The sequence below is a fragment of the Pseudomonas sp. NY15372 genome, assembly GCF_048068215.1.
Lineage (GTDB): Bacteria > Pseudomonadota > Gammaproteobacteria > Pseudomonadales > Pseudomonadaceae > Aquipseudomonas > Aquipseudomonas guariconensis_A.
The window spans coordinates 172501-229690 of record NZ_JBLUPY010000005.1; the positions used below are offsets into that span (position 1 = coordinate 172501).

Annotated in this window: 47 protein-coding genes and 1 pseudogene (1 of these 48 cut by a window edge); 32 read left to right on the plus strand and 16 right to left on the minus strand. The window is 65.1% G+C overall.

Features of this window, described 5'->3' with window-relative positions:
- Both ACNFG0_RS06360 and ACNFG0_RS06365 read left to right on the plus strand, forming a co-directional pair.
- A protein-coding gene (locus ACNFG0_RS06360) for an Ig-like domain-containing protein (RefSeq protein WP_416764299.1) crosses the window boundary here: on the plus strand, positions 1–203 show its 3' end. The gene continues 3214 nt to the left of window position 1, outside the view; only the last 203 of its 3417 coding nucleotides appear in the window; its start codon lies off the left edge, out of view; it ends in the stop codon at positions 201–203.
- Positions 204–221: 18 nt separating this feature from the next.
- Complete coding sequence (locus tag ACNFG0_RS06365; protein ID WP_416764300.1) at positions 222–1193, plus strand: SCO family protein; 972 nt, start codon at positions 222–224, stop codon at positions 1191–1193.
- Positions 1194–1317: 124 nt separating this feature from the next.
- On the opposite strand, the gene ACNFG0_RS06370 is transcribed toward ACNFG0_RS06365, so the two are convergent.
- Positions 1318–2589 carry a serine hydrolase domain-containing protein gene (locus ACNFG0_RS06370; protein WP_196155607.1) on the minus strand — a complete coding sequence of 424 codons (1272 nt, stop codon included), beginning with the start codon at positions 2587–2589 and terminating at the stop codon, positions 1318–1320.
- A gap of 254 nt (positions 2590–2843) precedes the next feature.
- Here ACNFG0_RS06370 and ACNFG0_RS06375 point away from each other — a divergent pair, with 254 nt between their 5' ends.
- Together ACNFG0_RS06375 and ACNFG0_RS06380 are read left to right on the plus strand one after the other, a co-directional pair.
- A complete protein-coding gene (locus tag ACNFG0_RS06375; protein WP_416764301.1) occupies positions 2844–3737 on the plus strand; it encodes an alpha/beta fold hydrolase in 894 nt (297 codons plus the stop codon).
- A complete protein-coding gene (locus ACNFG0_RS06380) occupies positions 3734–5041 on the plus strand; it encodes a hypothetical protein (RefSeq protein ID WP_416764302.1) in 1308 nt (435 codons plus the stop codon). Before ACNFG0_RS06375 ends, ACNFG0_RS06380 begins: the two co-directional genes overlap by 4 nt.
- A 255-nt stretch (positions 5042–5296) precedes the next feature.
- Here ACNFG0_RS06380 and ACNFG0_RS06385 read toward each other — a convergent pair whose 3' ends face one another.
- The 3 genes from ACNFG0_RS06385 to ACNFG0_RS06395 are packed head-to-tail and all read right to left on the minus strand — an operon-like array spanning position 5297 to position 8732.
- The gene (locus ACNFG0_RS06385; protein WP_416764303.1) at positions 5297–6118 is read right to left on the minus strand and encodes a helix-turn-helix transcriptional regulator; all 822 of its coding nucleotides are present in this window, start codon (positions 6116–6118) and stop codon (positions 5297–5299) included.
- Between the two features lie 53 nt (positions 6119–6171).
- Positions 6172–7590 carry an aminotransferase gene (locus tag ACNFG0_RS06390; RefSeq protein ID WP_416764304.1) on the minus strand — a complete coding sequence of 473 codons (1419 nt, stop codon included), beginning with the start codon at positions 7588–7590 and terminating at the stop codon, positions 6172–6174.
- Positions 7591–7628: 38 nt separating this feature from the next.
- Entirely contained in the window at positions 7629–8732 is a 1104-nt protein-coding gene (locus ACNFG0_RS06395; protein ID WP_196166459.1) for a polyamine ABC transporter substrate-binding protein, read from the minus strand.
- 335 nt (positions 8733–9067) lie between these two features.
- Between ACNFG0_RS06395 and ACNFG0_RS06400 the strand changes: the two genes are divergently transcribed.
- Together ACNFG0_RS06400 and ACNFG0_RS06405 are read left to right on the plus strand one after the other, a co-directional pair.
- The gene (locus ACNFG0_RS06400) at positions 9068–10714 is read left to right on the plus strand and encodes an MFS transporter (RefSeq protein ID WP_416764305.1); all 1647 of its coding nucleotides are present in this window, start codon (positions 9068–9070) and stop codon (positions 10712–10714) included.
- Positions 10711–11838, plus strand: coding sequence for an HlyD family secretion protein (locus ACNFG0_RS06405; RefSeq protein WP_416764306.1), 1128 nt, complete (start codon positions 10711–10713; stop codon positions 11836–11838). The genes ACNFG0_RS06400 and ACNFG0_RS06405 overlap by 4 nt, the downstream gene beginning before the upstream one ends.
- 41 nt (positions 11839–11879) lie before the next feature.
- On the opposite strand, the pseudogene ACNFG0_RS06410 reads toward ACNFG0_RS06405, so the two are convergent.
- From ACNFG0_RS06410 to hisN, 3 genes and pseudogenes are all read right to left on the minus strand, one after another.
- Positions 11880–12753, minus strand: a pseudogene (locus ACNFG0_RS06410) (AEC family transporter).
- Positions 12754–12859: 106 nt separating this feature from the next.
- Positions 12860–13591 carry a hypothetical protein gene (locus tag ACNFG0_RS06415; RefSeq protein ID WP_416764307.1) on the minus strand — a complete coding sequence of 244 codons (732 nt, stop codon included), beginning with the start codon at positions 13589–13591 and terminating at the stop codon, positions 12860–12862.
- Positions 13592–13852: 261 nt separating this feature from the next.
- Positions 13853–14644, minus strand: a complete 792-nt coding sequence (gene hisN, locus ACNFG0_RS06420; RefSeq protein ID WP_196145245.1) for a histidinol-phosphatase — start codon at positions 14642–14644, stop codon at positions 13853–13855.
- A 161-nt stretch (positions 14645–14805) separates the two neighbouring features.
- Here hisN and ACNFG0_RS06425 point away from each other — a divergent pair, with 161 nt between their 5' ends.
- Positions 14806–15696, plus strand: coding sequence for a universal stress protein (locus tag ACNFG0_RS06425; RefSeq protein ID WP_196155617.1), 891 nt, complete (start codon positions 14806–14808; stop codon positions 15694–15696).
- Positions 15697–16031: 335 nt separating this feature from the next.
- Here ACNFG0_RS06425 and ACNFG0_RS06430 read toward each other — a convergent pair whose 3' ends face one another.
- The 4 genes from ACNFG0_RS06430 to ptrR form a co-directional block, all read right to left on the minus strand.
- Entirely contained in the window at positions 16032–16493 is a 462-nt protein-coding gene (locus ACNFG0_RS06430; RefSeq protein ID WP_411969637.1) for an acyloxyacyl hydrolase, read from the minus strand.
- Positions 16494–16779: 286 nt separating this feature from the next.
- Positions 16780–17526: a phytanoyl-CoA dioxygenase family protein gene (locus ACNFG0_RS06435; protein ID WP_416764308.1), complete on the minus strand. Its 747-nt coding sequence runs from the start codon at positions 17524–17526 to the stop codon at positions 16780–16782.
- 140 nt (positions 17527–17666) lie between these two features.
- Positions 17667–18110, minus strand: a complete 444-nt coding sequence (locus ACNFG0_RS06440; RefSeq protein WP_416764309.1) for a carboxypeptidase regulatory-like domain-containing protein — start codon at positions 18108–18110, stop codon at positions 17667–17669.
- 83 nt (positions 18111–18193) lie between these two features.
- Positions 18194–19060, minus strand: a complete 867-nt coding sequence (gene ptrR, locus ACNFG0_RS06445) for a putrescine utilization regulator PtrR (RefSeq protein WP_196145241.1) — start codon at positions 19058–19060, stop codon at positions 18194–18196.
- Between the two features lie 106 nt (positions 19061–19166).
- Here ptrR and ACNFG0_RS06450 point away from each other — a divergent pair, with 106 nt between their 5' ends.
- Positions 19167–20552: an aldehyde dehydrogenase family protein gene (locus ACNFG0_RS06450; protein ID WP_196166455.1), complete on the plus strand. Its 1386-nt coding sequence runs from the start codon at positions 19167–19169 to the stop codon at positions 20550–20552.
- An 88-nt stretch (positions 20553–20640) separates the two neighbouring features.
- Here the strand turns inward: ACNFG0_RS06450 and ACNFG0_RS06455 are convergent, their stop codons facing one another.
- Entirely contained in the window at positions 20641–21543 is a 903-nt protein-coding gene (locus ACNFG0_RS06455; RefSeq protein WP_196155621.1) for a helix-turn-helix domain-containing protein, read from the minus strand.
- Positions 21544–21694: 151 nt separating this feature from the next.
- Between ACNFG0_RS06455 and ACNFG0_RS06460 the strand changes: the two genes are divergently transcribed.
- The 5 genes from ACNFG0_RS06460 to ACNFG0_RS06480 all read left to right on the plus strand — a co-directional run bounded on the left by ACNFG0_RS06460 (position 21695) and on the right by ACNFG0_RS06480 (position 28293).
- The gene (locus ACNFG0_RS06460; RefSeq protein ID WP_084858925.1) at positions 21695–23053 is read left to right on the plus strand and encodes a glutamine synthetase family protein; all 1359 of its coding nucleotides are present in this window, start codon (positions 21695–21697) and stop codon (positions 23051–23053) included.
- Between the two features lie 122 nt (positions 23054–23175).
- Complete coding sequence (locus ACNFG0_RS06465; RefSeq protein WP_196145238.1) at positions 23176–24264, plus strand: polyamine ABC transporter substrate-binding protein; 1089 nt, start codon at positions 23176–23178, stop codon at positions 24262–24264.
- A gap of 12 nt (positions 24265–24276) precedes the next feature.
- Positions 24277–25569 carry an NAD(P)/FAD-dependent oxidoreductase gene (locus ACNFG0_RS06470; RefSeq protein WP_196145237.1) on the plus strand — a complete coding sequence of 431 codons (1293 nt, stop codon included), beginning with the start codon at positions 24277–24279 and terminating at the stop codon, positions 25567–25569.
- A 98-nt stretch (positions 25570–25667) separates the two neighbouring features.
- Entirely contained in the window at positions 25668–26342 is a 675-nt protein-coding gene (locus ACNFG0_RS06475; RefSeq protein ID WP_196145236.1) for a DUF3313 domain-containing protein, read from the plus strand.
- 295 nt (positions 26343–26637) lie between these two features.
- Positions 26638–28293, plus strand: coding sequence for an alkaline phosphatase D family protein (locus ACNFG0_RS06480; RefSeq protein WP_416764310.1), 1656 nt, complete (start codon positions 26638–26640; stop codon positions 28291–28293).
- Between the two features lie 130 nt (positions 28294–28423).
- Here ACNFG0_RS06480 and ACNFG0_RS06485 read toward each other — a convergent pair whose 3' ends face one another.
- Positions 28424–29731: a serine/threonine transporter gene (locus tag ACNFG0_RS06485; RefSeq protein WP_196156376.1), complete on the minus strand. Its 1308-nt coding sequence runs from the start codon at positions 29729–29731 to the stop codon at positions 28424–28426.
- A gap of 84 nt (positions 29732–29815) precedes the next feature.
- Entirely contained in the window at positions 29816–31192 is a 1377-nt protein-coding gene (locus tag ACNFG0_RS06490; RefSeq protein WP_416764311.1) for an L-serine ammonia-lyase, read from the minus strand.
- A 146-nt stretch (positions 31193–31338) separates the two neighbouring features.
- Between ACNFG0_RS06490 and ACNFG0_RS06495 the strand changes: the two genes are divergently transcribed.
- From ACNFG0_RS06495 to ACNFG0_RS06570, 16 genes are all read left to right on the plus strand, one after another.
- Complete coding sequence (locus ACNFG0_RS06495) at positions 31339–32316, plus strand: LysR substrate-binding domain-containing protein (RefSeq protein ID WP_196156378.1); 978 nt, start codon at positions 31339–31341, stop codon at positions 32314–32316.
- Positions 32317–32632: 316 nt separating this feature from the next.
- Positions 32633–33985 (plus strand): UDP-glucose dehydrogenase family protein, encoded by a 1353-nt coding sequence (locus tag ACNFG0_RS06500; RefSeq protein WP_196145231.1) that lies wholly within the window; start codon positions 32633–32635, stop codon positions 33983–33985.
- Complete coding sequence (locus ACNFG0_RS06505; RefSeq protein WP_416764312.1) at positions 33982–35019, plus strand: NAD-dependent epimerase; 1038 nt, start codon at positions 33982–33984, stop codon at positions 35017–35019. The genes ACNFG0_RS06500 and ACNFG0_RS06505 overlap by 4 nt, the downstream gene beginning before the upstream one ends.
- Positions 35016–35762, plus strand: a complete 747-nt coding sequence (locus ACNFG0_RS06510; RefSeq protein WP_196145229.1) for a sugar transferase — start codon at positions 35016–35018, stop codon at positions 35760–35762. The genes ACNFG0_RS06505 and ACNFG0_RS06510 overlap by 4 nt, the downstream gene beginning before the upstream one ends.
- A gap of 1 nt (position 35763) precedes the next feature.
- On the plus strand, positions 35764–36411 hold the full coding sequence (locus tag ACNFG0_RS06515) for a CpsD/CapB family tyrosine-protein kinase (RefSeq protein ID WP_196145228.1): 648 nt from the start codon (positions 35764–35766) through the stop codon (positions 36409–36411).
- 22 nt (positions 36412–36433) lie between these two features.
- Positions 36434–37453, plus strand: a complete 1020-nt coding sequence (locus ACNFG0_RS06520; RefSeq protein WP_416764313.1) for a polysaccharide biosynthesis/export family protein — start codon at positions 36434–36436, stop codon at positions 37451–37453.
- 14 nt (positions 37454–37467) lie between these two features.
- Positions 37468–39042 carry a GumC family protein gene (locus tag ACNFG0_RS06525; protein ID WP_416764314.1) on the plus strand — a complete coding sequence of 525 codons (1575 nt, stop codon included), beginning with the start codon at positions 37468–37470 and terminating at the stop codon, positions 39040–39042.
- The gene (locus ACNFG0_RS06530; RefSeq protein WP_416764315.1) at positions 39039–40127 is read left to right on the plus strand and encodes a glycosyltransferase; all 1089 of its coding nucleotides are present in this window, start codon (positions 39039–39041) and stop codon (positions 40125–40127) included. The genes ACNFG0_RS06525 and ACNFG0_RS06530 overlap by 4 nt, the downstream gene beginning before the upstream one ends.
- Entirely contained in the window at positions 40124–41494 is a 1371-nt protein-coding gene (locus ACNFG0_RS06535) for an O-antigen ligase family protein (RefSeq protein ID WP_416764316.1), read from the plus strand. Before ACNFG0_RS06530 ends, ACNFG0_RS06535 begins: the two co-directional genes overlap by 4 nt.
- Positions 41491–42456: a glycosyltransferase family 2 protein gene (locus ACNFG0_RS06540; RefSeq protein ID WP_196145224.1), complete on the plus strand. Its 966-nt coding sequence runs from the start codon at positions 41491–41493 to the stop codon at positions 42454–42456. The genes ACNFG0_RS06535 and ACNFG0_RS06540 overlap by 4 nt, the downstream gene beginning before the upstream one ends.
- Positions 42449–43585 carry a glycosyltransferase family 2 protein gene (locus tag ACNFG0_RS06545; protein WP_416764317.1) on the plus strand — a complete coding sequence of 379 codons (1137 nt, stop codon included), beginning with the start codon at positions 42449–42451 and terminating at the stop codon, positions 43583–43585. Before ACNFG0_RS06540 ends, ACNFG0_RS06545 begins: the two co-directional genes overlap by 8 nt.
- 10 nt (positions 43586–43595) lie before the next feature.
- Positions 43596–44606 (plus strand): polysaccharide deacetylase family protein, encoded by a 1011-nt coding sequence (locus ACNFG0_RS06550; RefSeq protein ID WP_416764318.1) that lies wholly within the window; start codon positions 43596–43598, stop codon positions 44604–44606.
- A complete protein-coding gene (locus ACNFG0_RS06555; RefSeq protein ID WP_196156386.1) occupies positions 44603–45907 on the plus strand; it encodes an oligosaccharide flippase family protein in 1305 nt (434 codons plus the stop codon). The genes ACNFG0_RS06550 and ACNFG0_RS06555 overlap by 4 nt, the downstream gene beginning before the upstream one ends.
- Positions 45904–47901 (plus strand): hypothetical protein, encoded by a 1998-nt coding sequence (locus ACNFG0_RS06560; RefSeq protein WP_416764319.1) that lies wholly within the window; start codon positions 45904–45906, stop codon positions 47899–47901. The genes ACNFG0_RS06555 and ACNFG0_RS06560 overlap by 4 nt, the downstream gene beginning before the upstream one ends.
- Before the next feature lie 4 nt (positions 47902–47905).
- Positions 47906–49069: a GNAT family N-acetyltransferase gene (locus ACNFG0_RS06565; RefSeq protein WP_416764320.1), complete on the plus strand. Its 1164-nt coding sequence runs from the start codon at positions 47906–47908 to the stop codon at positions 49067–49069.
- Positions 49041–49817 (plus strand): ChbG/HpnK family deacetylase, encoded by a 777-nt coding sequence (locus tag ACNFG0_RS06570; protein WP_196145219.1) that lies wholly within the window; start codon positions 49041–49043, stop codon positions 49815–49817. The genes ACNFG0_RS06565 and ACNFG0_RS06570 overlap by 29 nt, the downstream gene beginning before the upstream one ends.
- A 26-nt stretch (positions 49818–49843) precedes the next feature.
- Here ACNFG0_RS06570 and ACNFG0_RS06575 read toward each other — a convergent pair whose 3' ends face one another.
- Positions 49844–52069, minus strand: a complete 2226-nt coding sequence (locus ACNFG0_RS06575; protein ID WP_196156388.1) for a putative bifunctional diguanylate cyclase/phosphodiesterase — start codon at positions 52067–52069, stop codon at positions 49844–49846.
- Positions 52070–52209: 140 nt separating this feature from the next.
- Here ACNFG0_RS06575 and ACNFG0_RS06580 point away from each other — a divergent pair, with 140 nt between their 5' ends.
- The 3 genes from ACNFG0_RS06580 to ACNFG0_RS06590 all read left to right on the plus strand — a co-directional run bounded on the left by ACNFG0_RS06580 (position 52210) and on the right by ACNFG0_RS06590 (position 55706).
- Positions 52210–53829, plus strand: coding sequence for an NADP-dependent glyceraldehyde-3-phosphate dehydrogenase (locus ACNFG0_RS06580; RefSeq protein WP_196145217.1), 1620 nt, complete (start codon positions 52210–52212; stop codon positions 53827–53829).
- Between the two features lie 142 nt (positions 53830–53971).
- Positions 53972–54439: a VOC family protein gene (locus ACNFG0_RS06585; RefSeq protein WP_196145216.1), complete on the plus strand. Its 468-nt coding sequence runs from the start codon at positions 53972–53974 to the stop codon at positions 54437–54439.
- Between the two features lie 85 nt (positions 54440–54524).
- Entirely contained in the window at positions 54525–55706 is a 1182-nt protein-coding gene (locus ACNFG0_RS06590; protein WP_416764321.1) for a hypothetical protein, read from the plus strand.
- A 62-nt stretch (positions 55707–55768) separates the two neighbouring features.
- Here the strand turns inward: ACNFG0_RS06590 and yiaY are convergent, their stop codons facing one another.
- A complete protein-coding gene (gene yiaY / locus ACNFG0_RS06595) occupies positions 55769–56917 on the minus strand; it encodes an L-threonine dehydrogenase (RefSeq protein WP_416764322.1) in 1149 nt (382 codons plus the stop codon).
- Positions 56918–57190: the final 273 nt, after the last annotated feature.

A 57190-nucleotide genomic window follows, 5' to 3' on the forward strand; every position in this document is an offset into this window, starting at 1 on the left:
CCACCGGCAACAGCATCCGGGTGACGGCCTCGACCACCAGTGGCCCGCTGGACCTGGGCCTGGCGACCCTGAGCCCGACCACCACTGGCGCGCGCTGGCGGCTGTCGGTCACCACCACCGGTGCTGGCCCGGCATCGCCACCGACGGTGACCGTGCGTTCCGCGCTTGGGCAGAGCATCACCGTACCGATCGGTGTCCGCTGACAACGAAGGAGCAAGACCATGGGCTGGTTCCGGCGTCCTACACGTGCTCACCTGCTGCTGTTGCTGGTGGCCTGCCTGCCCTACTGGCCTCCCCAGGCGATCCAGGACGTGGCCCAGGCCACGCCCTGGGGCCGGGACTACTTCCCCAACATCCGCCTGCTCGACCAAGAGGGGCGCCCCGTGCGTTTCTTCGACGACCTGATCGAGGGCAAGGTGGTGGCGATCAATTTCATCTTCACCGGCTGCTCCGACTCCTGCCCTCTGGAAACCGCGCGGCTTCGCCAGGTACAGAAGCTGCTTGGCGACCGGGTGGGCAAGGACATCTTTTTCTATTCCATCAGCATCGACCCCTACAACGACACCCCGGCCACCCTCAAGCGCTACGGCGAGAAGTTCGGCCTGGGCCCAGGCTGGCGGCTGCTCACCGGCGAGCCCGACGACATCGAGCTGCTGCGCAGGCGCCTGGGCCTGTTCATCGAAGGCCTGGACAACGGCCGCTCCAAGGACCACAACCTGAGCCTGATCATCGGCAACCAGGCCACTGGTCGCTGGATGAAAGCCTCGCCTTTCGAGAGCCCCTACATTTTGGCCGACCGCCTGGGCAAGAGCCTGCACAACTGGAAGCTGCCGGAGACCGCCACCATCGCCCAGGCCACGCAGATCCGAACGCCCAGCAGTGGCGAGCAGATCTTCAGGACCCGCTGCTCGTCGTGCCACAGCCTGGGCGATGCCGGCCCCAGCGCCTCGGGCGGCATCGGCCCGGACCTGCTGGGAGTGACCCGGCAACGCGATGCTCGCTGGCTGGTGCGCTGGCTCAAGGAACCCGACCGCATGCTCGCCGAAAAAGACCCGTTGGCCATGCTGCTGTACGCCCAATACAAAGGCCTGGCCATGCCTAACCTGCGCTTGGGCGATACCGAGGTCGCGGCGCTGTTGGCCTATCTGGAGGAGGAAACCCGGCGGGTCCAGACACCCGCGCCTGCCAGATGAGGCCCCCCCGTTTTGAGATGACTGCATGCTGGCCTGATAGCAGCGCCCTCGCGCCGCGATCGGGCGCGAAGCGGCCGTAAACCAACAGCCTCCCCGATGCCCAACCGTACGAAACGCACCCGCCCTAGACCTGCAGATCGGCGATCAGGCGCAACACCCTGACCGTATCGATATCCAGCGCCCCGGCGGCCTGTCTCGAAGCGGAAAACTTGACGATCACTGTCCCCGTGCGGGTATCGGCGTACAGGTACTGGCCATGGATGCCGCTACCCATCAAGGCACGGTTGTCCAGCACATAGAATTGGCTCTTGTAGGCGCCGTCGGGCAACCACTGGCTGTAATCGGCATTGCCTTGCATCACTCCAGGTTCGGCCGCCCCCAGGATCCGCTCGAAGATCCGCGTGGGCAACACCTGACGGTTGTCCAGCCGCCCTTTGTTCGCCAGCAACTGCCCCACCCGCCCCAGGTCTGCCAAGGTCGAGCAGAACCCCGCCCCGGCGATCCCGCGGCCCCAGGCATCGGTGATGAACAGGCTGTCGTCCGCGCATCCCAGGCTGCGCCACAGCCGCTGCACCAGACGCGGAAACGGCAGGCCGGTGACGGCCTCGGCAACCCAGCCCAGCACCTCGCTGTTGGCTGTCACATATTGGAAGAACCCACCATGGGGCCTGTTCTGGCGCAACGACAGCAGGTAACTGTGCAGCGACTCGGCGCGTGCCTGCCCCGCCGCCGGGCGGATGAGCCCGCTGGCATAGGTATAGTGTGACGCGTGCGAGGCCGGATCGGTGTAGTCCTCCAGGTAATCGACACCCACCGCCATGTCCAGCACCTGTTCGATGCTGGCCTCGGCATAGGCCGTGCCCATCAAGTCGGGGATGACCTGTGCGACTAGCGTCTCGTGTTTCAGGCCCCCCCGGTACACCAGTTCCTCGACGATCAGGCCGATCAGCACCTGGCTCACTGAGAACCAGGCATGTCGATCGCCCACCTGCATGCCGTTATAGGTGCGCTCGAACACGATGGTGCCGTTGCGCATCACCAGCAAACCGCTGGTCTGGCTGGCTCGCAAGTGCATGTCCAGGGTCACGCGCAGGCCGCAGACACTGTCGAACGTCAGTGACTCCAAAGGCCATGGGGTGTGACTCGCAGGCACCGGTAGCGCCCCCTCACGGCGCACCGGCTCGGTGGGGAACAGCTTGCTGACATTGCGAAACGACCAACTGCTGTAGGGGTAATGCAACCAGTTGTGGCGCCCCACGCGTTTATCCGGAGGTGGCGGAAAGCCCTCCATGATCCCCGCCAGCGACGGGTCCGGCCCACGGCCAGGATTGGCCGCCTGGAGGTAGGCGGCGCGGAGCTGGTCATGCTCGACTTTGTCGTATAGATGCGAAGACACAACCACCTCTCTCGGCCAGTGGACGCAAGCAGCCCTCCTGGCATCACCCTGCACGGCATAGATCTAGCCCCTCGTCCGACAAAGGTCAACGCCACTGCGGCCCTGCCGACGCAAGGCACATACCCAGGAGCGACACCTGTCGCCCATGGGTATGTTTGGCGAGCATTGGCATCGCTTGCGTCGCCCAAGGGACAGGTCCTGTACCGACAAAAAACAATAGTCCTGCCAGCCCCCTGGATGATGGAGGAAACACGATGCGTCTGGTCCCTTCCCTGCTCCTTGCGTTGACCTTGTTCACCGCCCAAAGCCATGCTCAGCCCCAACCCATCGACCAACAGCGTTTTGCTAGCGACAAGCAACAGACCCTGTTGCCCAACGGCACCACGCTCGCCTACTACGAAGCCGGCGACCCGAAGGGGCCGGCCCTGGTGCTGCTGCACGGCTTTACCGACAACGCTCGCTCCTGGAGCCTGATGCTGCCGTACCTGGACCCTCGCTACCGGATCATCGCCGTGGACCTGCGCGGCCATGGCCGCAGCAGCGCTCCGGAATGTTGCTATGCCCTGAGCGACATGGCTTATGACATCCACCTGCTGCTCGACCGGCTGAGTATCGCCAAGGCCAGTGTGGTCGGCCACTCGCTGGGCAGCATCCTCGCCCAAGCCCTGGCCGAGCACTACCCAGAGCAGATCGACAAGGTGGTGCTGGTGTCGAGCACCAGCACCACAGCCGAAGTCAGCAAGGAAGGCAGTTGGTTGGCCACCCAGATCGCCGCGCTGCGGGCGCCGATAGACCCCGACTCGGCCTTCATGCGCGAGTGGTACAGCAACCCGCTGCCGGTCGACGAAGCCTTCCTCCACCGCGAGCGTGCGGAAAGCGCTGCCGTGCCCCTGCACGTCTGGCGCGGGGTGCTGCAGGCTCTGCAGCTGACAGAGTTCGGTCGCGAACTGCCCAAGCTCAAGGCACCGGTGTTGATTTTGCACGGCAGCCAGGACTCGCTGTTCGATGCCGGTGCCCAGGCCGCATTACGTAAGGCCCTGCCTGATGCGAAGTTCCATGCCTTCACCGATGCAGGTCACAACTTGGCCTGGGAGCACCCGCAAGCTGCGGCCGAGCAGATCAATGCCTTCCTGGGAGAAAAACCATGAATCGCCGTCAGGTCGCCTGCAGCCTGGCCGCCTGCCTGGCGTGCACGCTCCAAGAGCAAGCCCACGCCCTGGACGCGCTGACTGCTCAGGGCGTGACGATCCAACCGCAACTGGAAACGGGGCTCGCGTACATCGATAACACCCAGCAAGGCTTCGGCGCCCGCACCAGCTTCTACGGTTACCCTATCGACCGCAATGGCGCCCGTTGGGAAGGGTTCGTCAAAGGGGGGGCGCAGCTCACCTACCCACTGACGGATGGCCTACTGCTCAAGGGCAAGTTCAACGTGGTTTCCTCCGCCAACCAAGGCGACTCCGATGGCCTGGGTTATACCCGCGACAACCCGCGCGATACCGACTGGGACGAGGCCTTCATCAGCCTGGAACGGCAACAGCCGCTGGGCCCCTTCGACACAGCCAGCATCAGCCTGGGCCGAGTGCCCTACATGATCGGCGACGGATTCCTCATCGGCGACGGCCAGGGCACCATCGACCAGGGCCACCAAGGAGGCTACTGGATCAACCCACGCAAAGCCTTCGACCAGGCAGCGATCGTCAGGCTCGACAGTGGCGGACTGCGCACCGAGCTGTTCGCGTTGCAGACCCGCCTGGACGTCGATGTCGCTGACTACCAAGAGCGTATTCGCCTGCGCGGCTTGAACCTGGAATACAGCATCGATGACCATGACCGTCTGGGCGCCACGTGGATGCGCGCCCAGGACGATGCGCTGGATTCGCGCGACGGCCTGACGGTGTCGGACCTGCGCTTTTCCACCAGCCCGTTCACCCAGCTGCCCGGTCTGAGCCTGGCGGGCGAATACGCCTGGCAGGAAAACCACGGCCAGCATGCCCACGCCTGGTACGCACAAGGCAGCTATCACTTCACCGATGCGCCCCTGACGCCGGAGCTGACCTATCGCTATTCGGTATTTTCCGACACCTACGATTCGCTGCTGTATGGTTATGGGGGCGCCTGGGGCACCTGGATACAGGGGGAGATCGTCGGCGAGAACATGCTGTTCAACATGAACCAGAAGACCCACATGGTGCGGCTCGAACTGCACCCGCACGAGACCCTGAAGGTCGGCGTGGCGGCGTTCGATTTCCGCTTTTACGAACGCCCGGCAGGCGTCAGCAACGACCGTTTCGCCCGGGAATTCAACCTGTACGCGGACTGGGCGCCCGATGACCACTGGTCACTTGGGATACTGTATGGTCGCGCCGCCCCACAGGATGGCGCTGGCCAATACTTCGCCAGCCAGCACACCTCCAACCTGCTGGAAGCCTACGCGCTGTACACGTTCTAGGGGAGGAGCGGCCTTGCGCCGCGATCAAGGTGCAAAGCCCTAGCCGATACTTGGGGCTGCTATGCAGCCCATCGCGGCACAAGGCCGCTCCTACAGGATCATGCAAACCTGGCCAATGGCGGGTTTCCTGTAGGAGCGGCCTTGCGCCGCGATGGGGCGCGTAGCGGCCCCAGTTGCTTAACTGACCGGCATTTTTGCGGGAGCCGGCTTGCCGGCGATTGGGCCCGCACCGGCAACGCAACCTTTCGCCCGCCCCTACCCCTGCCTCAACCAATCGATGAACCGGGCAAACAACTCGGACTGCGAGTTGATCCCAAGCTTTAAGTAAAGGTTCTTGCGGTGCATGCGTACCGTCTCCGGCGAGATGCCAAGCTCGATGGCCGTGGACTTCACCGAATGCCCACGCAGGATCATGTGCGCCACCTCGCGCTCGCGGTCGGTGAGCACCCGACAACCAAAACTGTCGAAGGCCGCCTGCAACCCCGCCGGCTCTGCCGCGCCCGGTGTCTCCATCAGGTGATGGCGGGCATAGCGGGCCAGCAGCTCGCGTACCATCGGCTCGACCGCCCGCAGCAGGTCCACCTGCCCTGCACTGAGGCGTGTGCCACTGCGGCCTTGGAACAGGCTCAGGGAAATCTTGCGGTCCTCGGCGATGTCGGCGATGAAGTAGCTGTCTTCGCTGCAACCGGTGCCCAGGTAATAGGCCTTGTAGTAGTCGCTGTCGAAGAAGTTGTCCGGGGCGATGTCCTGAAGGTGATAGAACCCCTCGGCCAAACCGTTCTCCACTGCCAGGCAGAACGGGTCCAGCAGGTAGCCCGCTGCGAAGTAGCGGTTGAGCACGGCGTCGCGGTGGCATTCGGGAATACCGTGCTGGTAGAGCAGCCGCGGCGCTCGGCCCCGGCACTCGAGGCTGATCATCATCGACTCCGCCGACACCAGCCCAGCGATGGCTGCAGCCAGGTGCGCCAGGCCGTCGGGGCTGGCGCTGTGGGCGAACGCCTGTTGCAGGGCCGCGTGCCACTGCTGCAAGGCACCGAAGCTCAGGGTGACGGGGGTATCGAGGGTGGGCTGGGTCATGCCCGGCAGTCTAGCCTGCCGAGCATGGACGCGCACAGCCTGTTTCAAGTGGCTCATCGACCGTGGTACAACCCTTCGGCGCGCAGCTCATGGGCGGTTTCGAGGATGCACTGGCGCAGGGTCTGGACGATCTCGTCGACCTGGGCGTGGGTGATCACCAGCGGCGGCGACATCACATTCAGGTGCATGATCGGCCGCACCAGCAGCCCCTTCGCCTGGGCCTTTCGATGGATACGCTCGCCGATGTTCACCGCATCGTCGAACAACGCCTTGCTGGCCTTGTCTGCGACGAACTCGACGCAGGCCATCAGCTTCATGCAGCGCACATCACCCACCAGCGGCAATTCGCGCAGGCTGCCCAGGCGTTGCTCCAGATATGCGCCCACCTCGTTCACATGGGCCAGCAGGTTCTCCCGCTCGATGATCTCGATGTTCTTCAACGCCGCAGTGCAGCACACCGGGTGGCCGCTGTAGGTGAAGCCATGGGTGAAGCAGCGCCCCTTGCCCGGCTCGGCGATCACCTGCCAGATCCGCCCGGAGAAGATGCACGCGCCCAATGGCAGATAGGCCGAGGTCAGGCCTTTCGCGGTGGTGATGATGTCCGGTTGCACGCCGAACAGTTCCTCGCTGGCGAAGAACGTGCCCAGGCGCCCGAACGAGGTCACCACTTCGTCGGCGACGAACAGGATGTCGTAGGTCTGGCACAGCTGCCACATGCGCAGGAAGTAACCCTTGGGCGGGATGATCACCCCGCCCGAGCCCATGATCGGCTCGGCGAAGAACGCCGCCACGTTGTCCGCGCCCAGCGACAGGATCTTGTCCTCGAACTCGGCCACCAGGAAGTCGAGGAATTCGGCCTCGTCCATGCCGTCTGGAGCACGGTACGGGTTGGGGTTGGAAACGTGGTGGATCAACGGGTGCGAGTAGTCGAATTCCGGCACCCGGTCGGCTGCCTTGTTACCGATCGACATGGTCAGCGTGGTCGAGCCGTGGTAGGCGTTGAAGCGGGCGATGATGTGCTTCTTGTGCGGCTTGCCTCGGCAGTTCTGGTAATACTGGATCAGCCGGTAGGCGGTGTCCACGGCGGTGGAACCGCCGGTGGTGAGGAACACGTGGTCCAAGTCGCCCGGTGCCAGCTGCGCAAGCTTCTGACACAGCTCGATGGCCACGTCGTTGGCCATGTCGGAGAAGGGGTTGGAATACGCCAGCTTGCGCACCTGGTCGGCGATGGCCTGGGCCATTTCCTCTCGGCCCAGGCCGATGTTGGTGCACCACATACCACCCACGGCGTCCAGGAAACGGTTGCCTTGGGCGTCACGGATATAGGCGCCCTCCCCGGCGACGATGTTCAATGCGCCCTGTTCGCGGTGCTCATCGAACATGTGGTAGCCGTGCATGTAGTGGGCCTTGTCGGCCTCTACCAGTGGGTCATGGGCGAATGTCGAAGCGACTGCTTGGCTTGGCGTGGCCATGGGGCAGCTCCTTGCGGGAAAAATGATAGGGAGTCAGTTCACAGACCGGTCTTGACGGTGCTCCACACCCGGGTGATGGCCCGCATGTCCCGAGGCGCCTGGGTCTTCTGGGCGAACAGGCGGCTACGGGTGGCGTCGTCGGGGTAGATCGCCGGGTTGGCGCGGATGTCCGCCTGCACCAAGGGCGTGGCGGCGGCATTGCTGTTGGCGTAGTGGATGTAATTGGTCACCTTGGCCATGGTCTGTGGTTGCAGCAGGAATTCGATGAAGCGGTGCGCGTTCGCTGCATGGGGCGCATCCTTGGGCAGGTAGAAGTTGTCGAACCAGATCAGCGAGCCCTCCTTGGGAATGAAGAAGTCCAGCGTGATGTCCTTCTTCGCCTCCTCGGCGCGGGCCTGGGCGGTGGCGTAGTCGCCGGACCAGGTCAGGGCCAGGCAGGTATCGCCGTTGGGCAGGCTGGTGAGGTAGTTGACCGAGTCGAACTTCTTCACATAGGGGCGGATACCCAGAAGCAGGTTTTCGGCCGCCTTCAGGTCGGCGGGCGCGGCGCTGTGCGGGTCCTTGCCCAGGTACTGCAGGGCCAACGGGATCACCTCGCTGGGCGCATCCATCAACGTGACGCCGCAGTCGGCGAAGCGCGAGACGACCTTGGGGTCGAACAGCATCGCCAGCGAGCCGATGGGGGCGTCGGGCATGCGGGCCTTGATCTTGTCGACGTTGTAGGTCACGCCCGAGCTGCCCCAGGTATAGGGCGCCGAGTACTTCAGGCCCGGGTCATAGCCTTGCAGCTCACCGACCACCTTGGCGTCCAGGTTGTGCCAGCTGGGCAACTGGCCCTTGTCCAAGGGCTGGAACACCCCGGCCTGGATCAGCGGCGGCACCAGGGAGGCGTTGAGCATGACCAGGTCGTAGCCGGAGCGCCCGGTCAGCAGCTTGGTCTGCACGGTTTCGTAGCCGTCGAAGGTGTCGTAGATCACCTTGATGCCAGTGGCCTTCTCGAAGTCCGCCAGGGTGGTCTCGCCGATATAGTCGGTCCAGTTGTACAGCCGCAGCGTGTTGCTCGCATCTGCCTCCACTGCCTGCGTGGCGCTGGCGCAGGATGCCAACAACAGACTGCCAATCACCTTCAGTGCCTTGCCCATAGCAACTCCATCGTGTGACTGCTCGGGATGAGCCGGTGGCGTTACTATCGGAAGATTCGGCGGCTTGGAACATACCCCGAATGTGTGGGTAGACCGTAAATGAACCTGTTAGGGGCTCGCTTGCGGGGGCTTGTCCCACGATTGCGCCGGCCCTGCCATCGCCACCGCCTGGCAAGGGCTTCGCCCTTGATCGTGGGGCAAGCCCGCTCCTTGGGGCCGTGCAAACGGATGTGTGCTTTTTTGGAGCGGGGCTCGTTTGGTTCAAACACAGGTATTCCAACCCCTTCACTACTCGCGTAGAGTTTTTTCCACGCGAACCCAGGGCTGTATCAGGAATGGACAAATACGCGCCGCGTCAGTGGCTCCCTCACGAAAAGCCCAGCCTTCCTGGTTCCCCCTCCACCCCCCTGCATGCCCCTGCCACACGCCTGGCCTATGGCCTGGTCGGGCTGCTGGTGGCCATCACTGGTGGCCTGGGCAACGCGCTGGTCACCGCCAACCTCACCTTCCTGCAAGGCGCATTGGGCGCCACCAGTGCGGAAATGGCCTGGCTGCCCGCCGCCTTCGTGATGACCAACGTGTCGATGAACCTGCTGCTGGTGAAATTCCGCCAGCAGTTCGGTTTGCGCGCCTTCACCGAAGTGTTCCTGGTGCTCTATGCCCTGGTCACCTTCGCTCATCTGTTCGTCAACGACCTCAACTCCGCCATCGCTGTGCGCGCGGCACACGGTATGGTGGGCGCGGCGCTGAGTTCTCTGGGGCTGTACTACATGATCCAGGCCTTCCCGGCGCAATGGCGGCTGAAAGCCATGGTGCTAGGCCTGGGCGCCTCGCAGCTGGCTGTGCCGCTGGCTCGGGTGTTTTCCGAGGACCTGCTGCAAATCGCCGAATGGCGTGGCCTGTACATGTTCGAACTGGGCCTGGCATTGACCGCGCTGGGTTGCGTCCTGTTGCTCAAGCTGCCGCCGGGTGACCGCTTCAAGACCTTCGAGCCGCTGGACTTCCTGACCTTCTCGCTGATGGCCAGCGGCACCGCCCTGCTCTGCGCCGTGCTGTCCCTGGGGCGCATCGACTGGTGGCTTGAGGCGCCTTGGATCGGTGTCGCCCTGGCGGCTTCCATCGCCCTGGTGTGTTCGGGGCTGGCGATCGAACACAACCGCAGCAACCCGTTGCTGATGACCCGTTGGCTGGGCAGTGGCGCGGTGGTGCGCTTGGCCTTGTGCGTAATCCTCATCCGCATGGTCACCTCCGAGCAATCCACCGGCGCGGTGGGCTTCCTGCAGGCGCTGAACATGGGCAGCGAACAGATGCGCAGCCTGTACTGGGTCATGCTGCTGGGCGCGGCCACGGGGCTGCTCACCAGCGCCTTGACCATCAACCCGGCGCACCTGGTCACGCCATTGTTCATCTCGCTGGCCGCCATGGCCGCCGGGGCGTTCATGGACAGCAGCTCGACCAACCTCACCCGCCCGCAGCAGATGTATCTCAGCCAGTTCATGCTGGCCTTCGGTAGCACCTTCTTCCTCGGCCCGTCCATGGCCCTGGGCATCAGCCACGTGCGTACCAACCCGCGCAACCTGGTGAGCTTCTCGGTGATGTTCGGGATCTGCAACAACCTGGGCGGCCTGATCGGCGCGGCCCTGCTGGGTACGTTCCAGACGGCGCGGGAGAAGTTTCACTCCAGCCACCTCGTCGACCACTTGAGCTACCTCGAACCGCTGGTCAACGCCCGAGTCCAAAGTGGTGGCGCCGGCTATGCGGGGGTGATCGCCGACCCCGGCTTGCGCAACGAAGCCGGCACGCGCCTGCTGGCCAACGCAGCCACCCGTGAGGCCAATATCCTGGCCTACAACGATGTCTTCATGCTGATCGGTGCCATTGCCGTGGCGACCATGATCTGGATCCTCATACGCAGTTTCTGGCTCTGGTATACCCGGCCAGCCGCCGCCCCCGACACCTCACGCGATGCTTCGAGCCGATGACACAACCGACCCAGTCCACGACCACCACCGCCCTTGCCGAAACGCCCGAAGGCACCGCGCCGCCCAGCGAGCCCGGCAGCCCGGTGCGCACCCGGCGGGTGCGTATCCTTTCCTCGATCAGCTTCGCCTGCGTGGCCCTGGCCGGCGTGCTGCTGGTGCTCTACGCCTGGCGCCTGCCGCCGTTCGGTAGCGCCATCGAGAGCACCGAGAACGCACTGGTGCGCGGTCAGGTGACGATCATCGGGCCGCAGCTGGCCGGCTATATCGTCGACGTGCCGGTGCATGACTTCCAGTTCGTCAAGCGTGGCGACCTGCTGGTGCAGCTGGACGACCGCATCTACAAGCAGCGCCTGGCCCAGGCCATCGCCCAGTTGAAGCAGCAGCAGGCGGCCCTGGCCAACAACCTGCAGCAGCGCAGGAGCGCCGAAGCCACCATCGCCCAGCGCCAGGCGGCCATCACCGATGCCAGTGCCCAGGCCGACAAGGCCCGCGCCGACCTGCGTCGCAACCAGGCACTGGTCAGCGACGGCTCAGTGTCACGCCGCGAGCTGGACCTGGCCCGGGCCAGCCATGCCGCTGCGGTGGCCAGCCTGGCACAGGCCAAGGCGGCCCTGGAGATCGCTCGCCAGGACCGGGAAACGGTGGTGGTCAACCATGCGTCCCTGGAAGCCTCGGTGGAAAATGCCAAGGCGGCCGTGGAGCTGGCACGCATCGACCTGGACAACACCCGGGTCACGGCGCCACGCGACGGCCAGCTGGGGCAGATCGGCACGCGCCTGGGGGCGTATGTCAATTCCGGCGCGCAGTTGATGGCGTTGGTGCCTGAGACTTTGTGGGTAATCGCCAACATGAAGGAGACCCAGATGGCCAATGTGCGCATCGGCCAGCCGGCGACCTTCACCGTGGATGCCTTGAACCACCTCAAGCTGCACGGGCATGTGCAGCAGATCTCGCCGGCCACCGGCTCGGAGTTCGCGTTGCTGCAGGCGGACAATGCCACCGGCAATTTCGTCAAGATCGCTCAGCGCATCCCGGTACGCATCACCGTCGACCCCGACCAACCGGAGGCCAAGCGCCTGCGGCCGGGGATGTCGGTGGTGGTGAGTATCGATACCGCGCAGTAGCCTGCAACACCCGATGCCGTGACCGTTCACCGACTGTCGGCCTAAAGCCACCAGGCCAGCACGGCAGGCAGCCAGGCGAACGACAATACCGTCGAGCACATCACCAGGTTCGCCACCTGCTCCGGCTGGCGATTGGCGTGCACCGCGAGCAGGTAGTTGAACACTGCCACCGGCATCGACGACTGCACCACCAGCACCGCCCGCTCCAGCGGCTCCAGGCCCAGCGCCGTGCCCACGCCCCAGCCCACCGCAGCACCCAGCACGATGCGCAGTCCACCCAGCAACAGGCCGCTCCACGTGGTGCAGGCGGATGCTGGCCAGGGAGACCCCGAGGGTCAGCAGCATCAGCGGGATGGTCATGCCGCCCAGCAGGTCGGCGGTATTGGCCAGCCAGCGTGGCAGTTCAAGGTCCAGGAAGATGATGGGCAAGGCCGCGGCCAGGCTGATCACGATGGGGTTGCGCAGCAGCGCCTTGAATGACGCGCTGGCACCGGACATGGCGATGCCCAGGGTGAACTGGAAGATCGACAAGGTCAGGAAGAACGCCACGGCCAGGGCCAGGCCATGCTCGCCGAAGGCATACAGGCTGATCGGCAACCCCATGTTGCCGGTGTTGGGGAACATGAACGCCGGCATCAGCACGCGCCAGTGCTGGCCGCTGGCACGGCTGATGATGAAACCGGCCAGGGCCATGCCGAGCATGCACAGCACGCAGGCCAGGGCCATGCTGGTGAAGGCCGCCGGGTCCAGCTGGGTGCGACTCAGGGTGGAAAGCACCAGCGACGGCGTGCCGACCACCATGACGATGCGGGCGATGAATTCGGTCGGGTAGTCCTGGCCACGGCGGGCCCAGGCATAGCCGATGCCGGCGACGATGAACACGGGGGCCAGGACGGCGAACAGCGAAGCCAGCATGAAGGGTTCCTGAATCCGGGTATGAGAAAAGGCTGCGTATTATGCGGGTAGCGCCCACCCTGTGGGAGATATCCTGGTCGCGACGCCAGCTGATCGTTCGAGGGCTCTACTGTACCGGCAGGAAGTTCATCAGCAGCAGGCTCTGGGCATAGTTCAGGCCGATGCGCCGGTAGCGTTCGTCGAGCATCTGTGCCAGCAGGTCCAGCCGCGCCACGATCTTGCCGAACTCCACGGCGAAGCTCAGGTTGCTGCCTTCTTCGGAGATCTCGTTGGAGAACAACAGCAACACCCCGTTGGCATCCTGGCGCTGGCTGAGCATCCACGTGGCCTTCTCGATATTGCGCGCAGCGTTGTTGATGAACAGCGGGTCGATGGTGTCGGTCATGTAGAACTCGGTGCGCCCGCCGTGGGCGGTGATCACCATGCTGCCGATGGCATAGATGAATGCACCGACCCGGTCGCCGCGAAATTCCGGGCTCAAGGCATAGCTCAAGGCCGCCAGGTCGCGGCGGTTGCCCAATTGAGGCAACGGCTGGCGCTGCTCGATGGCCAGGCGGATCTGCCGCTCGGCGGTGGCAGCATCGAGGTAGCCGGAGAGTTTCCATTGGCTGGGGTTGCGCTGGTAGAGCTTGTTCATCAGCAGGTACAGGCTCTGCAGGTTGTCGCGCATGGCCAGGGTCGCCATACGATCGACGCTGGTCTGGAACAGCTCGCTGGGCTTGCCGTCACCGAACTGGGTGATGATGTCGCGGCCCTGCTCCTGGGTGCAGGCGCACAGGGCGAGCGTGGCGCCTGCCAAGAGCAGACGCAAGGAAGGTTTTAGCAGTGAAACAACCATCGGCACCGGGGTCTGGGGTCAACGGCTGGGGCGGACATCGGCCCAGCCTGGCCATGGATAGAGCCCGTAAATGCGAAAAAGTGCGATGGATAGGCCAAAGGTGCTTCAAGCCCGCTCACCTAGCACACCGCATAACCATTGGATCGTGCGGTTCTTGTAAGAGATCACCCAGCCCTTCAGGCTGCGCTGCCGCGCAGGAACAATGCACCTCTGTGGGAGCGGGCTTGTCCCGCGATGAAGGCAGTACAGCCTCCTCCCATGTCACATGGCGTGACGCAACATCTCCACCACCTGCGCATGCAACGCCGGGTCGCCACAGGCCACCACACAACCGCCGTTCTGCGCCGAGCTGCCGTCCCAAGCAGTGATCACTCCGCCCGCGCCTTCGATAATCGGCATCAGTGCCTGTACGTCGTACGGCTGCAGGCTGGCCTCGACGATCACATCGACGAAGCCCGAGGCCAGCATGCAGTACGCGTAGCAGTCGCCGCCGTAGCGCATCAACCGCGCCTTCCCTGCCACGGCCTCGAAGGCTGCCTTGCGTTCGGGCGTATCGAACATGTCAGGGGTGGTGCACATCAGCGTGGCCGCGGCCAGGTCGGAGCAGGCTCGGGTCTTGAGCGGCGTGCCGCTGCGCCAGGCGCCGGCCGGGGTACCGACGAAACGTTCACCGGTGAAGGGCTGGTTCATCACTCCCACGACCGGGCGCGAGCCGTCGTTCAGGGCGATCAGCGTACCCCACAGCGGCAGGCCGGTGATGAAGGCGCGGGTGCCGTCGATCGGATCCAGTACCCAGGTCAGCGGGCTGCTACCGACGGCAGCGCCGTGTTCCTCGCCGAGAATGCCGTGCTCCGGGTAACGGGCGAGGATCTGCTCGCGCATGGCGTCTTCGGCAGCCTTGTCGGCCACGGTCACCGGGTCGTACAGGCGCCCGCCCTTGTCCTCGACGTCCAGGTTTGCACGGAAATGCGGCTGGATCGCCGCGGCGGCGACATCGGCCAGCTGCTCGGCGAAAGCGCGGAATTCGCCAATCTGTTCAACGCTCAGGGACATGGATCGGGCCTCGATGTGGAGAAAGGGCTCGCATCATACCCCAGGTCCCGATGCGCCGGCTGGTCTGCCGGCAGGGTCTAGACTGAATGAGGGATTCGGCCACTTGGCCCGGACAACCAGCGCTGGCAGAAAGGGGGGGCTGCCGCACGTGGAGGTATGAGATGAGCCAGTTCAAGCGATTGTTCGTGATGCTCGGACCGCAGATGCGCCACACCCCTGCCCTGCAGCGGGCGGCGGCGCTGGCCGAGTCCAGCGGCGCACTGCTGGATATCAACGTGTTCGTCGATGATGTCGACACCTTTGGCTTGATGAGCGACAGCCGCGAACGTGAGCGCCTGCTCGAGCACAACCGCCAATGGTTGGCCGACGAGGCCGAGCAGCTACGCACTGCCGGGCTGGATGTGTCCACCGAACTGCTGCTCACCCGCGACCCGTTGGGCAGCGTGCTGGAACAGGTCGAGCGCCTGGGCTGTGACCTGTTGGTCAAGGATGTGCAGCACGAGCCGGTGCTCAAGCGCCTGCTGGTGACGCCCCTGGACTGGCAACTGCTCAAGGACAGCCCGATCGCCGTGCACTTGGTCAGCGATATCCGCCTGCCGCTGCCCCGGCAGATCGCCGCCGCGGTGGACCTGAACTGCCACGAAGGTGCCGAGCACCTGGATGAACAGGTGATCCGCTGCGCCCATGCCCTGGCCTTGCAGTGCAATGCCGAGCTGCATCTGTTGCATGTGTGCGATGCGGCCAAGACCCATATCGCCGACTTCGGTGCCGGTACCGTGACCATGCCAGGCTTCGATGGCAGCGTACGCACCGCCCAGCGGGCAGCCTTCAACCGCCTGGGCGATCATCACCAGATCGACCTGGAGCGCAGGCATTTCCTCGAAGGGCCGGCCATACGGGAAATCGCCCAATTCGTCAGCCACAGCCGGGCGGACGTGATCGTCATGGGCAGCCACCGGCACGATGCGATGCGCACGTTCCTCGGCGGGACCACAGCCCATGTGGTGGAACACCCGCTGTGCAACGTGCTGGCGATCAAGGCAGTGCGCTGATGCTGCAGCCGCAATCGCGGGGCAAGCCCGCTCCCACAGGCCCGCCCCCTCTGTAGGAGCGGCCTTGTGCCGCGATCGGCTGCATGGCAGCCGCAAAACCTGCGAGCATGATAGGCCTGCTAAATCGAAGTGGCAGGCTTAACGGCTGCTGCGCAGCCGATCGCGGGGCAAGCCCGCAGGCCCGCCCCCCTCTGTAGGAGCGGCCTTGTGCCGCGATCGGCTGCATGGCAGCCGCAAAACCTGCGAGCACGATAGCCTGCTAAATCGAAGTGGCAGGCTTCATGGCTGCTGCGCAGCCGATCGCGGCACAAAGCCGCTCCTACATAAAGAGGAGATTAGAAGCCTTTGCTGTAGTACAGCGAATACGATTCGATACCGTCGTTAGGCTGCTTCAGGCCGGCATTGGAATAGTGCATTGCGCGAATCCCGATCTTCTGCTCTTGCGGCAACTTCAAGCCAAAGCCGATGCGGTCTTCGAAGTTGACCGAAGACCCCAGGCGCTGGTCGCCGACATCGGTCTTGGAGAACGCAGCAAGGCCAATACCCGCCTCGATGAACGGGGTATAGGTGAAACCGCTGAATTCATAAACGAACACCGGGCTGAACGACAGCGAGTGGGCACCGCTGGCTTCACCGCCCTCCCAGTAGGTGTAGGCCGCATCCCAATAGCCGGTCAGGTGGCCCGTGTTGCTTTCGAACCACTTCTTGTCCCAGTCGAACGAAAGGCCGATGCGGTAAGTCATGTCGCCTTGGCCGGTGGCACCAACGGCGCCGGACACTTGGGCGGCTTGGGCCATGTTGGCGCCGGCCAGAGCCAGGACGGCGGCGGCCAGCGAAGCGGCGAGACGGGTTTTCATCAATGACATCTCCTGATGGTCTTCACGGACAAGCCGGTGCAATGCCTGCCGGCCTGTTGCCAATCGGGGGCTCGTGCCCCTCGTTCTTGCTTGTCGAACCTGGTGCATCCATCCAAGTAACAAGACGTAATACTTTTTGGATTATCGACCAGTTAAACAGAAAGTTGAAACTTATTTGCCACTATGGTCGAAGACACACTGTTGCGTTTTTGTAACTAATGCCCGCTCAGTCATAGACCGACTCCTCATGTTCGCCCAGCAAACGCCGTTGCCGGGGCGTCGCCTCCCGCAATACCTCAGGGTTGAACTGCCACGTCAAATACGGCGAAAACTTCTGCGCCACCATGCGCCGGCCGTAGTGCACCTGAAGCATGTCACGGACCTGCCCGCCGCTGCTGTTGGCCCCACTGCCGTGCCAGACATCGCTGCGAAACACCAGCGCATCGCCGGCCTGGCACAGCACCGCCCGCGCCCGCTGCCCCAGCCAGCTGTCCTCGCCCTCACGGGGCGGTCGACCGGCACGGTGGCTGCCGGGCACGATCCAGGTCGGCCCCATGGCATCATCGATATCGCACAGGTACACCTGGGCGGTGAGAATCTGCGCCGGCTGGCTGAAATCTTCGCGAGCGCGAATCCAGTCGGGCACTTCCATGGGCAGATAATCCAAGTGCAGCCCCATGCCGGGATATCCCGGATGGCTGCGCCAGGCAGTCTGGCCGATCACATGACAATCGGCGCCCAGCGCGGCCTCGGCCAACTCGATCAACGGTGGCAGGTCGAGAAACGACAGCCACAGCGGGTCGCGATTGAAGACGCACTTGTAATGCTCCAACAGCCCTTGGTAATCCCAATGCAACGGTTGCAAGTCGTCGATGGCGCATCGCAGTAACGCAATGCGCAGCGGTTCGAGGACTCCCGGAATCAGCACGTACCCACGGTCGTGCAGGGACTGCAGCTGGATCTCCAGATTCATGGCCATGCTCCGGCAGGTGCCTCACTGAAATCTCAGAAGCGCGCGCATTGAGGATCGTTCAAAAAATATAGGCCCGATCCATGAAGTCGGATCAGGCCTATGTCCAGAAACCGGAAAGAGTACATATGTACCCTTCCCCGCTAACGCCAATGCAGGTTCACGTTGGCCGGCGACTTGCCACCCACCGTGACCTGCTGCTGCACGGTTTCGCCATCGGCGGTCCCGGTCACACGGTATTGCCCTGGCGGTAGCTGCACGAACAGCAGTGGGCCGACATCCTGCAATGCCAGCACCGGCTGGCCTTGGGCATTCTGGATGTCCACCGCGGCGCCGCTCTGGAACTTGCCTTCGGGGCCGATCGACAGGGTGACGTGCAAGTCATAGCCTGGGGTGCGACGCAAGGCGTTGGCCTCGTCCTGGCCGATACCACCTTGCAGGTAGCGTACGCCGTTCTGCTCCTGCGGCTGCAGGTGCACGCCTTGCGGGTCGATCGGTGCGTTGAGGTCGGCCGCGGCAGCCAGGGTCCAAGGCATGACCAGGGCCACCAGCAGCGCCGCGCACAAGCCGAAATGATGGTTGCGCATGGTGCATTCCTCCCTCGAGGGATGGTCTACACAATGTTCGACGCCGCGTCAGTAGTGGCGTTCGAGCCAGACAGGGCCGCCCGTCAGGCCGCCCGACGCTCTTCGAGCAGCTTGATGAACATGCTCAGGCTGCGTGACACCGTACCCCGTCGCCAAACCAGCCAGGTCTTGAGGTAGCGGAAATCCTCGGACAACGGCCAGACGCTCACCGTGCTGCAGCCGGGCATGCTGTCGAGCATGCTGCGTGGCATCAAGGCCAGGCCGGCACCTGCGCTCACGCAGGCCAGCATGCCGTGATAGGACTCCATTTCATGGATCTTGCCCGGGACCGCCTGGTCCTGGACGAACCAGTTCTCGAAATGGTGGCGGTACGAGCAGTTGGCGCGAAAGGCATAGATGCTCTCGCCGTTCACATCGCGTGCACGGCCCACCGGGGCATGGTTGAGCGGCGCGATGATGACCATTTCCTCCTGGAACACCGGCATGCCCTCCAAAGTGGGGTGCAACACCGGGCCATCGACGAACGCCGCCACCAAGCGCCCGGCCAGCACGCCTTCGAGCATGGTCCCGGAGGGGCCGGTGGACAGGTCCAGGTCGACCTTGGGGTAGCGCTGGTTATAGGCCGCCAACAGCCCGGGGATTCGCACCGCTGCGGTACTTTCCAGCGAGCCCAGGGCGAAGGTGCCCTGTGGGTCCTCCCCCGCCACGGTCAGGCGCGCCTCATGCACCAGGTCGAGGATGCGCCGGGTGTACTCGAGGAAGTTCCACCCGGCCGGCGACAAGCGCAGGCGGCTTTTCTCGCGGATGAACAGGTCGACGCCCAGGTCTTCCTCCAATTGCTTGATCCGCGTGGTGAGGTTCGAAGGCACCCGGTGGATCTGTTGGGCGGCGGCGCTGATGCTGCCGTGCTCAGCCACGGCCTTGAAGATTTCCAGTTGCACCAGGTCCACAGGCTTTCTCCATTCGTGAATGTTTCGCTCATTATTATTCAGTTTTCATTAAAGCTGCACGCCACTAGTCTGGGCGCTCGCTGGACACAACAACGAGGAGCCCGCCATGAGCGAGATCAGCAGCCTGACCCACGCCATTTCCGTCGACCCGCACAGCGGCGAGCGGATCGGCCAATACCCCTTCGACACCGACGCCGCACTGGAAGCGGCGCTGCAACGCGCCAAGGCAGGCTTTGGCCAATGGCGCCAGGTGTCGCTGGGTCAGCGCAGCGAATACCTGCTCGCCCTGGCGGCTGCCCTGCAGGCCCGACATGAAACCTTCGCGCAGATGATCAGCCGCGAGATCGGCAAGCCGATCACCCAGGCCCGTGGCGAAGTCAGCAAGTGCGTAGGCCTGTGCCAGTGGTACGCCGAACACGGCCCGGCCATGCTCGCACCGGAGCCGACCCAGATCGAAAAGGCCCGCATCGAGTACCGTCCGATGGGCCCGATCCTCGCCGTGATGCCGTGGAACTTCCCGATCTGGCAGGTCCTGCGGGGCGCCATACCAGCGCTGCTGGCCGGCAACACCTATGTGCTCAAGCATGCGCCGAACGTGATGGGCAGCGCCTACCTGCTGCTGGAACTGTTCAAGCAGGCCGGCTTACCGGACGGCGTGTTCGAGGTGATCAACGTCACCCCGGAGGGTGTCACCCGCGCCATCAATGACCCACGCATCGCAGCGGTCACCCTCACCGGCAGCGTGCGGGCCGGCATGGCCATCGGTGCCCAGGCCGGTGCCGCACTGAAGAAGTGCGTGCTCGAACTGGGCGGCTCGGACCCGTTCATCGTCTTGGCCGACGCTGACCTGGACGCTGCAGTCAAGGCGGCGGTCATCGGTCGCTACCAGAACACCGGCCAAGTCTGCGCGGCGGCCAAGCGCATGATCGTCGAGCAAGGCGTGGTCGACGCCTTCACGCGCAAGTTTGTCGAAGCCACCCGCCAGCTGAAGATCGGCAACCCGCTGGACGACGACACCTACATCGGCCCAATGGCCCGTTTCGATCTGCGCGACGAACTCGACGGCCAGGTCCAGGCGACCCTCGCCGAAGGCGCGACTCTGCTGCTGGGCGGCAAGAAGGCCGAAGGCGTGGGTAACTACTATGAACCTACTGTGTTCGGCGACGTTACCCCGCAAATGACCGCCTTCAAGCAGGAACTGTTCGGCCCAGTGGCGGCGATCATCACTGCCCGCGACGCCGACCATGCCGTCGAGCTGGCCAACGACAGTGAGTTCGGCCTGGCCTCGACCATCTACACGGCCGACCTGGCCCTGGCCGAGCGCATGACCGCGGCCCTGGATACCGGTGGCGTATTCATCAACGGCTACTGCGCCTCTGACCCCCGCGTGGCCTTTGGCGGCGTGAAGAAGAGCGGTTTCGGGCGGGAACTGTCGCATTTTGGCGTGCGAGAGTTCTGCAACGTGCAGACCGTATGGCTGGATCGTAACTGATTCTGGCATATATTCGCCGGGGTACCTTTGGCGCCTATGAGATCGAGCGCCGCGCGGGCGGCGCTCGATCTCATAGGCAGCGGAGCGGCTACGGCGAACGCTTGAGCGTCTCGCTCGGCAACTCCTTGAACAACTCCCGGTAACTTTCGGAAAACCGCCCTAGGTGCCAGAACGACCAGCGCATCGCCACCTCGGCCACGGTCACATCCCCGGCGCCATGGCGCAACAGGTCGCGTCGAGCCCCGTTGAGCCTGCGCAACCGCAACCACTGCCCCGGCGGCATGTCGGTGAAGGCCTTGAACGCCTGCTGCAACTGACGCAACGACACCCCGGCCACGTCGGCCAGTTCCATCAGGTTGAGGGTTTCTTCCGGGCAGTCGGCCGCCCATTCGCTGACCCGGCGCATGATTGCCCGCTCCTCGTCACGTCGCCCCAGGGCATCGCCTTGCAGGCGCTGGCAGGCGTTGTCGAGGATGAACAGGCAGTCTTCCAGCAGCTGTTCGGCCAGGGCCTTGCCCTCCATGGGGCAACCGGTATCGGCCAGGCGCGTGAGGGTCGCGCTCAGCCAGCTGCCGAACAAGGCGTTCTGCCCACTGCCCAGGGGCACCATGAACAGCCCATCCAGCCGCTCCAGGTTCAGCCCGTGGCGCGCCATGAAAGCCTGGTCGAAGACCACTGCCACTTCCTGGTAGTTCTCCGGGGTGATCCAGATGTTGCGGCTGTCTTCGTTGAGCAGGTACAGGCTGTTGTCGCTGCGGTCGAAGCAGAACGCCAACGACCCGCTCGGCGCGCGGAAGAACTGCTCGACCCGCGTGTTCAGGCGCTCTTCGTAGACCTCCACGCCATCGAGCCCCAGGCAACGCAACTGGCCGTTGAAATGCCCGGGGGACATCTGCCGGTATTGCTGCTGCCAACCCGGGGTGGCGCGGACCTGTTCGGTCACATCATGGGTATGGAAAGCCTGGACCTGCAAGGCATTGGCCGTTGTCACGCGTTCGTCCTTTATGCACTCTTTTGGTGCATTTGTTCGCGAAGAAAGTGGATAGATCGCCCCAGGGGGCTGCGACCAAGATAGCCCTCAGCGCGTCGCCTGGGAAGATTCCAACGCGGACTCGCCCATAAAACCCAACCAAGAGGTCTGTATGAACGCCCCCTTCGATCAGCTGTCCGCCTGGCTGAAAGAACACCGGATCACCGAAGTCGAATGCGTGATCAGCGACCTGACCGGCATCGCCCGCGGCAAGATCGCTCCCACCGCCAAGTTCCTCCATGAGCGTGGCATGCGTCTACCCGAAAGCGTGTTGCTGCAGACAGTCACTGGCGACTACGTAGACGACGACATCTACTACGACCTGCTCGATGCCGCCGACATCGACATGGTCTGCCGCCCCGACCCTGCCGCGGTGTACCAGATTCCCTGGGCGATCGAGCCCACCGCCATCGTCATCCACGACACCTTCGACAAGCACGGCAACCCGATCGAGCTGTCGCCGCGCAACGTGCTCAAGAAAGTCCTGAAGCTGTACGCCGACAAAGGCTGGCAGCCGATCGTGGCGCCGGAGATGGAGTTCTACCTGACCCAGCGCTGCGAAGACCCGGACCTGCCCCTGCAGGTGCCGCTGGGGCGCTCGGGCCGTGCCGAGAGCGGCCGGCAGTCGTTCTCCATCGATGCGGCCAACGAATTCGACCCGCTGTTCGAAGACGTCTATGACTGGTGCGAACTTCAGGGCCTGGACCTGGACACGCTGATCCATGAAGACGGCCCGGCGCAGATGGAGATCAACTTCCGCCACGGCGACGCCCTGGACCTGGCCGACCAGATCACCGTGTTCAAGCGCACCCTGCGCGAGGCGGCGCTCAAGCACAACGTCACCGCCACCTTCATGGCCAAGCCGATCACCGACGAACCGGGCAGCGCCATGCACCTGCACCAGAGCGTGGTCGACATTGCCACCGGCAAGCCGATCTTCGCCAACGACGACGGCAGTAAGAGCGAGCTGTTCCTATACCACATCGGCGGCCTGCAGAAGTACATCCCCAAGGTGTTGCCGATGTTCGCGCCAAACGTCAACTCGTTCCGCCGCTTCCTGCCGGACACCTCGGCACCGGTGAACGTCGAGTGGGGCGAGGAGAACCGCACCGCAGGCCTACGCGTGCCGACCTCCAGCCCCGAGGCCATGCGCGTGGAGAACCGCCTGCCCGGCGCCGACGCCAACCCGTACCTGGCGATCGCCGCAAGCCTGTTGTGCGGCTACCTGGGCATGGTCGAGCGGATCGAACCGAGCGCGCCGGTACAGGGCCGCGCCTACGAGCGGCGCAACCTGCGCCTGCCGATCACCATCGAGGATGCGCTGCAGCACATGGAAGACTGCCAGATCCTGCACCAGTACCTGGGCCGGCAGTTCGTCCAAGGCTACGTGGCGGTCAAGCGCGCCGAGCACGAGAACTTCAAACGCGTGATCAGCTCGTGGGAGCGTGAATTCCTGCTGCTGAGCGTCTGACCTTCGGGGCACCTGTGCAAGCGGGTCTAGCCGCGTCAGTACGCGGCCCCTGCTTGCACAGGGCCCTCGCCCGCCAGCCCCGAACCAACACCGTAAACAACAAAGCCAAACGAGGTGTCGACATGCGTCATCTGCAAACCCTGATCCCCGCCGCGCTCACCCTGGCGTTCGGCATGGCCGCCCAGGCCCAGCCCGAGGTCAAGGTCTACAACTGGACCGACTACATAGGCAGCACCACCCTGGCCGACTTCCAGTCCAGCACCGGCATCAAGGTGGTGTACGACGTATTCGACTCCAACGAAACCCTGGAGGGCAAGTTGCTCGCCGGGCGTACCGGCTACGACGTGGTGGTGCCCTCCAACCATTTCCTCGCCCGCCAGGCCAAGGCCGGCGCCTTCATGCCCCTTGACCGCGACAAGCTGCCGAACTGGAAGCACCTGGACCCAGCACTGCTCAAGCAACTGGAGCAGAACGACCCCGGCAACCAGTATGCAGTGCCCTACCTGTGGGGCACCAACGGCATCGGCTACAACGTCGACAAGGTCAAGGCAGCACTGGGCATCGACCATATCGACTCCTGGGCGGTACTGTTCGAGCCGCAAAACCTTGAAAAGCTCAAGCAGTGCGGCGTCGCCTTCATGGACTCGCCCGACGAGCTGTTCCCGGCTGTGCTCAACTACATGGGCCTGGACCCGCGCAGCGAGAGCCCTGGCGATTACGCCAAGGCCAAGGCCAAGCTGATGGCGGTACGCCCCTACGTGACCTACTTCCATTCCTCCAAGTACGTCTCGGACCTGGCCAACGGCAACATCTGCGTGGCCTTCGGCTATTCCGGCGATGTGTTCCAGGCCGCCCAGCGCGCCGAGGAGGCCGGCAACGGCGTGAAGATCGCCTACAGCATTCCCAAGGAAGGCAGCAACCTGTGGTTCGACCTGCTGGCGATCCCCAAGGACGCAGCCAACCCCGAACAGGCCCTGGCCTTCATCAACTACCTGCTCGACCCACAGGTGATCGCCAAGGTCAGTGCCACCGTGGGCTACGCCAATGCCAACCCCGACGCCCAGGCGCTCATGGACACGGCGCTGGTGAACAACCCTGAGGTCTACCCGCCCCAGGCGGTGCTGGACAAACTCTATGTATCCACCACCCAGAGCCCGAAGATCATGCGCCTGATGACCCGCTCCTGGAGCGATATCAAGTCCAACCGTTGAGCCGAGCCTGTCATGCACACTACCCAACACACAGCGTCCTACTACGCTGCCACGGCGCGCCACAGCGCGCCCTACCCTGCGCTCGAGGGCGAGCTTCGCGCCGATGTCTGCGTGGTCGGTGGCGGCCTGACGGGCGTCAACACTGCTCTGGAGCTGGCCGAGCGCGGGCTCTCGGTGATCCTGCTGGAGGCCCGGCGCATCGGCTGGGGCGCCAGTGGGCGCAACGGTGGGCAACTGATCCGTGGCATCGGCCACGACGTCAGCGGCTTTGCCCGCTACGTAGGCCAGGACGGCGTGCGCTACCTTAAGCAGGCCGGCATCGACTCGGTCGAATTGGTCGCTGAGCGCATCGCCCGCTACGGCATCGAATGCGACCTGCGCTGGGGCTTCTGCGAACTGGCCAACACCCCGGCGCAGTTCGCCGCCTTCAAGGAAGAACAAGACGACCTGGCCGCGCTCGGCTACCGCCACGAAACCCGCCTGGTGGGCCCCGAGCGGATCCAGGAGGTGGTCGCCAGCGACCAGTACGCGGGCGGCCTGGTGGACATGGGCTCAGGCCACCTGCACCCGCTGGACCTGGTGCAGGGCGAGGCCCGCGCCGCAGCGCAGCTGGGGGTGCGGATCTTCGAGCAGAGCCCGGTTCAGCGCATCGAACATGGCCCTACCGTGACCCTGCACTGTGCCCGCGGCAAGGTCCGGGCCCAGAGCCTGGTACTGGGCTGCAATGCCCACCTGGACGAGCTGGAGCCGCGCCTGAGCGGCAAGGTGCTGCCCGCCGGCAGCTACGTGGTAGCCACCGAGCCGTTGCCAGAACGCCTGGCCCGTGCCTTGATCCCGCAGAACATGGCCCTGTGCGATCAGAAAGTGGGCCTTGACTACTACCGCCTGACCGCCGACCGCCGTCTGCTGTTCGGCGGCGCCTGCCACTATTCCGGGCGCGACCCGAAGGACATCGCTGCCTACATGCGACCCAAGGTGCTCAAGGTGTTTCCGCAGTTGGGCGATGTGCGCATCGACTACCAGTGGGGCGGGATGATCGGCATCACCGCCAACCGCTTCCCCCAGGTCGGCCGACTGAGCCAGCACCCCAATGTCCATTACGCCCAGGGCTATTCCGGCCACGGCCTGAACGTCACCCACTGGACCGCCCGATTGCTTGCCGAGTCCATCGCCGCGGGCCATAGCCAGGGGCTGGATGTGTTCAGCGCCGTGCCGCACCTGACCTTCCCCGGCGGCAAGGCCCTGCGCTCGCCGCTGCTGGCACTGGGGATGCTGTGGTATCGGCTGCGGGAGGTGTTGGGCTGATGTCGGCGCCCGTTCGTGAGCGCAACGGCATGGCCACTGGCCAACTCACAATGACCTGCTAGCGTTGTTCTGGCCGCTCTCTCAAGGATGCCGAATACATGAAAGCCCTGCCTCGCGTCACCCTGTTGTGCGCCGCTCTGCTGGTCGCCGCCTGCTCCAGCAACCGCGTCGACCCCAGCGACTATTCCGGGTTCCTCAAGGACTACAGCCGCCTACAGCCGGCGGAAAGTGCCTCCGGCGTGCCGGTGATGCGCTGGATCGACCCGAACGTCAAGGCCAGCCAATACACCCATGTGTTCATCGAACCCAGCCAGTTCTACCCCAAGCCGCAACCGACCGCAGTGATCTCGGCCCAGACCCTGGGCCAGATCAACCGCTACTTCAACGAAGCGATGCGCCGCGAGATGGGCAGCGTGCTGACCCTGGCCAAGGCCCCGGGGCCCAACACCATCGTGGTGCGTCCGGCGATCACGGCGGTGTCCACCAGCACGGAGGGCTTGAAGCCCTACGAGGTGATCCCCATCGCCCTGGTGGCCGCAGCGGTCAATACGGCCGCCGGTGGCCGCGACCAGGATGTGAAGATCGCCGTGGAAGCGGCCTTCCTCGATGGCGCCAGCCAGCAGGTACTGGCCCAGGTGGTACGCAAGGGCAGTGGCACGGAACTGGAAAACGACACCCAGAAACTCACCCTCGAGGACGTCAAACCCGTGCTTGACGGCTGGGCGAGCGACATGCGCCGCAGCTTCGTCGCCCTGCGCGACAAGGCCCGTTGAGGCACCGCGTCCCTGGCATGGAGCACCTTAGCGGCGGGCCGACTTGTCCCGCGACGGGCATCGTCGCGGACCAAACCCTAATGCCTGTCAGTTAAGGACGCGGGGCGCTGCACGGCCATCGCCGGCAAGCCGGCTCCCACAGGGACAGTGCTGCCCGCAAGTGTGGGCCGGCTTGCCGGCGATGGGCTGCCTAGCAGCCCCCAAGTGCAGCCGATAAGGCTTGACTGACTGGCAATAGGTGAAACCCGGTCTTTAATGGCCGGTATCACCGTGATCCGCACTCAGGACGAGCCTCATGCCACTGCTTGACCCCACCTCCAACGAAAGCAAGTATTCCAAACTCTCCAGCGCAGCCCTGATCGGTGCTACAACGCCGACCAGCACGCGTCTGTGGGTACGCTTGTATCGCCCCGGTACCTGGTACCTGGCGGTGAGCGCCCAGCCCCTGCGTGGCGATCTGGTTCGCTTGGGCGACCTGCCGGTGGCCCAGTACCTCAAGGATCAGGGCATCAAGACCGTATACCTGAAGGCACAGACGCTGGGCTTCGAGACGGACGTGACCGGGGTGTTCGATGTCGACGGGCTGAAGCCTGGCACCACCTACTACTACGCCTTGATCAGCGATGAACGCGACCCCACCAAGGTGGGTCGGCGCACCGAGATCGGCGGCGACCGCCCGCGCTTCTTCGTCACTCCGCCGCTTGCGCCCAACACCCTCACCTTCGGTTTCTACAGTTGCCATGACCCGGTCAGCGCCGACGGCAGCGCCGGGGCCTGGCCCTTGATGCACCAGCAACTGGCCGACCAGCGCGCTACCTTCGTCATCGGCGGTGGCGACCAGGTGTACGTGGACACAAACAAAAAAAACGGCTTCCTGGACATCTGGGAATGGCTCAAGGACAACAAGGACGAACTGCTGCAGGCCTACAAAAAAGGCAAGGGCTACGACAAGCCCGGTATCGAGCGCTACCTGTGCAATCTCTACCGCTGGTTCTACCGGGTTTACTGGAACGTGCCCAGCCAGCGGGAAATCTACGAGCGCCTGCCCCAGTACATGATCTGGGACGACCACGAGATCATGGACGGCTGGGGCTCGTTGACCAACGCCGAGCGGCGCAAGCGCATCTCGCTGCTGTTCGAGAGCAGCAACAACACCACGACCAACCAAATGCTGGTCGACCTGATGTGGCGTGCCGCCTGCCGGGTGTACTACGAGTACCAGCACAGCCACAACCCACCCACGCCGATCGACCTCAACGACCCCGACGCCTGCCAGTGGGACTATGCCTTCGAGCAGGGGCGCTCGGCCTTCTACGTGCTGGACATGCGCGGCCATCACGACGTCGAAGCAGACGACCCGTACAAGCTGCTGGGCAGCGCGCAGATGAAGCGTTTCGCCACCTGGCTGAAGAGCCCGGCGGTCGAGGCTGCCGATGCGGTGTTCGTAGTGTCGCCGGTACCGGTCATGCACTGGCGCAATGCCGTGACCAACTACGCCGACATCGGCTCGTTCAAGGACGACTGCATGGACGAATGGGACCACAAGACCAACCAGGCCGAGCGCAAGCACCTGCTCGACCAGGTGTTCGCGACCCTGGGCAGCAGCGGCAAGCCGGTGGTGTTCCTAAGTGGCGACGTGCATTGCGCCGCGGTGTTCCGCCTGCTGCACAAGCGCTACCCGACCGCCAAGGTGTTCCAGGTCACCTCCAGCGCCATTTCCCGGATGCCGGCACCGGGCGTGCTGAAGCTGGCGATCAGCGCCGGCGGCAGCATGCCGGGGATCAACGACATCGTCTGCGAGCGCTGGTACGCCATGGCCGGTTCGAAGAACTTCGCCATGCTCCAGGTTCGCCATTCGCTCGATGGCACCCACACGGAGGTATTGGTGGAGCTGCACTGGCCGGGTGGCGACGATGGCGAGCTGACCAAGCGGCGTGTGCTGCTCAAGTGAGCCGGGCGCGCGACAGCGCAGCCCGAAGGGCCGGGGGACCCCCACAGGGATCGCGCGCTGCTTGAGCTTACGCTTCACCTGTGGGAACGGGCTTGCACCGCGATGGGGCTGCGAAGCAGCCCCCGCCAACTCAAGCCACGAAGGTATAGACGATCGCCGACAAGGTGATCAGCCCCACCAGCACCACGAATACGTTCGACAGCCTGCCCGAGTATTGGCGCAGGCTCGGCACCTTGCGCACGGCATACATCGGCATCAGGAACAGCAGGCAGGCGATCACCGGCCCGCCCAAGCTCTCGATCAAGCCAAGGATGCTCGGGTTGAGCGTCGCGACTAACCAGCAGGCCAGCACCATGAACGCCGCGGTCACACGCTCCAGGCGCTTGGCCGGCCAGGCCTTGCCGCGCCCGCGCAGGCTCTTGATGATCATGCCCTGGAAGCCTTCGCTGGCGCCGATGTAATGGCCCAGGAACGACTTGGTGATCGCCACCAGAGCAATCAGCGGAGCGACGAAGGCGATCACTGGGGTCTGGAAGTGGTTGGCCAGGTACGACAGGATCGAGATGTTCTGCGCCTTGGCCGCCGCCAGGTCACCCGGGCTCAAGGCCAGCACGCAGCTGAAGCAGAAGAACATCACCGTCACCACCATCATCACGTGGGCGGTGGCCAGAGTGCGGCCGCTCTTGCGGTCGGCGTCGGCACCGTAGCGGTGCTTCTGGTCCACGGCGAAGGCCGAGATGATCGGCGAGTGGTTGAACGAGAATACCATCACCGGTATCGCCAGCCACAGGGTCAGCAGCAGTTTCGATGCGTCCAGCCCTTCGCTGGCCTGGGCGAAGAAGGCGCCGTTCCAGTTGGGGATCAGGCTCAAGGCAAGCAGCAGCAAGGAGGCGACGAACGGATACACCAGTACGCTCATGGCCTTGACGATGATCTGCTGACCGCAGCGCACCACGACCATCAAGCCCAGAATCAGCAACAGCGACAATAGTGCCCGTGGCGGAGCGGCCACCTGCAACTGGTGTTCGAGGAAGCTGGTGAGGGTGTTGGTCAGGGCCACGCTGTAGACCAGCAGGATCGGGAAGATGGCGAAGAAATACAGCAAGGTGATGAGCTTGCCGGCACCGGTGCCGAAATGCTCTTCCACCACTTCGGTGATGTCCTCGCTGCCGCCCTTGCGGCCGGACAGCACGAAGCGGGTCAGCGCCCGGTGTGCGTAGAAGGTCATGGGGAAGGCTAGCGCGGCCAGGATCAACAAGGGCCAGAAGCCCCCCACACCGGCATTGATCGGCAGGAACAAGGTCCCGGCGCCGATTGCCGTGCCGTACAGGCCCAGGGCCCAGGTGGTGTCGTGTCGGTTCCAGCTGGTCGTGCCCTCGGTCGAAACCGGGGCGGCCGAATCCGCACGAATGCTCGTGGTATTTTGTACATCAGTCATGGGTATCGCCTTGTAGTTGTTTTTGTCGCTCGGTACAGCGGGTGTTGCAATTTCGATGAAGCAGCGCCCCTTTAGGGAAGCGGCTCAGCACTCCACGAAGGCCACGGCCAGGCCGCCGCGGGAGGTTTCCTTGTAGTTCGCGTGCATGTCGGCACCGGTGTCGCGCATGGTGCGGATCACCCGGTCCAGGGAGATGAAATGCTCGCCATCGCCGCGCAGGGCCATCTGCACGGCATTGATCGCCTTGACCGCGGCAATGGCGTTGCGCTCGATGCAGGGCACCTGCACCAGGCCACCGACCGGGTCGCAGGTCAGGCCCAGGTTGTGCTCCAGGGCGATCTCGGCCGCGTTCTCCAGTTGCGGCGGCGTCGCGCCGAGCACTTCGGCAAGGCCGGCCGCAGCCATCGAGCAGGCCGAGCCGACCTCACCCTGGCAGCCGACCTCGGCGCCGGAAATGGACGCGTTCTTCTTGCACAGGATGCCCACCGCTGCTGCGGCCAGCAGGAAGGCGACCACATCGTCATCACAGGCGCTGGCGTTGAATTTCATGTAGTAGTGCAGCACCGCCGGGATGATCCCCGCCGCACCGTTGGTGGGCGCGGTGACCATGCGCCCGCCGGCGGCGTTCTCTTCGTTGACCGCCAGGGCGAACAAGTTGACCCACTCCATGGCGCTCAAGGTCGAGCCGATCACGTTCGGCTTGCCCAGCTCCTGCAGGCTGCGGTGCAGCTTGGCCGCGCGGCGCTTGACCTGCAGGCCGCCCGGCAGGATGCCCTCGTTGCGCAGACCATTGTCGACGCACTCCTTCATGGCGCCCCAGATTTTCAGCAGACCTTCGCGCACCTCGGCCTCGGGCCGCCAGGCGCACTCGTTGGCCATCATCAGTTGGCTGACGCTCAGCTGGTGGGCCTTGCACAAGGCCAGCAGCTCGGCGCCGCTGTCGAACTCATAGGGCAGGCTGACCTGGCCGGCATCGGCCTTCGGCGCATCGATCTCGTCCTGCTCGACGATGAAGCCGCCGCCGATGGAGTAGTAGGTCTGGCTGAACAGGCTGCCCTGCTCGTCCAGTGCGTCCAGGGTCATGGCATTGGGGTGATACGGCAGGCTCTCGTCGAGCAGCAACATGTCACGGGCATACTCGAAGGCCAGCGGGTGGCTGCCGTCGAGCAGCAGGCGCCGCTCCTGCATCAGCTGGGCGATACGCGGCTCGATGCTGTGCGGGTCGATGCGGTCGGGCCACTGGCCCATCAGGCCCAGCAGGCAAGCGCGGTCAGTGGCATGGCCTACGCCGGTGGCCGAGAGCGAGCCGTACAGGCGTACCTGGACTCGGGCCACCCGCGCCAACAGGCCACGCTCGCGCAGGGCCTGGGCGAAGGTCGCCGCGGCGCGCATCGGGCCTACGGTGTGGGAACTGGACGGGCCGATGCCGATTTTGAAAAGGTCGAAAACACTGATAGCCATGCTAATGCCTGAGCTCGGCAGCTTGTGTGGCCGCTGCCCGCTCCTCCGGAAAAATTGAACGCTATTGCGAAGTTGCGCGATACTGCCGCGCATCATTGGCGATGACCAACGAAAATTTCTAAGCAAGACTTTAGCGGTACTAAACCATGAGGCGACAACTCAATGGCCAGATGTTCGTCTGGCTCAACGTGTTTTCCTGCGCGGCGCGGCACCTGTCGTTCACCCGCTGCGCCGAGGAGCTGCACATCACCCCGGGCGCAGTCAGTCAGCAGATGCGTCAGCTCGAAGAACGCCTGGGCTATCGCCTGTTCCTGCGTCGGGCCCGCGGGGTGGAACTGAGCGCCGAGGGCCAACGCCTGGCGCAGACCGTGGCCGAGGCCTATGGCAGTATCGAGGCCGAACTGCTGCGCCTGGACGCTGGCGAGATCCGAGGCACCCTGCGCCTGCGTTCGATTCCCTCGTTCCTGGCCAAATGGCTGACCCCGCGGCTACCACGCTTCCAGCAACGCTACCCGGACATCGAGCTGCGCCTGGTGGCCGAGGACAGCAACCAAGCCCTGCACCCGGACGACTTCGATCTCGCCATCGACCTCAACGACGGCAGCTACCCCGGCATGCTCTCCACGCCGCTGCTGGACGAGCAGGTGTTCCCGGTGTGCTCGCCGGCGTTGCTGCGCGGTCGCCCGCCCCTGCACGGCCCGGCCGACCTGGTGCATTACCCGCTGCTGCACGACATCACCGCCTGGCGTGGCAGCTCGGAATATGCCGAGTGGGAGTTCTACCTCGAAGGCATCGGTGCCGGCAGCCTGGACGTGCGTCGCGGTCATACCTTCAACCGCAACCACCTGACCATCGAGGCGGCCATCGCCGGCGTGGGCGTGGCGATCGCCCGCCGCACCCTGCTCAACGACGAGCTGGAACGTGGCACGTTGATCGTGCCGTTCGGCGTACCGATCGCCAACCACAAGCGCTACATGCTGCATTACCCACCCGGAGGCCTGAGCCAGCCGGGGGCCCGCGCGGTGCATGATTGGCTGGTGGAAGAAGCGCAGGCGTTTCGGGCTTTGCACCCGCTGGAACTGCGGGAAACCAACCCGCCTGAAACCCCACCCCGGCCTGCCTAGAACGGAAAAGTCAATTTCCCGACGCTTAGACCAAGCCAAAAACCGGCAGCTTTTTCCCCTCCCCGCAAGCGCCTCTATCACCTGCAAGCCACTGTTTTAGAGGCCTGTACCGCTCATCGGTTCGCCGACCGGCTAAACGCCACTAGCTTTCAAAGCTAACCCATGGACTTGAAAAGGGTTACTTGCCAACAGGCATACTGATCAGCGCCTGTAAGTTAAACGAAATACGCCATAGGTTTGACGCAAATCCAGGTAGCTGAGCTATACCAAAGTCACGCAATGTTTCTACTCCCTTACTGTCATCGAGGCACTGGGCATGGATGTGAGCGTGTTTGGCACTGGCTATGTCGGACTGGTACAAGCGGCGGCGATGGCCGACATGGGGCACCGTGTCCTGTGTGTGGACGTCGATACCCACAAGATCAACCAGTTGCGTCAGGGCGTGCCGCCGATCAGCGAGCCAGGGCTTTCGGACCTGTTGGAAGACAACATCCGCGATGGCCGCCTGCTGTTCAGCACCCAGGCCAGCGATGCGGTCACCCATGCCGAGCTGATTTTCATCGCTGTCGGCACCCCGCCCGACGAGGACGGTTCGGCCGACCTCTCCCATGTGCTGGAGGTCACCCGCCAGGTTGTCGAGCTGATGGACAGTGACCGTACCCTGGTCGTCAAGTCCACCGTGCCAGTGGGCACCGCCGACCAAGTGCTGGCGCTGGCCAGCGACGAGCTCAAGCGCCTGGGTAAGGAGCGGCTGCAGGTACGCGTAGTTTCCAACCCCGAGTTCCTCAAGGAAGGCAGCGCCCTGGCCGACTGCATGCGCCCCGACCGGATCATCGTCGGCACCCATGACGAGCTGGCCCGTGAACAGTTGACCGAGCTCTACGCGCCCTTCTGCCGCAACCGCGAAAAGCTGATGTTCATGGACAACCGCAGCGCCGAGCTGACCAAATACGCCGCCAACGCCATGCTCGCCACGCGCATCAGCTTCATGAACGAGCTGGCCAACCTCAGCGAGCACCTGGGCGCCGACATCGAGGCGGTGCGCAAGGGCATCGGCTCGGACCCACGTATCGGCTATCACTTCATCTACCCCGGCTGCGGCTTTGGCGGCTCGTGCTTCCCAAAGGATATCCAGGCCCTGCTGCGCACCGCCGAGCGCAGCGGCATGCCCCTGCGCCTGCTACAGAGCGTCAACGACGTCAACGACCGGCAACGGCGGATCCTCTTCGCCAAGCTCAAGCAGCACCTGGGCGGCAGCCTGGCCGGCCTTTCGGTCGCCTTGTGGGGGCTGGCCTTCAAGCCCAATACCGACGACATGCGCGAGGCACCCAGCCGCTACCTGATGGAAGCGCTGTGGGCCGAAGGCGCCACCGTGCGTGCCTACGACCCGGAAGCCATGGACGAATGCCGGCGGCTCTATGGCTACCGCGACGACCTGCAGCTGTGCGCCACCCGTGACGATACCCTGCAGGACGCCGATGCCCTGGTGATCTGCACCGAATGGAAGAACTTCCGCGTGGTCGACTTCACCCTGCTGGCCAGCAAGCTGCGGGCGCGGGTAATCGTCGACGGGCGCAACCTGTACAACCCCGAACACGTTGCAGCCCATGGCCTGCATTACTGCGGCATCGGTCTGCGCCATGTGGCCGCGCGGGTGATCGGCCAATGAAAATCCTGGTCACCGGCGCTGCCGGCTTCATCGGCGCCCACACCTGCCTGCGCCTGCTGCGCGATGGCCACCAGGTGCAGGGCCTGGACAATTTCAACGACTACTACGACCCGGCGCTCAAGCACGCCCGGGTGCAGTGGGTGCGCGAACAGACCGGCGACTTCGAGCTGCACTGCCTGGACCTGTGCGACCAGGGCGCTATGGCCCGCTTGTTCGCCACGTTGCGCCCACAAGTGGTGATCCACCTGGCCGCCCAAGCCGGCGTTCGCTACTCGCTGCACAACCCACAAGCCTACGTGGCGAGCAACCTTGTGGGCTTTCTCAACGTGCTCGAAGGGTGCCGCCAGCACCCGGTCGAGCACCTGCTGTACGCCTCGTCCAGCTCGGTGTACGGCGCCAACCAGCGCACCCCGTATCGGGTCCAGGACGCCGTCGACCACCCGCTGTCGCTGTACGCCGCCACCAAGAAAGCCAACGAAGCCATGGCCCACAGCTACAGCCACCTGTACAGCATTCCTTGCAGCGGCCTGCGCTTCTTCACGGTCTACGGCCCCTGGGGGCGCCCGGACATGTCGCCGATGCAGTTCGCCCAGGCGATTATCGACGGCCGGCCGATCCAGCTGTTCAACCACGGCAACCACCAACGTGACTTCACCTACATCGACGATATCGTCGAGAGCCTGGTGCGCCTGGCCCCGCTGGCGCCCAAGGGCGATCCGAGCTGGTCCGCCCACGACCCGGACCCGGCCAGCAGCAGCGCCCCCTGGCGGCTGTTCAACATCGGCGGCCAGCGCCCCGTGGCCCTGCGCGACTACCTCGCCCTGTTGGAGCAGCACCTGCAGCGCAGCGCCCAGGTGGAACTGCTCGGGCTGCAGCCGGGCGATGTCCTGAGCACCTGCGCCGACGCCAGCGCCTTGGCCGAGGTGACCGGGTTCACGCCGCAGGTTTCCCTGGACGAGGGGCTCAAGCGTTTCGTCGCCTGGTTTCAAGGGTACTGCCCTCGCGGGCAGGCGGATCAACGGAGGGCGGTATGACAGGACAACCTCAAAGTGCGCAAGCCCAGGCGCTGTACCAGGACAAGCGTATGGACCCCAGCCACCGGCAGCGCATCGACGCGGCCATCCATATCCAGGGTCGCGGCTGGATCAGCGGGCGGGCCGGCGGGCGGCCCTGGTCGCTCTCGCGCACCAACCGGGTGTTGTCCTGCCTGGCGGCGCTGGGCCTGCTGCTGGTGCTGTCGCCGTTGTTCCTGGTACTCGCCGTGCTGATCAAGCGCTCGGATCCAGGCCCGGTGTTCTTCGTGCAGACGCGCACCGGCTACCGTGGCCGCCTGTTCGGCATGTTCAAGTTTCGCACCATGGTCGCCAACGCCGAGTCCCTCAAGGAGTCGGTGCGCCACCTGAACAAGCACGGCGCCGATGCCATCGACTTCAAGATCGACAACGACCCGCGCATCACCCCGGTGGGCCGTTGGCTGCGGCGCAGCAGCCTGGACGAGCTGCCCAACCTGATCAACGTGGTCACCGGCGATATGCGCCTGGTCGGCCCACGCCCCACGTCCTTCAACGCCTACCGCTACAAGGACAGCCACCTGGTGCGGCTGTGCATCTACCCGGGCATGACCGGCCTCTGGCAGATCTCCGGGCGCAGTGACATCGATTTCGACCAACGCGTACAGCTGGACCTGAGCTACATCAACGAACAGAGCCTGATGCTGGACCTGAAAATCCTGCTCAAGACTCCGTTCAAAGTCTTCACTGGCCACGGAGCAAGTTGAGATGGACGGTTCTACTTCAAGAAGCCTGAGTGTCGCCCCTCCGAGCGAAACCAACCTGACCGCCACCGTACTCGACCTCGAGCAGCGCACCTTGCTGCTGACCGCGGCCAATACCGGAACCGGCACCAGCACCAGCGCCCTGGCCTTCGCCAGCCAGCTGGCGATGATGAGCGCCGGCAGCGTGTTGCTGATCGACAGCAGCAGCGGCGCCAACAGCCTGAGCCAGCAACTGGGCCTGGGCAAGTTACGCGGCTACACCGACCTGCTGTTCGACCACGATACCCCGCCGCTGGCCCAGGACTGCATCGTACGCCTTGCTGAACAACCGTTCGACCTGCTGCCCGGTGGCACTTGGAAGCGTGAGCGCGAGCACCTGGACCCCGAGCGCCTGCGCATGCTGCTGCGCCACCTGGGCGTGCAGTACCGCTTCGTGGTGATCGACGGCGAGGCGATCTACGCCAGCGCCGACAGCCTGGTGATCGCGCCCCTGGTCGATGGCGTGATCCTGGTGGTATGCGGCGAGCAGACCCGCTGGGAAGTGGCCCAGGCCGCGGCCCAGCGCCTGTCCCAGGCTGGCGCACGGCTGATCGGCAGCGTGTTCAACAAGCGCAAGTACTACATGCCCAAGTGGCTGTACGACAACCTCTGAGAGGCCGCACAGGATGAACGCCATGAGATACCCATCGATAGCCCTGTGCCTGCTGGCCCTCGCCGGCTGCGCCAGCCAGCAGAACCGCGAGATGCCGGTACAGATCCTCACCGCTTCGCCCGCCGAGAGCCAGGCCACCGAAGTGGCCAGGCGCGAGCAGGTGCTGCGCCCGCAGGATGTGCTGGAAGTGATCTTCCACGTCAGCAACCGCTCGGCCGGTGTCTACCGCATCCAGTCCGGCGACACCCTGGACCTATCCTTCATGGCCGCCAGCGGCCTGAACGGCAGCCAGCTGGTGCAGCCGGATGGCACCATCACCTTGCCCAGCACCAACTCCACGGTGCGCGTGGAGGGTATGACCACCGCAGAGGCCGAGAGCACCATACGCCAGGCCTACAACGACAAGCGTGTGTTCAAGCCCAACCGTGACCAGGTCAGTGTTCGGGTACTGAGCCCGATGACCAGCGAAACGGCCCTGCGCGACACCCTGGTGCACCCCACCACGGGCATGAGCCGCGACATCACCGTGGGCAACGATGGCCGCGCCACCTTCCCGGAAATCGGTTCGGTGCCGCTGCAAGGCATGACCGTCAACCAGTTGCGCGACTACCTCAACGAGCGCTACGCCAGCCTGCCCGGCCGGATGACCGTGGACGTGCTGCTCAAGTCCACCGCCGCCAACGAGATCTACGTCCTCGGCGAAGTGGGCCAGCCTGGCGCCTTCGCCATCCGCCGCCCGGTCTCGGTGCTCGAGGCGCTGACCCTGGCGCGCGGCCCGACCCTCAAGGCCAAGCTCGGCTCGGTGGTGATCATGCGCCGCGAAGGCAACATGGTCCACGCGGTGAACTACGACGTCGACGAAGCCTTGTCCGGCGGCAGCCAGAAGCTGGCCTACCTGCAGCCCGAAGACATGCTCTACGTGCCCAAGACGTCTCTGGCCAGTGCCGCCGAGCTGTCCCGGCAACTGGCCGACGTGGTGCTGTTCCAGGGCTTCGGCTTTAGCTTCAGCTACCGCGTCGACAACAAGAACAACGACAACTGACCGGGGAACGAACCATGATCACGCAACCGAAAGAAAACCATGTGCATGAGTTCTTCCGCATCTTCTTCGCCAATCGCCACCTGGTGAAGCGGGTGTTCCTGGTGTTCGCCGCGATTGCCCTGGTGTTGCCGCTGGTGCTGCAACAGCGCTACGACATCACCGCCGAAGTGATCGTGCAGTCCAAGAAACTGTCGCAAAGCGACACCAGCTCGGCCTTGTCCCAGGAAGCCGACCAGTTCATCCCGCCGACGCTGGCCGACATGGAGACCGAGAGCAATATCCTGCGCTCGCCCAGCCTGATCCGCCAGACCATCAGCCAGCTGCGCCAGGAAGGGCATTACCAGCACGAGCCGGGCCTGCTCCAGCGGGTGTTGTTCATGCCGCTGCAACAGCAAGTGATCGAGCCGGTGCGTGCCTGGCTGGCCGGGCCGGCCGACAGCAGCCGCGACAAGACTCTGGACACCCTTACCGAACAGGCGCTCGATGACCTGGACATCAAGACCCTGCCCGGCTCCAACGTCATTTCGGTGTCCTACAGCACCGCAAATGCGCAGCTTGGCACGCTGTTCGTCGCACGCCTGCTGGACAACTTCCTGAAGAACCGCCAGGACCTGCAGTCCAACGAGTTGCCCGAAGCGTTCTACCAACAGAAGAAGCTGCATTACCAGGCCCGCCTGGGTGACCTGGAGAACCAGCGCCTGGCGCTGCTGACGGCGATCGGCTCATCCGACCCCAAGGAAGAAATCACCTTCCGCCTCAACGCCATCAACACCGAGGAGCAGGCGCTAAACGCCCAACGCGACCGGCAGTTGCAGAACCAGCAATGGCTCGACTACCTGCAAGGCAGCCTGGCTGACGCACGCAAGGCGCGGATGGCCGACTACGCCTTCCCCTATACCTTCACCACCACGGTAGACAACGTCGCCTTCGAGGACCGCGAGATCCGCCAGATCGGTGAACAGCTGACCTCGCAGATGGCCCGCTACAACGCCGACACCACGGTGTTCCTGCCCGGTGCCGAGCAGATGGTGCTGGCCCGCCAGCAGATCGCCCAGCTGCGCGCGCAATTCCTCAAGGTGATCGCCAACCGTATCCAGGAACGCCAGCAGGACCTGGCCGTGACCCAGCAGGTGATCGCGCAGAAGACCCAGCGCATCGGCGAGTTCAAGGAGCGCATCCACCAGTTGCGCGAAACCCAGAGCAAGACCCGCCAGTTAGACACCGAGATCGACGCCTTGCACAAGGCCTTCTCCACCTATGCCCAACGCTACGAGGAAAGCCGCGGCCAAGGCCTGTTCGACGGCAGCCAGTCCAACGCGCGCATTCTCAGTGCACCCTACGAGCCCACCACCGCAGCCTTCCCGCGCCCCGGCCTGATCATTCCGTTCGGCCTGCTCACTGGTTTGCTGTTGGCCATCGCCCTGGTCTACGTCAAGGAGTTCTTCGACCACCGCTTCAAGCACCCGGCGCAGATTACCCAGGAGCTGGGCCTGCCGGTACTGCTGGTGATCAACGACCAGGCCCCTGGCCTGCCCAACCCGCACAAAGCCTGGACGTTGCCACGGCTGATGCACTGGGTGCGCAATTGAACAGCGTTGCCCACCCTGGCGAACGGCCGATCCTCCATCTGCTCAGCAGTGGCGGGTTCTACGGCGCCGAGCGCATGCTCTTGGACCACTGCCAGGCCGCGCCTGGCCGGCACCGTGTGCTGTTGCTCGATGCACCTGCCGAGCTGGCGGCGCGCTTTCGCCAGGCCGGTATCGACTGCCTGGTCTGCCGTGGTTCGGCCGCGGTGTTCAGGCAACTGTTCGCCCAACGCAACGCACGGCCCTTGATCAATGCCCACAACTTCAAGGGCCTGGCCCTTGGCTGGCTGGGGGCGGCCCTGTATGGGTTGCCCCTGATCACCACCCAGCACGGCTTCACGCCGCGCAGCCTCAAGCAGCGCTTCTATATATGGCTTGGCCTGCAGCTGTGCCGTACGCCGGTGGTAGGCACGGTGGTGTGTGTCGCCGACAGTATCGCCGGCCTGCATCACCAGGCCGGGGTGGCGCCCGGCAAGCTGCGGGTGATCCCCAACGGTCTGCCGCCAGCACACGCCCTGCCCGAACGCCATGCCAAAGGCTATTGGCTGGCCGGCTACGTGGGGCGCCTGTCCAGGGAAAAAGGCCCGGACCTGTTCCTCGACACGCTGATCCCCTTGTGCCGTCGCTACGTCGAGGTCAAGGCGGTCATGCTTGGCGATGGCCCCGAGCGCGAGCGACTGCAGGCTCGCATCGACGCCGCCGGCCTGGGCGCGCGCATTGCACTGCCGGGCTTCCAGCGCGACATGCGCAACTGGATGGCACGCCTGGATGCCCTGGTCATCAGTTCGCGCACCGAAGGAACGCCGATGGTCCTGCTTGAGGCCATGCAGGATGGGGTGCCGGTGGTGGCCTTCGGCGTGGGGGGCATCCCGGATGTCATCGAACATGGCCGCAGCGGCCTGCTGGCCAGGCCCCTGGCCGTGGACGAACTCGCCCAGCACCTGCAAGCCCTGATCGAAGACCCCGCCCAGGCCGCGGAACTAGCCGCCCGGGCACAGCTAACCCAACGCGAACGCTACCACCTGCCGACCCTGGCACAACGCTGGGCTCTGGTCTACCAGGGCGCCACCGAGGAGGTTGTCGCATGATCATGTCCCTGTCGTTGGTTGGCCTTGCGGCCCTGCTCAGCCTGGCCCTGCTCGCCAGCCCCTTCCCCTATCTCGCACCCGCGATGGTGGTGGGCCTGGCCGGTGCCCTGGTGCTGTACCGCAAGCCCGCCTGGGGCCTGTTGGCGATTGCCCTGCTGGTACCGCTGGAAGGCCTGCTCAAGGATGGTGAGGTGTCTGCGGCCAAGATCGTCGGCATCGGCCTGGTCCTGACCCTTGGCCTGCAACTGGCGGTGCGCCAACTGCCGGGTGAGCGCCTGTACAGCAACCAGTGGCGTCTGCTGGTGCCGTTCTTGGCGCTGTACCTGCTCAGCCTCTGGACCAGCGACGATGCGGCGCTCTCGCTCAACCACCTGCGCGAGTTCACCGTAGGCCTGGTGGTGTTCGTAATCACTTTGCTGGTAGGGCGCGAGCTCAACCTGCCAGCCCTGTGCCGGGTCGTGACCCTGAGTGTGTGCGTCACCTGCCTGTTCGCCATGTTCTCGAGCAAATACCAACAACAAGGTCGCGCCTCGGCCCTGCTTGACCCTAACGTATTGGCCCTGCTGATCACCTTCGCCATGCCCCTGGCATTGTGGCTGCTGATCAAGGCCCGGCAGGTGCCGGTCAAGCTGTTCTGGGCGGTATGCTGCCTGCTGATGCTCGCCGGGATGACCCGCACCGAGTCGCGGTCCGGTCTGGTCGTGCTGCTGGCCACCCTGGTTGCCGTGCTGTACGTCTACCGCGCCCAACTGGCGCGGATCCGGCCGCGGCACCTGGGCTTCGCCATGCTGGGCCTGGCCATCGTGCTGCCATTGGGCGCCGCGCTGATGCCGCCGGCGTACCTGGAGCGCATCCAGTCGCTGGCCCAGCTCAAGTCAGGGATCAACGCGCACAAGGACGAGTCCCTGGGCCGACGCGCCTCCTACCTGGTGGTCGGCAAGGACATGATCAGCCACAGCCCGGTGCTTGGCACCGGTCCCGGCACCTTCCCGCTGCACTATGCCCACACCGGGTTCTCCAAGGCCTTCGCCCCGGCCAAGCGCACCAGCGACGACCTCTACCGGCAGGCCCACAACACCTACCTGGAATTGTTCACCGAAACCGGCATACCTGCAGGCTTGCTGTTCATCGGCATGATGCTGCTGGCGCTGCGCAACTTCACCAGGGCCAGCGCCAGCTGGCGCACCGCCGCAGACCACTACCATGCCGACCTTGCCGCTCACCTGACCATGAGCCTGGTGGCCATCGGGCTATTCCTGATGTTCCTCAGCGTACCCAGCCACAAGTACCTGTGGATGATGCTGGCGTTGTCCAGCGTGCTGGTGCGCCAGGCCGCCGAGGCCCCGACCACGGCGGTGGCGCGATGAACCAGGTGAGCATTGTCATCCCCATGTTCAACGAGGCCCGCCACATCGGCCGAACCCTTGCGTGCGCCCGGGCATCGGCCCAGCAGGCGGGCCTGGCGTGTGAATTGCTGGTGGTGGACAACGGCTCCACCGATGCCGGTCCCGACATCGCTCGCGAGCTCGGGGCCACGGTGCTGACGCTGCCGGGCGCGACCATCGCCGCCCTGCGCAACCTCGGTGCCCGGGCCAGCCGCGGCGCCTGGCTGGCGTTCCTGGATGCCGACATCGAAGTACCTGGCAACTGGCTCACCCTGCTGGTCAGTTTGCAGCAATGCGACCAAGGCGATGTCTTCGCCCTCGACTGCGATACGCCTCGCCAAGCCCCCTGGTTCGCCTACGCCTGGCAACGGCGCACGCTGCGCGCCGGGCAAACCCTGCAGCCAAGCACCTGGCTAGCGGCGCCCAATCTGCTGCTGCGCCGCGACTGGTTCGAGCGGGTGGGCGGCTTTGACGAACGCCTGCGCACCGGCGAGGACAAGGACTTCACCCTGCGCCTGCACCAGGCCGGCGCGCGCCTGCGCGCCCTGCGCCAACCGACGGTGCTGCACTGGGGCTTCGAGGGCACCTGGGGCGAATGGCTGGGCAAGGAACTGTGGCGCCAGGGCAGCCACCTGCAACTGCTGCGCAGCCATGGCGCCAGCCTGCGCATGCTGCGTTTCCCGCTGCTGTCGCTGGTGCCTTGGGTGTTGACCGCCTTGGCACTGCTGGCCCTGTTCCAGGGGGCTGGTCGGCTCGCCCTGTTGCTGATGGTGCTGGGCGCCCTCCCGGCCCTGGCACTGAGTCTGAGGCAGAGCCTCAAGCACCGGGCCCCGGTGTTCACTCTGCAACTGTGGGCCTTGCACTGGGTCCGCCTGCACCTGGCCGGCGCCGCCCTCGTGCTGAACCTGTTCAACCGCACCGCAAGGAGGCCTGCCCGTGGCTGAGTTCATTTTCTGGTCGTGCCTGTTGCTGCCGATGTACGCCTGGGTCGGCTACCCGCTGCTGCTGACGCTGGCCGCGCCCTTCTTTCCCCGCCAGTTGCCAGGCCCATTGGCCCCGCAACGGGTCAGCGTGGTCATCGCCGCCTATAACGAAGAGCGGCACATCGAACACAAGCTGGCCAGCGTACTGGCACAGGATTACTTGGCCGCCGACCTGCAGGTGGTGGTGGCCAGCGATGGCTCCAGCGACCTCACCGTGGCCCGTGCCCGCGCCATCGGTGCTGCGTGCGTGCAGGTGCTGGATTTGCCGCGCCAGGGTAAGGGCGCCACGTTGAACACGGCGGTGCAACGTTGCCAGGGCGATATCCTGGTGTTCACCGATGCCGACAACCAGTGGTCCGGCGATACCCTGCGCCGGCTCCTGGCCCCCTTCGCCGACCCCGGAGTCGGCTGCACCGCCGGGCACATGATCATTCCCGAGCCTGGGCAAGGCCTGAGCCTGGGCGACAGCCTGTACCGCCATTACGAAGCGTGGCTGCGCAAGGTCGAGAACCGCACCGGCTGCATGGTCTCGGCCGACGGCGCCCTGCTCGCCCTGCGTCGCGAGCTGTTCCAGCCGATTCCCCGCCAGGCCAACGATGATTTCTTCATCAGTACCTGCGCGCCGGTGGCGGGCAAGCGCATCGTCTACGTGCCCGAGGCTGTGGTACTGGACCAAGGTGTGGACGAGGCCGGCAAGCAGTTCCGCCGTCGCCAGCGGGTCACTGTCGGTGGGTTGCTGAGCCTGGCCGCCCGACGTGAGCTGCTCAACCCCTTCAGGCATGGCCTGTACGCCGTTGCCCTGGCCAGCCACAAGCTGATCCGCCGCCTGGCTCCCGTATTACTGGTGCCGTTGCTGTTGGCCAACCTCTGGCTGGCCACCGAGGGCGGCTTCTACCTGCTCTGCCTGGCAGCCCAACTGCTCGGCTATGGCGCTGCGGTGCTCGGCCTGCTGGACGCCCGTCGCCGCCTGCCCAAGCCGTTTCGGCTGGCTGCCTTCCTGCTGGTCACGGTGGCTGGCATGAGCATCGGCGTGTGGCAGTTCCTGCGCGGGTACAGCTACAGCCAGTGGAACCCCGACCAGAATCGATGAGTACACCTCTATGCCGATCAAGACCCGTATCAAGCAGGCTAGCGGTTGGCTGTACTTCAATTTGCCCAGTACCCGTGCCCGCCTGCACAGCACCGGGGTGATCCTCATGCTGCACCGGGTACTGGAGGACGACAGCCTCGCGGCGCTGCCCCATCGCAACGAGCTGTGCCTGGGCCCGCGGGCCTTCGAGCGCCTGCTGCGCTGGCTGTCGCAGCACTTCGAATGCGTCACCCTGCTGGACCTGCTGCAGGCCCCCCGGCCTGCCAACGGCCATGGCCGGCCCAGGGTCGCCCTGACCTTCGACGACGGTTGGCGCGACAATGCGGTCAATGCCTTCCCGCTGCTGCTGCGCTATCGCGTGCCGGCCAGCATCTTCCTGTCCACCGACTACATCGGCAGCCGCCAACGTTTCTGGTGGGAAAGCATCGGCGAGACCCTGTGGGGCACCCGCGGCGAGGACGCGCGCCTGGCATTGGCCGAGCTATTGCGTGAAACCGGGCGCCCACTGCCGGCGGCGTATTTCTTGAGCAGCCGCTCCCATACCCGCAGCCAAGTGCTGGCCCATTACCTGCAAAGCCTCAAGAGCCTTGGCCAGCCCACCTTGCAACGGATGACCGACGCCTGCCCGGCCGAGCCTGTACCGCAAGCCCTGGACTGGCACCAGGTACGCCAGTTGGAAGCGACCGGCCTGGTGCGCTTCGGCCCCCATGGTGCCAGCCATGCCTTGCTGCCTGAGCTCGACGAGCAGCGCCTGGGCGAGGAACTGCAGCGTAGCCATGCCGCGCTGCATGAGCACTGCGAACACCCGCTGCCGGTGTACTGCTACCCCAACGGCGACCACGACGACCGGGTCCGCTCATGGGTCGCCCGGCACAGCTATGCCTATGCCCTGAGCACCCGCCAGGGGCTGTTCCGGGATGACGACGACCCCCTCGCCCTGCCGCGTATCGGGGTCAGCCAGCACACCGCTGCCTGCCCTTCGCTGCTGGCCTGGCGCATCGCCCGTGGAGGCCTTGCATGATCCGTAGCACCTACCTGCGTCATCTGGCGCTGAGCATGGGCACCAAGCTTGCGATGATCGCCCTGCGCCTGTTGCGCAACGTGCTGCTGGCGCGGATCCTCGGCCCGAGCGAACGAGGCTTGTTCGCCCTGCTCAGTGCCTTGCCCGACCTGATCAGTGCCGTCACCAGCGGTGGGCTCAATAGCGCGGTGGGCTACCAGGCTGCCAAGCGCCGCGACATGGGCCTGCTGCTGACCCAGGTGCTGGTCTATGGCTGCCTGCTTGCCGGTTTACTGACCCTGCTGTGGGTCTATTTGGTCCGTCAGTTCGGCGGCCAACTGGAAGTGACCCAGCAGCTCGGCCTGCTGGCCTGGCTGTTGCTGCTGGCCGTGCCGATGGCGGTGCTCAAGAGCGGCCTGTTGACCCTGCACAATGCCAGCGGTGGCGTGGATGCCTTCAACGCCCTGCGCCTGACCGAGTCGTTGGCGCCATTGCTGCTGTTCCTCGCCTTGTTCTGGATGTGGCGCGAACAGGCCATGGAGGCGGCGCTGATCAGCTGGCTGCTGGGGCTTGCCGTGGTGCTGGTATTGGGCGTGGCCTGGCTGGCACGCCAGTACCCGGTACGCCTGCGCTGGGACCGCAGCGGCCAGCGCGAATTGTTGAGCTACAGCGCCAAGAGCCACCCTGACCTGCTGTTCCAGCAAGTGATCCTGCGCTCGGACTACCTGTTCATCGGTGCAGTGCTCGGCAGTACCGCCCTGGGCCACTACGCCATGGCCACGGCGGCGGCCGAGCTGCTGCTGATCGTCCCCGAAGCCGTCACCACGCCCTTGATGAAGCACCTGCTGCAACAGGATGCCGACATGCAGCGTCTCACCCCCCTGGCCCTGCGGCTGACCGCCACGGTGATGCTGCTGGCCTGCCTGAGCATGGCGCTGATCGGCAAGTGGCTGATCATCACCCTGTTCGGCATCGAGTACGCCCCCGCCTACCCGGCTTTGCTCGCCCTGCTCCCGGGGCTGTTGGGCCTGTGTTATACCGCCATCCTGCGCCTGGACCTGCTGGGCAAGAACCGGCCGGGCACGGTGTCTCTGATCATGGGCGCTGGCGCGGCGCTGAACCTGCTGCTCAACATCTTCATGATCCCGGCCTGGGGCATCGTCGGCGCGGCCCTGGCCTCGTCGATCGCCTACCTGGCGGTTACCTTTGCGATGCTCGTGGTGTATTGCCAGCTGAGCAACGTGGCCCTGTGGCAGACCCTGATCATCCTGCCCAGCGACCACGCCCCATTGCGTGAAATGCTGCAACGGAGGCCCGCGTGAAGTGCCTGGCCCTGCTCGCGGCGCTGGTGCCGTCGTGGGTCTTGGCAGCCAGCCTGCAGTGGGGAGACATCCGCGACGGCAGCCTGTACCTGCAGCCCGAGCGCACCGACGAGCTGCGCATCCAGTGGCACCCGGCCTGGCAGGCCGATGCCAATGGCGAGCACCTGTATCTGCTCGATGGCCAAGGGCGGCTACGGGCCGAACGGGCGATCAGCGCCGAGCAGGTGCGGGGCGAGCAAAGCTGGCCACTGGAAGCTGCCGCAGGCCCTTACCGGCTGGAGATTCCTGGCTACAGCTTCCGCAGCTACCAGGTCGAGCACCTGGATACGACCCGGGCCCTGTTCGCGCCGGCGAAGGTGCACTTCAACGCCGAAGTGGCATCGGGCACCACCCTGTTCTTTCGCGTCAAGGCGGGCGAACAGGCGAGCCTGGCCGGTAAATACCATGGCGGGGTGAATCGCCTGCTGGCCCAGCGCCTGGGCGACGGTTACAAGGTGGAGGTCGCGCTAGCGCCCTACCGCGCCTATTGGCAGTTCGACCAGCAAAGGCTGCCGGTCAGCGCCCGCGACGAAACCTGGCGCCTGTACCTGCAAGGCAGCGGCAAGGCCGCGTTCTGGCTGGACGGCACGGCCAATCTGTTCGCCCAGCGAGCCGAGCATCTGGGCGACCTGCCGCTCGCCCAGGGCCAGGTGGCACTCACGCTTGCCGAACGACCATTGGGTCCGACGCCACTGCTGGGTGTGGCCATGCACTACGTGCCGCCGCCACCGTCCAGCTTTGCCGCCCTGGACGCCCTGCGCCCGCAGGCGGCGGGCTTCTACAGCTTCGTCGACGTCCTGGTGCGCAAGCCGCACTACGAAGACGCCTGGCGCCGCCTGTACCAGGAGCGCTTCGCCATCGACCAGGACATCACCTTGCTGGCCGGCACCGGCCGGCGCGCCGTGCTGGCAGCCGATGCGCCCACCCGCAACGGCCTGCAGGCCTGGCTCGCAGCGACCACCCGGCTCGGCGGCAAGGGCGTGCACTACCTGAGCGTGGCCGACGAACCCAACCTCAACTACCCCGACTACGCCAGCTTCCGCGACTACTTCCGCCTCATGACCGCCGTGGTCCACAACTGGCCTGGAGCGCGCGAAGCGGGCGTTCGTATCGCCATCCCGGCATCTTCGCGCTGGCTCGGCGGCCCGTTCAGGGACGACGCCAAGGGCCTGCGCGGCATTGACTGGGCCCGGCGCCTGCTCGAGGAACAAGGCACCCAGGTCGATGCTCTGGCCTGGCACGAGTGGATGGTCCGCGACCTGCTGGCCACCCGTAGCTACCGTGACAGTGTGCGACAGGCCGCCGCCCTGGTGGGGCTGGACGATCAGGGCCGGCCACGCAAGGCGCTGCTGTTGGACCAGACCAACCTCTCCAGCGGCTCGAGCCTGAGCCCCTACGACCAGAACACCCACTACGCAGGCCTCTGGTGGGCGTCGGTGGTGATCAATGCCTCGGCCGATGGCCTGCTGGACATGCTCAACTGGTTCCATGTCGCCGACGAGCCCGAATGGCCCAAGGGCATGGTGCAGGTCATCGACGACACCCACTTCCAGCTAAAGCCCGTCGGCCTGGCCCAGCAGTTCATCCAGCGGCACTGGCTGGGCCAGGTGCTGGCCCTGGACAACGACGGGTTCGAAGTCGATGCCCTGGCCATGGCCGAAGCGCATCGGCGTAGCCTGCTGGGGGTCAACAAGGCCGACCGACTGCAGCAGGTCACATTGGCCCTGGATGCGTGCCCGGACGCCCGGCTGGAGCTGTTCGGCCCGGACAACCAGCCACGGCCGACCACGTACGCCTGCAAAGGCGGCCAGGTGCGTTTCCAGGTGCCTGGCCAGACCTTGTTCGCCCTGAGCTGGAACGCTGCGCAGGCGCACCCTGACACGCCCTCTGCGGGCCGGCGCATGTACGCCACGCGCCCGGCCCCCACACACCAAGCCACCGTCAAGGAGCCTTGAAGCCATGGACCTGCGACTGAGCTGGCACGACTCGCTGCTCACCCCCGACTTCCCGGCCGACGAATACGAGGCCCTGCGCCGGCGGGTAGCGGGTAGCACCCCGTTCAACCACCTGGGTTGGCTGCGGGCCGCCGAAGGCGCCCTGCAGCTTGGCCAACGCCTGCAGGTGCTGCTGGGCTATCGGGGCGGACAACTGCGGCTGTGCCTGCCGCTGGTGCGCATGCGCGAACCGTATGGCCCGTTCAACGCCCCGGTGGTGCGCCACCTGGGCCACCCCTTGAGCGACCGCATCGCCCTGCTCGTCGACCTCCCCGAGGCCGATGCCGACACCGTCTTCCAGGCCATCTGTAAGCACCTGCCCCATGCCCTACTGCAACTGAGCGAAGTGTCGGTACAGTCCCATGGCTGGCTGGGCCGTTGGGCCGCGGCGAGTTCGCATTGCGAGCAACGCCTGAGCTGCGTGGTCCCGCTGCACCGGGTCAGCCAGGCCGATCGCCAGGAGCCCGGCGGCGCACCACGCTACAAGTTGCGCCGGGCGCGCAAGCGCATTGCCGCCTGCGGTGCCCAAGTGCGCCGGGTGCAGGCCAACGTGCATGACATCGGCGCCTTGCTCGATGCCGTCAGCACCGTGGAAGCCGCCAGCTGGAAAGGCGATGACGAGGTCGGGATCTTCTCAGGCGTGCAGCGCCGCCAATGGATGTACCAGGCGTTCACCGCCCTGGCCAGCGAAGGTCTGGTGCACCTGGTGCTCCTGGAGCTGGACGGTCGCTGCATCAGCTACCGCCTCGGCCTGCTCGAACAGGGGCGGCTCTACGACTACAACCTGGCCTTCGTGCCGGATCATCGCGACCTGGGCAGCGGTCGCGTGCTGCTGGATGAGTGGATTCGCTGGGGGCTGGACGATGGATGGACCTGGATCGACGCTTCGCGGGTCAGCCTGCACCACTCCAGCCACCAGCTGCATGAACGCATGACCGACCCGCTCGAACAATGGCGCCTGAGCCTCTACAGCAAGCGCCTTGACGGCCGCCTACTGGGCCTGGCCCTGCGCGCCTGGCGACTGCTCAAGCCCTACCTGAACGGGCGCGCACGGCCATCGACCGCCCTCACTCCATCCGATTCCCCACAGGAGAACCCCGATGCCCTCCCAGGTCATAGTCAACGCTGACGATTTCGGCATGAGCCCACACACCAATGCGGTGATCCTGCAAGCGTTCCAGGCCGGGCTGATCAGCTCGGCCACGGCCATGGCCAACATGCCCGCCTTCGCCGCGGCCTGCGCCCTGGCTCGCCAGCCCGCGCTGCTGGGCCGGATAGGCCTGCACTTCAACCTGACCCAGGGCCGGCCGATGAGCCAGGCGATTCTCGCCGAACCGCGGTTCTGCTCGCCTAGCGGGGAGTTCGCCTTCGCGCTCAAGCGCGCGACCCTGCGCTTGTCCCGGGGCGAACGTGCCGCCGTGGAGCAGGAGCTGCACGCGCAATGGCAACACTGCCTGGCCCACGGCCTTGTGCCCAGCCACCTCGACTCGCACCAGCATGTGCACAACATCTGGCCGATCGGTGAAGTGGTCGCGCGTTTTGCCCGCAGCCAAGGCGTCCCGGTGCGCCTGGCGCGCAACCTCGGCCACAACATCGGCCCAGTCAAGCGCCTGTACAAGACCCTGCTCAACCGCCGCCTGCGCCAGCTCAGTGGCGCCACGGCCGACTACGTCTGCACCCCCGCTGACCTGAAGGCCGGGCTGGCCCCGGCCCATGGCATCCTGGAAATCGTGACGCACCCCAGCGCCCTGGGTGGGCAGGACTTCGGCGATGCCTACCTGCCCACCGGCGAATCCCTGCAGTCGCTGGTCGAGCAGCAGCTCAGGCAAACCCAGCGCATTGGCTATGGGGCAGTCCCCAGGCTCGTCGAGTCCTGAGGCTACCGGCCTGGCCGGCTCGCCACTCAGCCGCAGTCCCGGCTCGCCTGCAGCCATTGGGCCAGGTCCGCCGCCGGCATCGGCCGTGCCAACAAAAAGCCCTGGCCCTGGTCGCACCCGGCATTGCGCAGGAAATCGTACTGGGCCTGGGTCTCGATACCTTCGGCGGTGATCCGAAAGCCCAGGGCATGGCCCAGGTCGATGATCGCGCAGGCCACCGCCTGGGCATCGTCATCGCCCGGCAGGTCCTTGATGAACGCCCGGTCGATCTTCAGGTGGTCGATGGGCAAAGCACGCAGGTAGGCCAGTGACGAATAGCCAGTGCCGAAGTCGTCCACCGCCGTGGCTACGCCCATGGCCCGCAACTGCGCGAGCACCGCGCAGGCCTGCTGCTGGCTTTCCATCAGCAGGCTTTCGGTGATCTCCACCTCCAGCAGGCTCGCCGGCAGGTCGTAGCGGGCCAGCACCGTGGCGAGGCTGGTGACATAGTCGCTGCGCTCGATCTGCAGCGCCGCCACGTTGATCGCCATCGACCCTGGCAGGCAGTCGGCGGCGCGCCAGGCGGCCAGCTGGGCGCAGGCCAACTCCAGCACACGTTCGCCCAACGGGATGATCAGGCCGGTGCGCTCTGCCAGGGGAATGAACTCGGCCGGCGATACCAACCCGCGCTCAGGGTCACGCCAGCGCAGCAGTGCCTCCACCCCTTCCACGCGACCACTGAACAGGTCGAGCTTGGGCTGGTACCACAGCTCGAATTCGTCGTGCTGCAGGGCCCGGCGCAGGTTGCGCTCCAGCTCCAGACGCTGCTGCAGGCGTTCGGTCATATCCGGGTGATAGGGCCGCCAGGCGTTGCGACCGCCCTCCTTGGCCGCGTACATGGCGGTGTCGGCGTGGCGCAGCAGGCTGTCCACCGCCTCGCCATGCTGCGGGCAGCGGGCAAGGCCGATACTGCCAGTGACCAGCGCCGCATTGCCGTTGAGGTCGAATGGCCGCTGCAAGCAGCGCAGCAAGGCGCACACCTGGTGGCTGATCTGGCCCTGGCTGCCCTGGAGCATGAACACGAATTCGTCGCCACCCAGGCGGCAAACCCGGTCGGCGCTGTCCAGTTCCTGCAGGAAGCGCGCCGTGGCCTGTTGCAGCAACAGGTCGCCCATTGGATGGCCCAAGCTGTCGTTGACCTGCTTGAAACCGTCGATATCGAGGATCAGTACGGCCAGCCCATGGCCCCTGGCAATGGCCTCGGCCAGCTGTTTCTGGAACAGCACGCGGTTGGGCAACCCGGTGATGGTGTCGTAGTGGGCCAGGCGTTCGAGCTGCGCCTGCGACTGGCGCAGTTCGCGGTTGCGCTGTTGCAGCAGGCGCTGGTTGCCGTTGAGCTGGGCGACGAACAGGCTGAACAACCCCGTGCAGGTCAGGGCGAAGAGGAACAGCGGTGAAGCGAACAGGCCCAGCACCGGCCAGCCATCGCGGGGCGCGGCGGCCATCTGCCAATGCCCACCCGGCACCGTCACCACCTGGCTGAGCAGCGGGTCGTCGAACAGGTGCGGATCGCCCCAGATCATCGCGCCATCTGCGCCCTTGCCGTCCGCCCCGCGCAACGCCACCTGGATGTCCATGTCCGGGCGCAGGCCTGCGGCCCACAGCAAGCGGTCGATGTCGGCGACGATCGACACATTGCCCCAGTAAAGCTTCACCCCCCGCTTGCCGGCGACGAACACCGGCCGCCGGTAGATCAATGCCCGCCCACCTTGGTACAGCCCGACCGGGCCGGCCAGCACGGCCTCTTGGTGTTCACGGGCCGACTGCAGCATGGGGAACTGGTCGGGCAACCGGCGGTAGTCCAGGCCCATGATCGCCTGGTTGCCCTGTTCGGGGTGGACCGCACTGATCACATCGTCCGGCGCCAGGGCGATGTGGTGCATGTAGGGCACCGACTCGAGGGCGTCCTGGGCCATGCCGTGGAAATGCCCGGGGCTGATTCGCCCATCGGTGGAGATCAGCTGGGCGATGCCTTCGGCTTCGGCGAATGCCGCTCGTAGCTGCGCCTCCAGGGCGCTGCGTACCCCAGAGAGGCGCGCGGCGATGTTGTTCAGTTGCTCGCTTTGCTCACGGCGCATGTCCAGGTGCCCGAGCGCGATGGACAAGCCGATGCCCACCAGGGCGAAACCGACCGGCAGCAAGCGGTGCACAGTGCGCCGCAGCGTGCCTGGGTGGGGCGGCGGCTGATCAGGGGGTACGGGGAGAGTCTTCATTGGGCTGAAATCGGCGGCGATTGATCCTGTATCGGCCCGGCCACGGCAAATTTGAGCCAGACTGGTGTTTTTCTTCCAGTGGGTGCATGCTCGCAGCTGAAGCGATTCACCTACCCAAGAACAAACGAGGTGCAGTACCCATGGACCGTCTGCTCGATTCGCTGTTTCCCGCCCCCGATGACATCCCCGAGGCCTGGCGCCTGGGCGAACCCCTGGAGCAACGCGATTACCTGGTCGGTGGCCAGCTCAGGCGTTGGGACGGCCCCCTGGCCACGGTGCGCAGCCCGGTCTGGCTCAAGCACGGCGACAGCGAGCAGCAAGTGATTCTCGGCAGCGCCCCGCTGCTCGATGCCGATACCGCCCTCACTGCCCTGGATGCCGCCGTACAGGCCTACGACAAAGGCCGCGGCGCCTGGCCGACGATGCGTGTGGCCGAGCGTATCCAGCATGTCGAAGCCTTCCTGGGGCGCATGCGCGAACAGCGCACGGCGGTGGTCAAGCTGCTGATGTGGGAGATCGGCAAGAACCTCAAGGACTCGGAAAAAGAGTTCGACCGCACCTGCGACTATATCGTCGACACTATCAATGCCCTCAAGGACCTCGACCGGCGGTCGAGCCGCTTCGAACTCGAGCAAGGCACCCTTGGCCAGATCCGCCGCGCACCGCTGGGCGTCGCGCTGTGCATGGGCCCTTACAACTACCCGCTCAACGAGACCTTCACCACCCTGATCCCGGCGCTGATCATGGGCAACACCGTAGTGTTCAAGCCGGCCAAGTTCGGCGTGCTGCTGATCCGCCCATTGCTCGAAGCCTTCCGCGACAGCTTCCCGCCTGGGGTGATCAACGTCATCTATGGCCGTGGCCGCGAAACGGTCAGCGCCCTGATGGCCAGCGGCAAGATCGACGTGTTCGCCTTCATCGGCACCCACAAGGCCGCCAGCGACCTGAAAAAACTGCACCCGCGCCCGCACCGCCTGCGCGCGGCCCTGGGCCTGGATGCGAAGAACCCTGGTATCGTCCTGCCCCAAGTGGACCTGGACAACGCCGTCGAAGAGGCGGTCACCGGCGCCCTGTCGTTCAACGGCCAGCGCTGCACCGCCCTGAAGATCCTGTTCGTCCACGAAGATGTGGTCGAGCCGTTCCTCGACAAGTTCCAGCGCAAGCTCGCCGCGCTCAAGCCCGGCATGCCCTGGGAGCCGGGCGTAGCCCTGACGCCGCTGCCCGAGCCTGGCAAGGTCGACTACCTCGATGGCCTGGTGGCCGATGCCACCGCCAAGGGCGCCCGCGTGCTCAACGAAGGCGGCGGCACCAGCCGTGGCTCGTTCTTCTACCCGGCCCTGCTCTACCCGGTGGCGCCCAGCATGCGCGTCTACCACGAGGAACAGTTCGGCCCACTGGTGCCGGTGGTGCCCTACCGCGACCTGCAGACGGTGATCGACTATGTGCTCGACTCCGACTACGGCCAGCAGTTGAGCCTGTTCGGCAACGACCCGCAGACCATCGGCATGCTGGTCGACACCTTCGCCAACCAGGTTGGCCGCATCAACCTCAACGCCCAGTGCCAGCGCGGCCCGGACAGCTACCCGTTCAACGGCCGCAAGAACAGCGCCGAAGGTACCCTGTCGGTACATGACGCCCTGCGGGTGTTCTCCATCCGTACCCTGGTGGCCGCCAAGTTCCAGGACGCCAACAAGGCACTGATCAGCGAGATCATCCGCAACCGCCAGTCGAGTTTCCTGACCACCGACTACATCTTCTAGGCAGACGGCCTCTAATAGGGAAAAGGCATTTGCGCATTTGCCGAAACTGTACAAATATACAGCTTCGGTAAATGCGTGAAGCCTGCCGCGGTATACCCCGTGGCGGGTCGGTACTGACCTTACCTGAAGGAGGAACCTTGCAATGGCGGTCAAACCTGTTCCCGAAGGACAACACAGCATCACGCCCTACCTGGGCATCAAGGACGCGGCAAAGGCCATCGAGTTCTACAAGAAGGCCTTTGGTGCGGTGGAGATGTTCCGCCTCGAAGGCCCCGACGGCCGCGTAGGCCATGCGGAGCTCAAGATCGGCGATTCCTCGCTGATGCTCGCCGACCCTTGCGACATGGAGGGCGGCCTGGCGGCCAGCCAGTCGCTGGGCGGCACCGCCGTCGGCCTGCACCTGTATGTCGACGACTGCGACAAAATCTACGACCAGGCCGTCGCCGCCGGCGCCCTGGCCCTGCGCCCGGTGCAGGACCAGTTCTATGGCGACCGCAGCGGCACGCTGAAGGATCCATTCGGCAACCTGTGGTTCGTTTCCACCCATAAGGAAGACCTCAGCCCCGAGGAAATCCGCGCCCGCGCCGCCAAGCTGTTCGGCGGCCAGTGAACCACAAGCTGCGAGCTTCAGGCGTTCGGCTTGAAAGCGCCCTGACTTTACCGGAAGCTTGAGGCTCGTAGCTTGGAGCTGCTGAATGCGAATCATCGAAAAGACCGCTGCGCAGGTGCGCAGCCTCACGCCGGCCGAAGAGGAACTGCTGGTCGGTTTCGCCTCCGGCACCCTCGCCGGCCCACGCCTGCTGCAGGCCAACCAGTGGCTGATGAAGGTACGCAGCGCCAACCAATGGCTAGCCTGCGACTGCCGCCGAGATGCCGTGCCAGTGCTCAACGTCAGCCTCAATGGCAGTACCGGCACCCTGTTCCTGCGCAACAACCCGGACACCCCCGAGCATGCGCCCGGCTGCCCGTTCACCAAGGTCGAGCGCGAAACCGGCGAACGCAGCGAGCAAACCGCCGCACCTGCCGCCTGGCTGCCGCCAGACACTGCGCTGCGCCTGCTGGGCGATTTCAATCGGGCTGGGGAAGGTGGCCCTGGCGCCACTGCCGAACGCCGCGAACAGCAGCGCTTGTTGTCGTTGTTGCTGACCTGGATCGAAGCCAGTGGCTTGAATGTCTACGCCACCCACCTGAAGAAAGACCTCACGGTCCAGTTCGCCGACCTGCGCGGCGTGGCCGGTCGCTATCCACTGGTGGAGCGGGTGCCGGCGAGCAACTACTTGGAAACCCGCCTGGACATGAAGCACATGATGATGCTCAAGTCCCGCCTGCGTGACGCCACGGCCTTCGGCAACCACCGCCGCCATGGCCTGCTGCTCGACTGCATCGACCAAGTCAAGGGGCGCAAGCTGTTCAACGCCCGCACCGAGGACGGCTTCGACTTCCAGGGCCACCATCTGTTCTGGGGCGGCAGCCGCACCAGCGGGCCATTGCTGGCCCTGGCGCTCTATTCACCCACCACCGCCGGTAGCCATTTCTATGAACTGATCCACGTCGCCAGCGTGCCGGTGCTATCGCGCGGGCACCTGTTCCCGGTGTACCGCGACGAAGAGCGCGAGCCGCTCAAGGCATTGGTGTCGCTGATCGATTGGATGGCGAGCAAAGGCGTCAAGGTGCTGATGCGTCGGCCGGTCATTGGTGGGCAGGTGATGGATGAGCTGGTGCTCACCTCGGACCAGGACCGGGTGCTGTCGGTTTCCCTGCTGGAGCAACCCATCGGCCCGGAGCCGGATGCCGAGAATTTCAAACGTTATGCCGACTTCAAGAGCCTGGAGACGTTCCGCAAATATGTGGCTGGGTTCTTTATGCGCGAGCGGTGAAGGCCTCATGGGGTCTGGGGCTGCTGCGCAGCCCTACAGGCCGGGCGAAACGCTTGAGTCTGTTAGAACGCCGCCTTGAAAATCGCCTCGATCTGCGCCTGGCTCGCCGGCCGCGGGTTGGTCAGGCCGCAGGCATCCTTCAAGGCATTGGCCGCCAGCACCGGTACATCCTCCAGATTGACCCCGAGCGCTGCCAAACCGGCCGGAATGCCGATTGCCGCCGCCAAGTGCTCGATGGCCGAAATCGCCGTGCCTGCGCCCTGCTCCGCGTCCAACCCACACACCTTCACGCCCATGGCCTTGGCCACATCGCGCAGGCGGGCGGCACTGACCTTGGCGTTGAAACGTTGCACATGGGGCAGCAGGATGGCGTTGCACACCCCGTGCGGCAGGTCGTAAAAGCCCCCCAATTGGTGTGCCATGGCATGCACGTAGCCCAAAGATGCATTGTTGAACGCCATGCCGGCGAGGAATTGGGCATAGGCCATGTTCTCCCGTGCCTGCAGGTCACTGCCATCAGCGACGACCCGGCGCAGGTTATCGCTGATCAAGGTCACGGCCTTGAGCGCGCAGGCGTCAGTGATCGGCGTGGCGGCAGTCGACACGTAGGCTTCGATGGCGTGGGTCAGGGCATCCATACCGGTGGCGGCGGTCAGTCCCTCGGGCATGCCGACCATCAGCGCCGGGTCATTGACCGAAAGGATCGGCGTGACATTGCGGTCGACGATGGCCATCTTCACGTGGCGCGCCTCGTCGGTGATGATGCAGAAGCGGGTCATCTCGCTGGCGGTGCCTGCGGTGGTGTTGATGGCGATCAGCGGTAATTGCGGTTTGGCGGAGCGGTCGACGCCTTCGTAGTCGCTGATCCGCCCACCGTTGGTTGCGCACAGGGCGATGCCCTTGGCGCAGTCGTGGGGCGAGCCGCCGCCAAGGGACACCACGCAATCGCACCGTTCATGCTGCAACAAGGCCAGCCCGGCCTCGACGTTGGCGATGCTCGGGTTCGGCTTGGCACCGTCGAATATCACCGAATCGATGTCGCGCAGGGCCAACAGGCCGGCGATACGCTCGGCCACACCGGCTTGCGCCAGGCCGTGGTCCGTGACGATCAGCGCCTTGCGCAGGCCGTAGCCGGCGATGGCCGTCATTGCCTCGTCAAGGCAGTCGATGCCCATGATGTTCACGGCGGGGATGAAAAAGGTGCTGCTCATGGCCGAGTCCTCTTGGAAGGTCTGTCTACCTCCGAGGATCTGCCTGGTTGCGCGGGGCAGTATTGACCCAGCGCAAGACAAAGCCCTGCCATCGCGGACAAGCCCGCTCCCCACAGGCAACCCGCCATTGGCAAGCCTTGCATAACCCTGTAGGAGCGGCCTTGTGCCGCGATGGGGCGCGTAGCGGCCCCAATCATTAAGGCAAAGGCAGCCAAGATTCTGATCACAACAGCACAGTGACATGATCCTACCAAGCAGCCCTTCTGTTGCCTT

Coding starts and splice junctions, on each gene's coding strand:
- ACNFG0_RS06365 (WP_416764300.1), top strand. CDS start 222: ATGGGCTGGTTCCGGCGTCCTACACGTGCTCACCTGCTGCTGTTGCTG.
- ACNFG0_RS06375 (WP_416764301.1), top strand. CDS start 2,844: ATGCGTCTGGTCCCTTCCCTGCTCCTTGCGTTGACCTTGTTCACCGCC.
- ACNFG0_RS06380 (WP_416764302.1), top strand. CDS start 3,734: ATGAATCGCCGTCAGGTCGCCTGCAGCCTGGCCGCCTGCCTGGCGTGC.
- ACNFG0_RS06385 (WP_416764303.1), bottom strand. CDS start 6,118: ATGACCCAGCCCACCCTCGATACCCCCGTCACCCTGAGCTTCGGTGCC.
- ACNFG0_RS06390 (WP_416764304.1), bottom strand. CDS start 7,590: ATGGCCACGCCAAGCCAAGCAGTCGCTTCGACATTCGCCCATGACCCA.
- ACNFG0_RS06395 (WP_196166459.1), bottom strand. CDS start 8,732: ATGGGCAAGGCACTGAAGGTGATTGGCAGTCTGTTGTTGGCATCCTGC.
- ACNFG0_RS06400 (WP_416764305.1), top strand. CDS start 9,068: ATGGACAAATACGCGCCGCGTCAGTGGCTCCCTCACGAAAAGCCCAGC.
- ACNFG0_RS06405 (WP_416764306.1), top strand. CDS start 10,711: ATGACACAACCGACCCAGTCCACGACCACCACCGCCCTTGCCGAAACG.
- ACNFG0_RS06415 (WP_416764307.1), bottom strand. CDS start 13,591: ATGGTTGTTTCACTGCTAAAACCTTCCTTGCGTCTGCTCTTGGCAGGC.
- hisN (WP_196145245.1), bottom strand. CDS start 14,644: ATGTCCCTGAGCGTTGAACAGATTGGCGAATTCCGCGCTTTCGCCGAG.
- ACNFG0_RS06425 (WP_196155617.1), top strand. CDS start 14,806: ATGAGCCAGTTCAAGCGATTGTTCGTGATGCTCGGACCGCAGATGCGC.
- ACNFG0_RS06430 (WP_411969637.1), bottom strand. CDS start 16,493: ATGGCCCAAGCCGCCCAAGTGTCCGGCGCCGTTGGTGCCACCGGCCAA.
- ACNFG0_RS06435 (WP_416764308.1), bottom strand. CDS start 17,526: ATGAATCTGGAGATCCAGCTGCAGTCCCTGCACGACCGTGGGTACGTG.
- ACNFG0_RS06440 (WP_416764309.1), bottom strand. CDS start 18,110: ATGCGCAACCATCATTTCGGCTTGTGCGCGGCGCTGCTGGTGGCCCTG.
- ACNFG0_RS06450 (WP_196166455.1), top strand. CDS start 19,167: ATGAGCGAGATCAGCAGCCTGACCCACGCCATTTCCGTCGACCCGCAC.
- ACNFG0_RS06460 (WP_084858925.1), top strand. CDS start 21,695: ATGAACGCCCCCTTCGATCAGCTGTCCGCCTGGCTGAAAGAACACCGG.
- ACNFG0_RS06465 (WP_196145238.1), top strand. CDS start 23,176: ATGCGTCATCTGCAAACCCTGATCCCCGCCGCGCTCACCCTGGCGTTC.
- ACNFG0_RS06470 (WP_196145237.1), top strand. CDS start 24,277: ATGCACACTACCCAACACACAGCGTCCTACTACGCTGCCACGGCGCGC.
- ACNFG0_RS06475 (WP_196145236.1), top strand. CDS start 25,668: ATGAAAGCCCTGCCTCGCGTCACCCTGTTGTGCGCCGCTCTGCTGGTC.
- ACNFG0_RS06480 (WP_416764310.1), top strand. CDS start 26,638: ATGCCACTGCTTGACCCCACCTCCAACGAAAGCAAGTATTCCAAACTC.
- ACNFG0_RS06485 (WP_196156376.1), bottom strand. CDS start 29,731: ATGACTGATGTACAAAATACCACGAGCATTCGTGCGGATTCGGCCGCC.
- ACNFG0_RS06490 (WP_416764311.1), bottom strand. CDS start 31,192: ATGGCTATCAGTGTTTTCGACCTTTTCAAAATCGGCATCGGCCCGTCC.
- ACNFG0_RS06495 (WP_196156378.1), top strand. CDS start 31,339: ATGAGGCGACAACTCAATGGCCAGATGTTCGTCTGGCTCAACGTGTTT.
- ACNFG0_RS06500 (WP_196145231.1), top strand. CDS start 32,633: ATGGATGTGAGCGTGTTTGGCACTGGCTATGTCGGACTGGTACAAGCG.
- ACNFG0_RS06505 (WP_416764312.1), top strand. CDS start 33,982: ATGAAAATCCTGGTCACCGGCGCTGCCGGCTTCATCGGCGCCCACACC.
- ACNFG0_RS06510 (WP_196145229.1), top strand. CDS start 35,016: ATGACAGGACAACCTCAAAGTGCGCAAGCCCAGGCGCTGTACCAGGAC.
- ACNFG0_RS06515 (WP_196145228.1), top strand. CDS start 35,764: ATGGACGGTTCTACTTCAAGAAGCCTGAGTGTCGCCCCTCCGAGCGAA.
- ACNFG0_RS06520 (WP_416764313.1), top strand. CDS start 36,434: ATGAGATACCCATCGATAGCCCTGTGCCTGCTGGCCCTCGCCGGCTGC.
- ACNFG0_RS06525 (WP_416764314.1), top strand. CDS start 37,468: ATGATCACGCAACCGAAAGAAAACCATGTGCATGAGTTCTTCCGCATC.
- ACNFG0_RS06535 (WP_416764316.1), top strand. CDS start 40,124: ATGATCATGTCCCTGTCGTTGGTTGGCCTTGCGGCCCTGCTCAGCCTG.
- ACNFG0_RS06540 (WP_196145224.1), top strand. CDS start 41,491: ATGAACCAGGTGAGCATTGTCATCCCCATGTTCAACGAGGCCCGCCAC.
- ACNFG0_RS06550 (WP_416764318.1), top strand. CDS start 43,596: ATGCCGATCAAGACCCGTATCAAGCAGGCTAGCGGTTGGCTGTACTTC.
- ACNFG0_RS06555 (WP_196156386.1), top strand. CDS start 44,603: ATGATCCGTAGCACCTACCTGCGTCATCTGGCGCTGAGCATGGGCACC.
- ACNFG0_RS06565 (WP_416764320.1), top strand. CDS start 47,906: ATGGACCTGCGACTGAGCTGGCACGACTCGCTGCTCACCCCCGACTTC.
- ACNFG0_RS06570 (WP_196145219.1), top strand. CDS start 49,041: ATGCCCTCCCAGGTCATAGTCAACGCTGACGATTTCGGCATGAGCCCA.
- ACNFG0_RS06575 (WP_196156388.1), bottom strand. CDS start 52,069: ATGAAGACTCTCCCCGTACCCCCTGATCAGCCGCCGCCCCACCCAGGC.
- ACNFG0_RS06580 (WP_196145217.1), top strand. CDS start 52,210: ATGGACCGTCTGCTCGATTCGCTGTTTCCCGCCCCCGATGACATCCCC.
- ACNFG0_RS06585 (WP_196145216.1), top strand. CDS start 53,972: ATGGCGGTCAAACCTGTTCCCGAAGGACAACACAGCATCACGCCCTAC.
- ACNFG0_RS06590 (WP_416764321.1), top strand. CDS start 54,525: ATGCGAATCATCGAAAAGACCGCTGCGCAGGTGCGCAGCCTCACGCCG.
- yiaY (WP_416764322.1), bottom strand. CDS start 56,917: ATGAGCAGCACCTTTTTCATCCCCGCCGTGAACATCATGGGCATCGAC.